Genomic DNA, 54,631 nt, shown 5'->3' on the forward strand with positions numbered 1-54,631 from the left:
CGCGAGACATCCCTCGATGTCCGGCGGACCCGCCACGTCCCCCGTCGAGGAGACCGCTTCCTCTTGCCGGGGGGCCTCAGTCGAGGACATCACCGAACTCCTCACCTGGTTGTGGGATACGGAACGCACCTGGCAACCGCGTGACGCGGACCATAGGACCGCGCGGACACCGACCACAACAGATCAACCGGGTGTGTTCGAGACCACATCGCGAGTGTACGCGCAACCGGGAGAGCCCCGATTTCGCGAACAACCCACCGAGTTCCGCGCCGGCGCGGTAGGGTCCGTCACAGGCGAAGTCGATCTCTCGGGGGAACATCGTGGACGTATCGGAACGCATCCAGCGGATGATGTCCGACTTCGAACAGCAGGCCGCCAAGGCCGCCGAGGTCAAGGAGAGGATGAGCGAGCTGCGTGGCACGGCACGCAGCGAGGACGGCACGGTCGAGGTCACGGTGGCTCCCTCGGGAGCGGTGCTGGACCTGCGCCTCGAGTCGGGGGCCGTGCGGCAGTCCCACACCGCGCTGCAACGATCCCTGCTGGACACCATCCGGCAGGCCACCCAGGACGCAGCCGCGCGGATGGACGAGACCGTGCAGCCGCTACTGGGTGACAGGGCCGAGCAGTTCAAGCAGGCGTTCAACTCGCACGGCGCCCAGCCGGTCACCCCGGAGCCGGGCGGCGGGACACCGGAAAGCGGGGCAGGCACCGCGTCCACCGACTCGACGAACGCGGCGCGCGGTTCCTCCGGCGCGGGTGGCGGCCGCCCGGACTGGGAGGACGAGGACGACGACTTCTCCGACGGTTCCTTTCTGAGGTGATGTGCCGATGTCCACGAAACTGGGAGTCCAAACCGAGGCGCTCTACGCCTACCGAGACGGTTCACAGCGGGTGGCGGAACATCTGGAGCAATTGTCCTCGCTGCTGGAGCAGGCCAGGGTCAGCGACGACTGCTTCGGGCCGCTGGGCGAATTCCTCGCGTTCAGCTACTTCAACTCGCTGGAGGAATGCCAGAACACGGCCACGAAGGCCGGGCGATTCATGGAGAAAACCGGCAAGGCCGTCGGCGAGTGCGCCCAGAACTACACCGATACCGACGGGTCGGAGGCCGACAAGATCGCCAAGCTCGACCTGAGCGCCATGCGCGCGGACGGCTCCGGGCCGGGCGGCTTGTCCGAGGTGAACAGCGCGGGCGCCGACCAGGCCCGCACCGAGATGGAGCAGATCGCGAACTACGGCAGCTCCTGGGCCTCGGCGTCGCAGAGCCTGGCGCGGGCCAGTGACCCGCCGAGCGTCGCCATCGCCACGGTCAACATGCGCTCCGAGCAGCTCAACGCGCTGACCAGCCCCGGGCAGGCGTTCGTCGACAACGGGCTGGGCTTTCTCATCTCGATCGTGATCAGCCCACTGGTGGAGCTGATCCTGGAACCGGCCGTGGGCGATCCGGCGCAGATGCGCAGTACCGGCAAGGGTTGGGCCGAGGTGGCGGACTGGGTGGACCGGCTCGCCGAGCACGAGGGCGAGCGCGCGCGGGCGACCGAACCCGTCTGGGAAGGACAGGCCGCCGACGCCTTCCGCAAGCAGATGGACGAGTTCGTGTCGGGCGCCAAGGCCATGGCCACCGACGTCCGGGGGCTGAAGGAGGCCCTGGACCTGGCGGCGGACCTGTTCGACGCGTTCGTGGAGATGTGCATCGACATCATCCAGGAACTGGTGATCGGACTGATCGTCGAGTGGTTGGCCGCGCTGGCCGCCTCCTGGATCACCGCCGGTGCGTCGGTGGGCGCGGCCTCGGGAATGACCACCGCACAAGTGGCCATCACCGGCACCCGGCTGGGCAGCAAGGTCGCCAACCTGCTGCACAAGCTCAAGCCCATCGTCACCAAGCTCGAGGACCTGCTGCAGAGTCTGCGCAAGGGGCCGTTGCGAAAGGTCGTCGACAACATGGACGACTTGCGCAACGGGAACAAGATCGAGCAGTGGGTCTCTCGCAAGATCGATTCCAAGCCGGTGGGCAAGATCCTGACACACGGCGACACCACGGAGATCCGCAAGGCTGAACGAGCCTTGGAGGAAACGAGGGAAGCCGCGGCGCGCGGCGAGAAAACAGCTGCGGACGTGGCAGCCGCCCAACGTAGGCTCGACGAAGCGAACATCCCCTCAACGACCGGAAACCGATTCGCCAAACAGGCTTCCCTGGACGACGAGGGAACCGTGATAGCTCAAACGGATCGCAACGGAAACCCGAAGACGTCGTGGAGCGGTGATCTGCATCCTGAGCTGGAGAAGGCCCGAGAAGAACGAGCCGTGGCAGCTAACCTGGCGCAAGCTGGTCTGAACACGGTGGGTCTGAACGGCGAGGCACGTTGGCAGGACGCGATCCTCCACCAAGGAACCTCGGCTGTGGTCAACGAAGGTGTCGAACAGGGCATCAAACAGGGTTACGACGAGACCACCGAACGCAGCGACGAACAGCGGCAGGCCGCCCAGGAACGCGGCTTCGACTGAGGAGAACGGATGGGTTTGGACTCCCCACTGCCCAGATCGCTGGAGGCACGCGCCACCTGGTGCCACCCAGACGAAGCGATCCGCTGGGTCTTCGCGCAGCAGTCGATCCGTTACGACGTGGCGGGACTCGACTCCACGGGCAGCCCACTGCCCGGTTGGGGCAAACGACTCGGCCAAGGGATCAAACGAGCGGCGGGCAACGCTGGTGGTGTCGCGTTGGAAGTAGGGATATCGGTCGCGAGTGGTGACTGGATGGGCGGCGGCGACGAGCGGCGGAACGAGTCGGTTCCCGATCTCCCCGATGTCACCGTGTTCGGACCGGGCCCGGACAGCGAGGCGGCGCGCCTGCTGTCGCAGCACGAGCTGGCACGACTGATGGGAAGCGACAAGCTCGACCTCGACAAACTGGCCGGCGACTGGATCCTCACCTCGCGACGACTGGCGATCCTGGTACCGGAGAACGGGAGCTCCCGGGATTCGAGCGCTTCCGGCACGGTGCGCGGTGCTCTCGCCCGGGTCGGCGAGAACATGCGGAAATCGGAAGGAACGTCGGGACGTCGATCGGAACCGGACGGCCTCTCCAGCTTCCTCGAATTACCGGTTTCGAACATCACTGACATGGCGATCGTCGACAGGACTCCGGGGAAAGCACACGAATCTGAGCCGCGAAAGTGCTTTCGGACGACACTGTTCGACGGCTCCGGTTTCGATTTCCACAAACCCGAACCTGCCGCCGAGCAGATGTTCGAAATGGCTCGAGGAAAATCCTGACATGTCGCTGGACAAGGACTCGCAAAAAGAGATAGACGATATGGTGAGGAGATACGAGTCCCTCGCCGCGAGCTGGTTGAGCCCCGGAGAGGAGATCATCTGGCAGAAACCCGCTCCTGAAGCACATGCTGCCTCTTTCGTGGGCGACCTGTTGCGGGCTCCTCATACCCCGCTCGGGGACACCGAGACGGTCAAAGGAGACTCATCCGAGTGGCGGCTTCCCTCCAGGGTGGTAACCGATCGAAGGTTCCTGACCGACGAATGGGCCGATGACCCCGCGATTCACTGCTGGGCCACCGCGGAACGCCCCGACGACGAGTCGATCCGTTTCGCCGACCACTTGGCTGCCTCGCACGGCCACCCGGAAATACTTGCTACCAACGAACGGCTGGCGCTGGTGCTCGATGCGAGCCTGATCGCCACAGCGGAGCAAAGCGTCGAACCGGGTTCGTCAGGAATTCTCGGCAAGGCGCGACGAATGGCTCGGCACGCCCGGGAAACCGCGAGCGAGCTGTCACACCGGAACGGAACAGGTAAGATGATCTCGTTCTACGAGATCACACTGAACACGATCCGAAGCTTCGGATCCTCATACCGGGGAAGATCGATACCCCGCCGAGAATTCCTCCGGTTCGATTTTTCCGACGGATCCAACGTGATGATCGAGACCGGACACGCCGACAAACACGCTCGGAAACTCAACGAGCTGCTTCGCTGAAAAAGACCCCACGGCCGGACTCACCTACGCGAAGGAGTTCCATGGTAAAGGTCAAGACGAACGAGCCGAAGCGGCGCAAGGACAGGTCGGCACCGTTCTGCGTCGTCACCGGCGCCCTCTTCGTGGTCTGCGTCGCGCTGGCCGCCACGATAACGGAGCTGGACCTGAACTACGGAGCGAGTGGTGACACCTGGAGCCCGGTGCTCAACACCGCGCTCGTGGCCGGTTGGGCGTTCGACCTGCTGTTTCTGATCGCCTACCTGAACGCGGGCGAAGTCTCCGGACCCTCCGACAGCATCGTGGCCAACCTCGCCAAGGGCGCGCTGAAGGTGGTCATGCTGCTGGCCGGGTTCGTCTACCTGATCATCATGCCGATCAACCTGTTCGCGATCTGGTAGAACTCCGATCCGGCCACGATGCCTCCCCCGAGCGGGGAACCTCCCATCGCTCCCCACTCGGGGCTCGCCCGGCTACCGCGAAGCGGCGCGGCGACTCGACCACCCTCGCGCGGCTCACCGGACGGTCGTGGCTCACCGGTCCGGCAGCGCGCCGAGGTCTCCGAGCCGGTAGCCGTTCGGATAGCCCGGATAGCTCAGCTTCCTGCCCCGTCCGAGCCTGCTGACCTGGCGCGCGGGCAACAGGCGCTCGGCCATCCCGTGCAGCCGCAGCGCCGCGGTCACGGCCCGCGTCTCCCACCGCCTCGGTTCGGGAAATCCGAACGCCGTGCGCATCGCGGGCTCCAACCCGGCGATGAAACCACGGCGGACCAGCCCGTGCAGCGGTTTCGGGAACCACGCGCAGACCATCGCCAGGTTGTCGTGACCGACCTCGCGGTTGCTCTCGGCGTACCTGAAGTGCTCGGCCTCGTAGTCGCGGTTGAACCGGTCGAACTCCTCGTAGCCCGGAATCCCGCGTATGCCCATCCGCAGCCCGATCTGGTGGTAGTGCCAGTACGCCGCCGTTCGCTCGTGGTCGCTCAACGGGCGCCAACCGTAGGCGTCGATCCACCTGATCGGTTCGTAGATGAACGTGGACAGCACGTAGAGCATGTCGTCGTTGCTGATGTCGTAGCGGCCGTGCATCCGGTTCACCATGCGCAGCGCCTGCTTCCCCCGCTGCGAGTCGTAACCGTGCCTGCCCATCTCCTCCATCAGTATCGAGGTGTCGTCGTAGCGCTTCTGTGCCCTGCACCCGAACTCGCCGGTCTGCCGCAGCAGTTCGGAGATACTGGGCACGCAGAAGGTGCGGAACAGCGCCAGCTCCAGCGCGCGCGTGTAGTCCCAGGGGAACTCCAGTCCCGCCGATATGCGATAGATCAGCGTGTGTTCGCGCTCCGGGTCCAACCGCTGGATCAACCGCAGCCTCGCGTACTTGCCCAGCGGATCGAGTCCGCGCGTGCGCCCGGGACGTGACATCGGCATCAACCTCGCGCCAACAGCAGTGGGACGTACTGCTCGTCGGCGGTCAGCGAACCGTGCTGTCCCAACAGCGCGGCGGCGTTAGGCTCGGCCGACGAGCGGATCACTCCATTGTGGCGTGCCAGGGCGATCACGTCACCGATCCTGGCACGAACTCCCTCGGATATCACCGCGCCGAACCAGCCTGCCTCGACGGCCTCCTCCGCCGTGACCACCACCGCGTCGGAGCCGAGCTTCTCCCGCCAGGTGTCCAGCACGTCCGGCGTGGCACCCGGTTCGGTGTAGACGTGCCGCACGCGCACCTCGCCCCCCACCAGCCGGACCCCCCGGGCGAGTTCTTCGTCGGTGTCGACATCCGGCGCACGGCCGGGATCGGAGGGAACCATGCCGTGATCGGCCACCACGAGCAGCTGACTACCGGCGGGCAGCCGCTCCGCGACCGATTCCACCAGCCGGTCCACCTGGCGCAGCTGCATCCGCCACGGCGGCGAACCCGGCCCGTGCACGTGGCCCAGCATGTCCAGCTGGCCGTGGTAGCCGTAGCACAGCACGGGAGCTGGCTCCGCCATCGCCGCGAGCAGCTGGGAGGCCAGATCCCCGAGGGCGTGGACCCCCCGGACGTCGCCGCCCCGCAGCGCCGCCCTGGTCAGCCCGGTCCCCTCGAACTCGGCGGGCACGACCAACCGGGTGTCCACCCCGGCGGCCACCGCACGCTGCGGCACGGTCCGGTTCGGCTGCACCGTTTCGGGAGGCCACGCGGCGAGCATACTCGTGTCCTGACCGGATCCGTCCCGCCTGGTCCACGACAGCGGCCGCAGCAGTGCTCCACCCGGCTCGGCGAAGGAGTAGCCGACCACGCCGTGCTCCCCGGAGCAGCAGCCGGTTCCCAGCGAAGCGATGCTGGTCGCGGTGGTGGTGGGGAAACCGGCCGTACCCGGCCTGGCGGTGTCCAGCTCGCTCAGTGTCGGGGCGTCGGCGGCGTGCTCGCGCAACAGCCGCCAGCCGAGCCCGTCGACCAGCAGCACCGCGGCGGAGGAGCACTCGGGAAGTCCGATCCGGTCGGTGAACCCCGCGGTTCCCATCGCTCCCAGTGCCGAGGGCAACGTGTCGGCCAGCTGCCACTCGGCCGCGTCCGGGGCGACGATCCAGTCCATGGCCGAACCTCCGTCGGTGCCTGGGTCACTGGGCGGTTTACCGGCCTACGGGCTCCGCGCCCGCGCGGAACGGGAGTACGGAGCCGCCGGCCCGGTTACAGCCTCTCAGATGTCCAGGTACCTTCCCACGATCTCCTTCATGATCTCGGTGGTACCGCCGTAGATGGTCTGCACCCGGGTGTCGAGGAAGGCCTTCGCGATGGGGTACTCGAGCATGTAGCCGTAGCCACCGTGCAGCTGCAGGCACCTGTCGACCACGCGCTTGTTCATCTCGGTGACCCACCACTTGGCCATGGCGGCGTTGTCGATGCTGAGTTCGCCCTTGAGGTGTTCGCGCACGCAGCGATCGACGAAGACCTGTCCGACCTCCACTTCGGTCGCCATCTCGGCGAGTTCGAACCGGGTGTTCTGGAACTTGCCGATGGGCCTGCCGAAGGCGGTGCGCTCCCGGCAGTACTCCTTGGTCATCTCCAGGGCCTTGGCCGCCCCGGCCGCCGAGGCCGCGGCGATGGACAGCCGCTCCTGCGGCAGGTTCTGCATCAGGTAGATGAAGCCCTGCCCCTCCTCGCCCAACAGGTTCGCGGCGGGAACGCGCACGTCGTTGAAGAACAGCTCGGCGGTGTCCTGGGACTTCTGGCCGATCTTCTCAAGATTCCGGCCGCGCTGGAAGCCGTCCCGGTCGCTCTCGACGACGAGGAGGCTGATCCCCTCGTGCCCCGCGTCGGGGTCGGTGCGGGCGACCACTATCACCAGGTCCGCGTTGATGCCGTTGCTGATGAAGGTCTTCTGCCCGTTGATCACGTACTCGTCGCCGTCGCGAAGGGCCGTGGTGCGGATACCCTGCAGGTCGCTTCCCGCCTCGGGCTCGGTCATCGCGATGGCCGTCACGGTCTCCCCGGTGCAGAAGCCGGGCAGCCAGCGCCTCTTCTGCTCCTCGGTGGCCAGCTTGGTCAGGTAGGGCACGTTGATGTCGTTGTGCACCGGCGCGCCGAACCCGGTGACGCCGGCCGCGATCAGCTCCTCGTCGAGGACGACGTTGAACCGGAAGTCGTCGACGCCGCCACCGCCGAACCGCTCCTCCACGGCGGTGCCGAGCAGTCCCTGCGCCCCCGCCTTGAGCCAGGCGTCCTTGCTGACCACCCCGGCCGCTTCCCACTCCTCCTGATGCGGCACCAGCTCTTTGGTGATGAAGGACCGGCACGTCTCGCGGAACGCCTCGTGTTCCTCCTCGAAGAGTTCCCTGCGCATTCGACTCACGTTCCTTTCGGTGTGCTTGGGGGAACCGGACGGTCTCGGTCCCGCCGGCCTCGGTCGTCGCGGCGGGTCAGGAGTGGTCGCCGAGCTCTCCGTGCACGGCACCGGAGGAGATCAGGTCTTCGCGGTCGGCGACCCGCCAGTCCCGCAGTACCCGACCGCTGTGCGCTCCCGGCTCGGCGACGCCGCCCGGCGGCGGCGCGGGAGTGTGGGAGAACCGGGGAGCGGCGGCGGGCTGCACCACTCCACCGGACTCGACGAGGGTGTTCCTGGCCCGCACGTGCGGGTGCGCGGCGGCCTCGGTCATCGACAGCACCTGGGTCACGCAGGCGTCGGAGCCCTCGAAGACCTCGGTCCAGTGCCGTGCGGTCCCGCTCGCGAAGGTCTCGGTGAACCGTTCGCGGATCTCGGACCAGTTGGCGGGGTCGTCACGGTCGGGCAGTTCACCGGACAGCCCCAGGCCTTCCAGCAGCCGCTCGTAGAACTGCGGTTCGAGCGCGCCGACCGCCATGTACCGCCCGTCGGAGGTGGCGTAGACGTCGTAGAACGGTGCTCCGCCGTCGAGCAGGTTGGTACCGCGCTCGGTGCTCCAACCTCCGGTGGCGAGCATGCCGTGGAGCATGGTGGCCAGATGGGCCGATCCGTCCACGATGGAGGCGTCGACCACTTGCCCTCCTCCTCCGGCACGAGCTCGCAGCAGGGCCGCCAGCACCCCCACTGCCAGGTACATCGCGCCGCCGCCGAAGTCCCCGAGCAGGTTCACCGGTGGCCGAGGCGGGCCGTCCGCGTCGCCGATCGCGTTCAGCACGCCGCTGAGCGCGATGTAGTCGATGTCGTGCCCCGCGCTCCGCGCCAGCGGGCCGTCCTGGCCCCAGCCGGTCATGCGTCCGTAGACGAGGTCGGGATTGTGCTCGAAGCAGGGATCGGGCCCTATGCCGAGCCGCTCCGCGACGCCGGGGCGGAATCCCTCCAGCAGGACGTCGGCGCGTCCGGCCAGCGCCAGCAGCGCCTCGGGGCCGCGCTCGTGCTTGAGGTCGAGCTGGACGGATCGCTTGCCCCGGTTGAGCAGGTCCTCGCCACCCCCTGCCCCGGGACGGTCGACCCGCACCACGTCGGCTCCCAGGTCTGCCAGCAGCATGGCGCAGAACGGCGCGGGTCCGAGCCCGGCCACTTCGACGACCCGAACTCCGTCCAGCGGGCCGGATCCGCCCACTCGCTCAGCCGACTGCGCCACCTCGGCACGCTCCCTCGTTCCGCACACGGGTGATCGCGACCACCCCTATTTCGACGGAGCTAGTGTTACATTTCTGGTGTCACATTGGTCAAGTAGTATCCTGCGGGGCATGCTCCGAACAGTCGACGAAGAGCTCACGATCGACGAGCTGGCCTCCAGGGCGGGCGTGACCGTGCGCACGGTGCGCTTCTACGCGTCACGCGGCCTGCTGCCGCCACCCCGACTGCGCGGCCGCGTCGGGCTGTACGGGGCGGACCACCTGGCGCGGCTGGACCTGATCAGGGAACTGCAGAACCTCGGGTTCACGCTGACCGCCATCGAGGGACACCTGGAGCGGATTCCCGAGGACGCTCCCCCCGAGGAGCTGGCACTGCAACGCGCGCTGCTGGCCCCCTGGACGAGTGACCAGGCCGAGGAGATCGACCGGGCGGAGCTGGACCGCCGGGCCGGGCGCGCGCTCTCCGACGAGGAGACCGAGCAACTGCTGACGCTGGGCATCCTGGAACGGATCACCGACGACAGCGGGCGAGAACGACTGCGGCTGACCAGCGCGTCGATGCTCAACGTCGGGTTGCAGATCACCGAGCTCCAGCTGCCCTCCGAAATGCTGTTGCAGGCCAAGCACATCGTGGAGCAGCACACCTCGCAGATGGCAGGCGAGCTTCGCGAACTGTTCGCGGCCAACGTGCTGCGTCCCTACGTGGAGCGGGGACGCCCGGAATCCGAGCGGGAAAGGGTCAGGACGGCGGCGGACCAGCTACGCCCCCTGACGATCCAGGTGCTGGTCAACGGTTTCCAGCGTGCCGTCAACGAGGTCATCCGCAATCATGTCTGACCGAGGACCTTCGCTCGGCCGTGGGGTCCTGGCCGAGCGGAGGCCCCGAAGGGGCCCGGCAGGAGGCGGACACCTCGAACGGATCGACCGAGGAGGTCCGACGGAACCGCGCCGGTCGGCCGCCACCCGATAGCCGACTTCCCGGATCGGGGGAAACCCGATCCGGTGAGATTACCGCTCGAATGCGGCGTAGGCCCGCTTCCAACGGGTAAGCATTCCGGGTGTCAATCCCCTACCCGTACGCGAGGAAACACACCATGAGCTTTTCCGGAGCGCTCGGTCGTACCCTGCTCACCGCCACGGCGGTCGCCGCGGTCTCGCTCGTGCCCGCCGTATCGCACGGGGGCGTCGAAGAAGCGTCGGCCGCCGCCCCGACGACGGCGGACGGAACCGACCGGGGAGTCAGCGTGCTCAGCCTGCGGGTCGTACCGGGCGACCGCGCGGAGCGTGCGCGCTCGGCGATCCTGCGCTGCGGACCGGCGGGTGGCACCCACCCGAAGGCGGAGGCCGCGTGCGAACGGTTGGTGAAGGCCGGCGGCGAGTTCGGCGCGCTCCGCGCGGATCGGGACCCGATGTGCCCGTTGGTGTACCGACCGGTGACCGTGCACGCCACCGGGACCTGGCGGAACCAGCCCGTCGAACACCGCGAGACGTTCTCCAACGAGTGCGAGATGAGCGCGCACACCGGCAAGATCTTCAACTTCTGACCGCGGAGCCGTCGTCCTGTCCTCGGAGGACTCGCTCGGCGGAACCTCCCGCACGGCTCTCGCCGCGTCGCTGGTCCGATCGGGCTGGCGCGGTGGTCGCGCAGCCCGCGCGTGAGGCGGCGCCCAGCCACGTTGGACCGCTGGTGAGCAGTGACCCGCGGGGGTGAGGCGGCCCGGCCCCGACGTTGTGTAGCACCTACCCGATGTCGGGGCACCCGCAGCGAGGCGCCGCCGGAGGTTCCGCCAAGCGACCAGCTACGGGTGCCGCGGCGAGAGAATGCCCTCAACACTCGATGACGTTCACGGCGAGCCCGCCCCGGGCGGTCTCCTTGTACTTGTCCTTCATGTCCTCGCCGGTGGCCCGCATGGTCTTGATGACCTTGTCCAGCGATACGAAGTGACTGCCGTTGCCGCGCAGCGCCATCCTCGCGGCGGTGATCGCCTTGACCGAGGCCACGGCGTTGCGCTCGATACAGGGGATCTGCACCAACCCGCCGATGGGATCGCAGGTCAGACCGAGGTTGTGCTCCATGGCGATCTCGGCGGCGTTCTCCACCTGCGCCGGAGTACCACCGAGCACTTCGGCCAGCCCCGCCGCCGCCATGGAGCACGCCGATCCCACTTCGCCCTGGCATCCCACCTCGGCACCCGAGATGGAGGCGTTCTCCTTGAACAGCACGCCGACGGCACCGGCGGCGAGCAGGAACCGCACCACTCCGTCCCCGTTCGCTCCCGGCAGGAACCGCATGTAGTAGTGCAGCACGGCGGGAACGATCCCGGCGGCGCCGTTGGTCGGTGCGGTCACCACTCGCCCGCCAGCGGCGTTCTCCTCGTTCACCGCGAGGGCGTAGACCGTCACCCACTCCATAGGGTCATCGGTGTCGCTCAGTTTGGCGCGCAGCTCCGCCGCGCGTCGCTCGACCCGCAGTCCGCCGGGCAGGGAGCCACCGCTGTTGCAGCCGTTGTGCACGCACTCGCGCATGACGTGCCAGATCGACAGCAGTTCGTCGTGCACCCGCCGTTCGTCGCGCCAGGCCAGTTCGTTGGCGAGCATGAGCTCGCTGACCGAACAGCCGGTCCTGGCGCAGTGCTCCAGCAGCTCCGCCCCGGTTCGGAACCGATGGGGCAGTTCGGTGGTGTCGTGTTTGATGCGGTCGGTGCCCGCGGCCTCCTCGTCGACGACGAAACCGCCGCCGACGGAGTAGTACACCGCGCCGCACAGCCGCTCGCCCGCGTCGTCGAAGGCGGTGAACCGCATGCCGTTGGGGTGCGCCGGTAGCGTCTCGCGCCGGTACAGCACGAGATCCTCGTCGAAGTCGAAACCGATTTCCTGGGTGCCGCCGAGCAGCAACCGGCCGGTCGAGCGGATCTCGTCGACCCTGCCGGAAACCGCGAGCGGATCGACCGATTCCGGTAGGTGGCCCTCCAGGCCGAGCAGCACCGCCTTGGGACTGCCGTGACCGTGCCCGGTCGCGCCGAGCGAGCCGAACAGCTCGGCCCTGACCCCGACGGCGCGGGACAGCAGGTCCTCGTCACGCAGTCGCGCGACGAACCGCGCGGCCGCACGCATGGGTCCGACGGTGTGCGAGCTGGAGGGGCCGATCCCCACCGAGAAAAGATCGAAGACACTGATCGCCATTGATCGTCTCTTCTTGGTTCGTACGTGGTTCGCGGACCCCGCCACCTCGTCGTGGCGGGGTCTCAGTCAGCTCCGGTCGGAGTCACTCACCCGTGAGCTCGGCGTACTGCTCGGCGTCCAGCAGCTTGCCGTACTCGCTGACCCGCAGCTCCAGCAGCCAGCCCTCACCGAACGGATCGTCGTTGATCTGGGAGGGGTCGTCGACGACCGCCTCGTTGACCGCCACGACCTCGCCGGTGGCGGGAGCGTAGAGGTCGCTGACCGACTTGGTGGACTCCAGCTCGCCGCAGGCCTCGCCCGCGGTGATCTGCTTGCCCACCTCGGGCAGGTCCACGTAGACGATGTCGCCGAGCGCGTTGGCCGCGTAGGGGGTCACGCCGACGCGCACGACATCGCCGCGCTCGGCGAGCCACTCGTGCTCTTCGGTGTACTTGAGATCGGTGGGCAGGCTCATGGGGAGGCTCCATTGCTGTCGTTTGGACACCGGCATCCGACGGCCGGCCGGGCCGTCGATCACGAGCATTCTCGCGTGTGGCGCTGCCACCCGCTCGGGCGGTGCGCCGCGAACACCGGAGTCCGCGTACTTGGTGGCCTCCCCCTCTGTTGCGGAACCTGAGAGTTTCACCGCGTCGTCGCGGTTTGCACCGTGGGTGCGCACGGCGGCGCTTTCCAGAGTTGCCTCGACCGGACGGTACGGATGCCTGAGAGTTTGCGGGGAGGTTTGCTCCTTCGGCGCCCGTTCGGTGACACCGTGCGTACGGTGCTCACCCACGGGACTCTCCCGCCCGGTGTCACGGGCCGGTATGCGATTGTCGCTGTGTTCGGCAACGATAACCCGGCGGGTGGGCGTGTCCAACCCCGGATGCCGCGAAGCGGCGAACACCACCGGCGAACGGAGGGCCGACTCACGCGCGCTGTGCGCACGATCACTGTCGTGGCCGCGACTGGACCCGGTGACAGGATCCGGTCGCGCGCTCGTGCCGAACACCCCCGTCGAGAAGGCAGAACGGGGATCTCCATCCGTGGTGAACGATCCCGGGAGCGGTGATGGTCGACATACGGGGCCTGGTCGAGCGGGTCGGCCCCACACTGCTGCGTCCGGTGGTGGTGCCGGAGAAGGCGGGGGGTGTCGGCGACGTGGTCATCGCCGAGACCGAGGACCTCGGCGAGATCGGAACCGCCGACGTGGTCCTCGGGGTGGGGGTGGCGAGTCGGGCGAGCGCCCTTGAGCTGGTGCGTGAATGCGGGGCCCGGGAGGCCACGGCCGTGCTGCTGAAACCACCGGTGTCCTGCGAGGATTCCGTGGTCGCCGCCGCGGCGGACGCCGGGCTCGCGCTGGTCGAGGTGCGGCGGGGCACGGCGTGGGCGCAGTTGGTGTGGTTGCTGCGGAGCGCGCTGGCCGGAACCGACACGGGTCCGGCGGGAGGTTCCCAGCAGCAGGTGGGGTCGGCCGGTCTCGGCGACCTGTTCCGGGTGGCCGACGCGGTGGCGGAGGTCGTCGACGCTCCCGTGACCATCGAGGACGCGCACTCGCAGGTGCTGGCCTACTCGGCCCGGCAGGACGTGACCGATCCCGCTCGGGTATCCACGATCATGGGTCGCAGGCAGCCGGACGACGTACTGGCGAAGTTCCGGGCGCGGGGCACGTTCCGACAGCTGAGCCGGGGAGGTTCCGCGATCTACGTCCCGGAGCAGCCGGACGGCACCCTGCCCAGGCTGGTGGTCCCCATCCGGATGGGTGGTGAGCTGCTCGGCTCGATGTGGGCGGTGGTCACCGACGAGGTCTCCGAGCAGCGGGCCTCGGCGTTCGCCGAGACCGCCGCGCTGGTGGCACTGCAGCTGCTTCGCTGGCGGGTGATCACCGACTCGGAGCGGCAGCGCTCGGCTCGGTTGGTGCGCTCGCTGCTGGAGGGCTCGGAAGGGTGGCGCGCGGCGGCCAACGAGTTGGCGGTCGGGGCGGAGCCGCACCGGGTGGTGGCGATCGACGTCCGCGCCAGCGACGGCACCGACGAGGGGCATCGGCTCGCGATGTGGGAGTGGATCACGCGGGGCATCGGCCGGGGGCCGATGGTGGCCGAGGTCGGTGGGGTGCTGTACGCGGTGGTCCCGGACCGCTCCGGCACGGGTGGGTGGCCCGCGCTGCGGGAAGCGCTGCTGGGCCACATCCGTGAGATGGACGCGGCCGACCCGCGCCCGCTGGTGGCGGTGGGCACGGCGGCTCCGCTCGCGGAGCTGCCGGTATCGCGCGGCAGGGCGGACGAGGTGCTGGCGCTGCTGCGGACGGGCATGGTCGAACGCGAGATAGCCGTGCACGAACAGCTCTGGCACACCCTGGTGCTGACCCGGATGGCGGGTGCCGCGAGTGACGCCGGGGTGGACGCGCTCGGCCCGCTGGCCCGACTCCGCGACAACGACCGCTCCCAGGGGACCGAGTACCTGCGCACGCTGCACTCCTGGCTCCGTCACCCCGGAGACCCCCGCGCGGCGAGCGGGGAGCTGAACGTGCATCCGAACACCTTCCGGTACCGGATGAAGCGGGTCAGCGCGCTGCTCGGGGCTGATCTCGACGACGCGGACGTGCGGTCGGCGCTGCTGGTGCAGTTGCTGGCCGAGCGGTGGAATCCGCACGGGTGAGTTCACCGCCCCCGTTCGAGCCAGGGGGGTGCCGCCGGCCCCGCTCTGGAGCACACCGCGCGCCGACCGCTGCGCATGCTGGCACGAGAGCGCGGACCAACGGTACGGAAGCCGTGTTGTGCCGAGAGCACAACAGCACCCGTGGAATCTCATTGTGCGGGAATGATGCGGTCGAACCGGTGACGGCGCATCGTGGTGCGCGACAGCGCTGATCCCCGGCTCCCGATCACCGGATGCCCGGCGGACTGATGCCCGGCGGACGGCGCGGTACGGAGAACACCTCCGACAACCACCACCGGTTCGGTGATCACCCGAACGGAAGGCAAGACCAGTCCTCGGAAGGGAAGAGCAGTGAAGATCGCCGTACCCCGCGAGATCAAGAACAACGAATACCGCGTCGCGCTCACACCAGCGGGGGTGCACGAGTTCGTCGGCAGGGGGCACGAGGTGTTCGTGGAGGCGAACGCGGGCGCGGGCTCGTCCATACCCGACGAGGAGTTCCTCGCGGCCGGAGCCAAGGTCCTGCCCGGCGCGGACGAGGTCTGGGCCGAGGGCGAACTGGTGCTCAAGGTCAAGGAGCCGATCGAGGAGGAGTACCCGCGGCTGCGGCGGGACCAGGTGCTGTTCACCTATCTGCACCTGGCCGCCTCGGCCGGGCTCACCGGCGCGCTGCTGGACTCCGGGGTCACCGGTATCGCCTACGAGACGGTGCAGAGCGCCGACGGCTCGCTGCCGCTGCTGGCCCCGATGAGCGAGGTGGCGGGCAGGTTGGCCCCGCAGGTCGGGGCCTACTCGCTGATGCGGCCGAGCGGCGGGCGCGGGATGCTGCCCGGCGGGGTTCCCGGTGTGCACCCGGCCCGGGTGGTGGTGATCGGCGGTGGCGTCGCCGGCCTGAACGCCGCACGGGTGGCGCTCGGTATGGGGGCCGACGTCGAACTGCTGGACACCAACGTGGACAAGCTGCGTGAGATCGACCGGGACTTCGAGGGGCGCATCCGCACGGTCACCTCGAACCGCTACAGCGTGGAGCAGGCGGTGCGAGCGGCTGACCTCATCATCGGTGCGGTGCTGATCCCCGGCGCCAAGGCCCCGAAACTGGTCTCCAACGAGCTCGTGTCGCGGCTCAAGCCGGGCAGCGTGCTGGTGGACATCGCCATCGACCAGGGCGGCTGCTTCGCGGACTCGCGGCCGACCACGCACGACGACCCCACCTACCGGGTGCACGACTCGGTGTTCTACTGCGTGGCCAACATGCCGGGGGCGGTACCGAACACCTCGACGCACGCCCTGACCAACGTGACGCTGCCCTACGCGCTGCGGATCGCCGAGCGGGGCTGGCGGCAGGCCTGCCGCGAGGACGAGGCGCTGGCGGCGGGGTTGAACACCCACGACGGCACACTCGTCAACGAGCCGGTCGCCGCCGCGCACGGGCTGGACCACGACAGCGTGGCGAGCGTACTCGGCTGATCGGGGCACCGCCCGGAAGGCACCGGCGCGGCGGAACCGGCGGGCACGGAAACAGAAACGGGGCCTCTCGAGAGAGAGGCCCCGTTTCGTTCAAGGCGGCCTGCTCAACCAGCCTGGGGGTCACCGGGAGCTGGCCGCCGACCTTCAGTATAGAACACCGACACCCGGTTACCGAAGCCCCGAGGGCGGGTGTTCACGAGATTTTCTTCGCATCGAGCCACCGATCATGCCGCGACTTCACACGAAAGAATGAAGAAATTACACAAACCTGAAGCCCTTACGGGTGAATGTCGATAGCTCCGGCAGGTGCGGTGCCGCCCCGATCGGCCCCACGAAACGAGCAGTTCGCCGGAGGATCCGCATGGAGACCGAAGCCCGTCGGCTCACCCGTCCGCATCACCCCACGACGACGCTGGGTGGCGATCTGAACGAAGCAGGGAGTGAACAACCGCCACCGAGCGCCGGGGAGAGCTCGGACGGTTACGAGGGCATCACGGCCGATGCCGACCACGAGTCCCTGCAACGGCAGCTCGACCAGCTGGAACGCCTGGCCGACGAGGGCCCGGCGGAGGCGGTGCTGCCAATGGCCCGCTCCGAGCTGCACCGGCTGACGGAGGGCCTGCGCGCCCTGCTGGAGGAACACGGTCCGGACGAGAACGGGCGGTGCCGGGTGTGCCCCGGCAAACTGCGCGCACGCCGCTGGCCGTGCGAGGTGTGGATCACCGCGCACTCCCAGCTCATCGGCGACGATCCCGATCCGGTCGGCAGTGCGAACCGCTCCAAGCTGGCGCGGTTGCGGGAACGGACTCCCCGCAACCCCTTCGGGCGACAGCGCTCCTCCTCGTCTCCGAAGATCCCGATAGCCGCCACGGCCGTCGTCTCCGGCGGCGCTCGTGGCCCCGGCGACTGGGACACCGGCGAGTTCGCGCTCTCGGACCCGGTGAGCGAGCTGGAGACCCGAGGCACCGAGGAGCTGCCCGCCGTACCTCCCGTCGGGGGCCACTTGGAGACCGACCACAGCCGGATCCACCGCGCCGGGATAACTCCCCGCAGCGGCTGACCGGGCCCCTTTCCGTTCCTCCCCGGGACGCTCTGCGCGTTCCCACTGGAGTAGCCACCCGGTCCGAGCAGCGGTGTTCACCGGGATTCACGGGGCTCAACGCCACCGATGCCGAGGGGACGTGCGAGTCGCCACACCGAATCCTCGCGGGCACCGGAGCGACTCCTGCCGCACATGAGGCAGGATTGGTGCAGCGTCCAACGATCGTCGGCTGGACCAGATTTCACCGATCGTGTGACGCCCGCACGGCCCGCGAGGATCGGGCGCCCCCGTGACCTGGAGGAACGAGTGCACGACGGCAGCGGCCGCATCCTGGTGCAACAGCTGCACAAAAGCTTCGGGCCACTGACCGCGGTCCAGAACCTCGACTTCACCGTCGAGCCGGGCTCGGTGACCGGCTTCCTCGGACCGAACGGTTCGGGCAAGACCACCACCCTGCGCATGATCCTGGGGCTGCTGAAGCCGACCTCCGGCGCGGCCTACGTGGACGGCGTGCCGTTCGCCCGACTCCACCACCCCGCCAGGACCGTGGGAGCGGTACTGGACTCACAGTCGTTCCACCCCGGGCACACCGCGCGGAACCACCTGCGCTGCTACACGGCCGCGACGGGGCTGCCGGACGAACAGGCCGACCGGGTATTGGAACTGGTGGGGCTGAGCAGCGCCGCGGGCCGGAAAACCAGGGGATTCTCACTCGGGATGCGGCAACGGCTGGCACTGGCCACGGCGCTGCTGGGCGACCCGCGGATACTGATACTCGACGAACCCGCGAACGGGATGGACCCGGAGGGGATCGCCTGGCTGCGGGGGTTCCTGAAGGCCTACGCGGCCACCGGGCGCACCGTGCTGGTCTCCAGCCACCTGCTCCGCGAGATGGAGCACACCGTGGATCACGTGGTAATCGTCAGCAGGGGACAGTCCGTCTACAACGGCAGTCTGGAACAGCTGCGCGCCACGCAGCACTCCCGCGTGCTGGTCCGCGTCTCGGACCCGGTGGCGCTGACCTCGATGCTGCGAGGCACGGGAGCCGGCGCCGAGTACCTGCACGACGGCAGGCTCGCCGTCACGGGGGTGGACGCCCGCGGCATGGCCGACCTGGCGTTACGCGCCGGAGTGGCGATCCAGGAGTTACAGGAGTCCTCGGGCGACCTGGAGCAGCTGTTCTTCCAGCTCACCGAGGGGCAGTTCACCGGATCCGACCAGCCGTTCGGCCCGCCGGGGGTGACGAATCCGGACGGCTCGGCCCAACAGCCGCAGCAGTGGCGGCACCGGCCGACTCCCCAGCAGCCGCCGGGGCGACAGGCACCTCCACCGCAACCACCACCTCAACCGCCGGCGCGACCACCCGCGCCGAGCCCCTGGGCGCCGCACGGCGCGGAGCAGCCGCCACCCGATTCCCCCGCCGCCACCTCGGGACCGCCGGGCCTGGGAGGCGGCTACGGTTCCCGGCCCGAGCGGCCGGAACAGCACGGCGGGCAGCGGGAGCACGAACAGTCCTGTGACGGGGACGACACTCACGGGGGTGAGGCCCGATGACCGGGCTGATCAGAGCCGAGATCCGCAAGATGCTGCCCACGAATCTGTGGTGGGCGTTGCTGCTGCCGGTGGCGCCGTGGAGCCTGCTGGTCGCCTGGTACGGCACCGCGATCGGCCGAGTGGACATGATCCAGGAGATCACCGGGCAGGCGCTACCCACCGGGCTGCTGGCGATGTCGCTGGCTACGAACTACAGCACTATCTTCGCCGCCCTGCTCGGCGCGCTGGTCATGACACGGGAGTCCTGGCACCGAACCGTCACCACCACCTTCCTCACCGCGAACCCGCGAAGCTCCGTGCTGAGCGCCAAACTGGTGGTCTGCCTGGCGCTGGCGGTGGTCTACGGCGTCGTCAACGCCGTCTTCGGATTCCTGGGCGGTTTCCTCGGCGGAACGCTGGGCAGCGGATCGGGCGGCGTGGGCGGCCTGGACCAGTGGCTGCTCATCGGCGGGGCCGGCGTACTGGCGACGGTGCTGTGGGCTCTGGTGGGCTTCGGATTCGGCGCGCTGGTCAACAACTCGGTGGCGGCCGTGCTGGTCCTGGTGTTCTACAAGTTCATGGTGGACGTGCTGGCCTCCGTCGTGCTCGCCGGGACCGAGCTGTCCTGGTTGAGCAGCTACCTGCCCGGTGCCGCCTCGAACGGGATCGTGGGCAACCTGGCCGTTCCGATGTTCATCTCGGAGGTAGCCGGAGCGCGCGAGCCGATCGTGCCCGCGCAGGCGTTCCAGCAGCTGCACGCGATCTTCGGCGGGAGTTACGGCTTCTCCTGGTGGGGCAGCGCACTGGTGTTCGCGGGCTACGCCGCACTGCTCTGCGGCGGTGCGACGCTGCTGATCCGCGACCGCGAGATCCACTGAGGGCGGCGCGCCCCGCCGTGGGGCGCGCCGAAGACCGCCCGATCCGTCATCCTCCCCTGTTCGGGGCTTCAGTGCCGGTGCGGGAACGCGCTCGGCGGGTCAGTGCTGCCCGCCGGACTCCCTCCCCGCTGCCGGTTCTGCGGGCAGCGTGTCGGCGAGGATGTGGCGGCCGCACTCACTGGCGGCGATCCACTCGTCGATGCTGCCCTCCGCGGTGTTCAGTTCCAGGTCGGTCAGACTTACCGTCCCCGGCGCGGCGGTGGTGCTCCCGTCCCCGGGCGGGGTGAGGGCGTTCCACCACAGGCGGTGGTTGGTCAGCGCGTTGGCCACGACCAGCGTGCCGTACCCGTCGTGCTGGTCACGAATCCAGTCGAGGGTGTCCCCGCCGACGGTGGAGATCACGACCACCCCGCCCGCGAGTGTTTCCGGCAGCGCGACCAGCTGTTCGCGCAGCCTCGGATCGGCCAGGGCGTCCAGCAAGACCCGCGTGGTGTGCGCCCGCCGCAGCGCGTGCTCGTCCAGGCACTCGCGCACCCACATCCCGCCGCCGAGGTCGTGCTCGGCGTGCTCGGTCAGCCCTTCGGAGGGCCATTCGGCCAACCGGTCCACCAGAATCCGCTCCAGATCGCGCCGCACGTGCGGCAGGGACCGCGCGGTGACCACTGCCTCGTGACCGACGAGGTATCCCTCCCACCGGGGATCGGACCCGGTGACACAGCGATGGACCACGTGCAGACCGCTCATCGCTCCTCCACATGTCTTCTTCCGCAAATGGAACTAGGCGCTGATCGTCAGGGTTGAAAATTTAAGCTCGCCGTAGCAGAATAAGAGGTGTCACGGCAGGAGCACAACGAAACAGGGCTCAGCCAGGACAGTTGGACACGGATAAGGAGGAACACACCATGACCGTGGCTTTCGACCCGCTGTTTCGTGACCTGAACCGGCTCGCCACCGAGGTGTTCGGCTCCAGCAGGGCGCCGCAGAGCATGCCCATGGACGCCTACAGGTCCGGGGAGAGCTACATCGTCGAGTTCGACCTGCCCGGGGTCGATCCGGAGTCGCTGGACGTGCGCGCGGAGAACAACACGCTGACAGTGCGGGCCGAGCGGCCCGGCCGCAGGAACGCGCAGGGCGACGGCGAGGTCAGCTACGTGGCCGCTGAGCGCCCCCGGGGGACGTTCTCCCGCCAGCTCTCCCTCGGCGACGGCCTCGACGTCGACAACATCACGGCCGACTACACGGACGGGGTGCTGACCGTGACGCTACCCGTGGCCGACCAGGCGAAACCGCGCCAGATCAACGTCGAGCGCGGCAATGGAGGCCAGCGAGTCATCGAAAGCGGCAACGAGTGAACCACCGGCGGGAGCCCGTGCGGTGTCCCGCCGAGCCCCCCGGAACCGGGGCACCCGGAAACCGACCGCCGGCTGCCCCGTCGGGTCGTGATCACGTCACACCCGCTGCCCCGCACCCGCTCCTCCTTTCCGAGGAGCGCGGCCTGTCCCGTGACGGACTGGAGTGACCATGGTTTCCCCACGTCGTACGGCGGTGTGGCTGGTCACGGCCCTCTTCGCGTACGCGCTGGTGACCGCGCCCCGGCAGACCGCCGCCGGTACCCGCCACGCGCTGGGACTGCTGGCGACCGGGGCACAGAACCTGGTCGTGTTCGTCCACCAGGTGCTCGTCTGACACGCCGTTCGTCCCGATCCCGGGGCGCTCAGGCGGAGGAGCCTTTCTCCTGACCGTCGGAGGGATTCTCGTCGGTGTACTCGGCGAGCTGGTCCTCCAGGCTGATGATGCGGCAGGCCGCCGACACCGGAGTGCCCTGGTCCACCAGGCGACGCGCCCGTTCCGCCTTGCGCAGTTGCCGCCGCGAGTACCGACGATGCCCCCCGGACGAGCGTTCCGGAACGATCAGTCCCGCTTCCTCCAACGAGCGCAGGAACGGCTGCGCGACTCCCACCATCTCCGCGGCACGCCCCATCGTGAAAGCGGGGTAGTCCTCATCGTCGAACTTGCTCACCGACCGCGACGGGTCACTGCTCATCGCCCTACCTTCTCCGCGCGCACATGGACAGGCCCCCGGCGCGTCCCGGAGTGCGCCGGGGGCTCGGAGGGTTCACTCGACCACCTCAGCACAGCGGCCGATCCATCCTGCGAGAAGGACACGCCCCGAACGGATGCGAACGAAGCCGCCTTCCCAGCAGGATCGCGGTCCACCTCACCGGTCGTGCCGACTCGGAACTCACGTCGAACCGCGCGGCCACGACGGCGCACTCACCGCGACTCGTCGACAACCCCTCCTGTCAGCTCCTTACAACCAAAAGATTAACCACGAAACAGCAGGATGTCTATGGTCACGAGTACAGATTTTCTCAAGGCGTTGCGGCCCCACCCCGAAGGGGCGCTGAAAGCCGTGAGGTGAGGGTCTACGGGGGCGGGGATCACGCGGGGGAGCCTCGGCGAGAACCTCGACGTCGAGCGCGGCGGTATGGGACCGGAGCCTCTTCCCGAAAGACGGGCGGTGCCGCCCCGTCCCCCGCGTGGACCAGAAAACCATCCGTGTTCGCGATACCCACGATCCCGCCTGGCCGGAACAATCGGGAAATCGAGACCGGAAAGTGGAGCCCTCGGGCTCGACGCCACGCACCTCGACGGGAGCCAGCGACCGTGAACGTATCCGAAGCCGAGGACCGGGCCGAGACCTTCGTACCGCACGAACACCCCGAGTGGACCGCCGACCTCGGGGAAGTCCGCATGAACTACGCCGTCGCCGGGGAGCCGAATTCCCCCGCCCTGCTGCTGGTTCCGGGGCAGAGCGAGTCGTGGTGGGGCTACGAACCCGTGCTCGCGTTGTTCGCGGAGCACTTCCGGGTCTTCGCGGTGGACCTGCGGGGACAGGGCCGTTCGACGTGGACCCCCGGGCGCTACACCCTCGACAACCTCGGCAACGATCTCGTGCGATTCATCGACCTCGTCATCGGGCGCCCCACGTTCGTGGCGGGCCATTCCTCCGGTGGGGTGCTCTCGGCCTGGTTGTCGGCCTACGCGAAACCCGGCCAGATCCTGGGGGCGGTGTACGAGGACCCGCCGCTGTTCTCCTCGGAGACGAACCCAGCCTGCGGCCCGTCGATCCGGCAGGGGATGGGGCCGGTATTCGCGGCGTGGCACAAGTGGCTCGGCGACCAGTGGTCGATAGGCGACTGGCGCGGCCTGCGGCGGGCGTTGCCGGACGAACTGCCACGCTTGCTGCTGGAGGGGCTGACGGGCACGCGTGCGGAGGAGGCGGAGACCGAACCCGGTACCGGACCACCGCAGAACCTGCGGGAGTACGACCCGGAATGGGCCGGGGCCTTCGTGTCCGGCAGCATGACCGCAGGATGCGACCAGGCCACGGTGCTCTCCCGGGTCCGGGTGCCCGTGCTGCTCACCCACCACTTCCGCCGGACCGACGCGGACACCGGGCAGTTGATCGGAGCCGTCTCCGACGTGCAGGCGCAACGGGCCCGCCAGTTGATCGAGGCGGCCGGACAGCCGGTCACCTACCACTCGTTACCCGAGATGCCGCACTCGATGCACGCCACGGACCCCGAGCTGTACGCGCGCACCGTCACCGAGTGGGTGAAGTCGCTGGCCTGAGCACGGAGTCTGTTGACCGTCCGTTGTGCCGGATCGCGGCATTGGACACAGCCGCAGCCTGGCCGCAACACCACTGGACGGACCTGAACGAGCCGGTCCTCCAGCCGATCTCTGCCCGCCGAACAGGCCGGTCGGCTATTGATGGCCACCCCTATACCCCGGCTTTCCCAGGTCGTACAAATGGGTGAGCAACAGCTCCTCGACCCTGGCGAAAGGTGTGTCCGCCGGACGGGCGAGAAGGTGCGCGGTGAGTCCGTCGAGCAGTGCGTGAAGCCGTTCGATCTCGATATCGATCGCCCGGCTCGCGGCGACGTGACCGAACTCGGCCAGGCTCTCGAGGGTGTGGCGACACTGCTGACGAACTCCGTCATCGGCTTCCTGGCGGAGCTCGGCTATGACGGAATCATTCGCCGCCTCCGCGACGAACGCCTGATAAACACACGCCTCGTTACGTCGTTCCTCGTCGAGCGGAAGCAACTCCAGCAGTAGCGCCAGCGCTGCCTCCACGACCCGTCCCTCACGCGCGTCCACGACCCGTCCCTCACGCGCGTCCGCGATCCGGAGTTCCGCACCGGCCGTGATCCGTCGGCCGATCTTGTCGATGAGCTCACGCATGGCGAAACGCCGAAGCTCGTCCTGCGTGGAGAAGAAGTAACGAACCGATCCCATGGACAGCTCCGCCTCGCGCGCCACACCGCGCACGGAGGCTTCCCGCAGACCATCGCGCAGGGTGATTCGCCAGACGGCCTGGGCAAGCAGAAAACGACGCTCCGCGTGATCTATCCGAACTGGCACTCCCTCAATCTAGCACAGCTGTGCTAGATTAGCTTTTCGTAACACAGCTGTACCAGAAAGCAGGTCTGTCATGATCGGCGAAACAGCCACTCGCGGCAGGTGGGCACCCTGGTGGACGTACGTGTTACCCATCGTGGGGGTTAATCAACTGCGGCAACTGATACTGCCGTTCGGCACGGTGCCCGAGTGGGCCGATGTCGTGATCGCGGTGCTGGTCGCCGCTGCCTGCTTCGCGCTCGTTACACTCGTTTACCGCGCCGGAGCCGGTCGCTGATGCCGGTCCCGTACGAGACAGAACCAAACGGACGAACCGCGATACCGCTCCCCCGCAGTGCCCGAGCGGGTGTGTGGATCGCGGTGGTCGGGCTCGCGAGTGGTCTCCCCGCGTCGTTGGCGGTGGCCGCGGGTTGGGAAAACGCGGGTTTCGCATTTCCGCCAATGATCGCGGTGCTGCTGGCTACGAGCGCGGTTTTCCTTCATCGAGCCGTACGACCACTGCTGTTGGTCCTGACCGCTTCGGTGACCGGGCTGTGGTTCATCACCGTCGCGTCGGATCTGATGGAACCGCTCCTGGTCGGATGGCCGACCGCGGCACGCGTGCTCGCGGTCAACGGCGCCAAGGTGTTGCCGCTGGTCCTCACCGCGATGGTGCTCGTCAGGTACCGGCCGGACCAGCACGAGATATCACTACGGCTCGGCCGGTGGCGTGCGGACAGCGGGCTGAGCGTGGCCGGACACCGGATCGACTGGAGGTTGATCGGCACGACCGTCGGCTTCGTGGTCTGCTGTGGAACCATCGCCACCGGAGTCGGAGAATTCAACGTGGCCGGGCTGAGCGAGGCCCTGAGCTGGCTGCCTGTCTACACCGCCGCGGCAGTCGTCAACGCCACCGCCGAGGAGTTCCTGTTCCGGCACGCGATCAACGGGGTCGCCGGACCACTGATGGGCAGGACAGCACTCATCGCACTCACCTCGGCGTACTTCGGAGTCACACACGTCAACGGCACACCGAGCGGTCTCCTCGGCGTCCTGCTGTCCGGCTCCTTCGGCGTGGTACTCGCGCTGGCGATCGACCACACCAGGGGTTTCTGTTGGAACTGGACACTGCACTTCACCGCCGACATGGCGATATTCTTCACGCTGATCGCCGCGACCGCCCCGAGCGGCTGACGACGAACCGCACTGTCGCTGGCCGGGACCCGTCCGACAGGGGCTCTCGGGCGTTCCGGTAAGTCAGCCGGAGGTACCGGTGGGCCCGCTCGGCTCGTTCGGACGGGCCGCGATGCGGCGGGCCTCGGCGACGACCTCGGCGTCGAGCTCCGCGACCGTGCAGTCGGTGTACTCGAGAGTGTCGTAGACGTCGTCGAGCCCGACGAACGGCAAAGCCGCCTCCACCTCGTGCCCGTGGTTCCGGTGGAGACGCCGCGTGAACTCCCGAGGACTCGTCCCACCCGCCAGGAACCACCGTGCGAGCAACCGCACGGCGTGCTCCCGCGCCGCCTCGCCGTCGAGCGGGTAGAAGACCAGACCGAGCTCACCGAGCACCTCGGGAAGCAGTTCACGAACCTCTTCGTCGGCTTCGGCACGGGTGCACGCGGCGAGGATGCGCAGGGCAGGGCCGTCGAGCCCGGCCACCAGCGCGTCGCAGGCGGCGCGCACGACCTCCTCGGCACGGACCTCCCGCGCGCTCCACAGCACGGCGTGCTCCCACAGCCGCTCCGCTACCTGCTCGGATGAAGACACCCGCCCATCATCCGATTCCCGCCCACCGAGTTCCAACGGTTTTCACCGTGTGGCGTCCGCACTCGCCTCGAACCGTCACGGTCCGACTTCTCGCGGGCTTCCCCGAGCGGTAACCGGACGAGGTCGTTGCGGTGACGCCGGTCCCGGTCGCCGAGGAATCGTCGATGTCCCCGCACCGGGGAAACGCCGGTCGAACCGTTGGGGTGCGGAGTCCGTGACGGAGTGGTCGCGTCCGGGCCGATTTCCGCCACCGGCGTAATCGATTCCACACGCACGTCCGTGGGCCTACCGTGGCCGTATGAACTCACCTATCACGGGCACGGCCGCCGGGGTGCCGTTCACCGCCCTGCCGCCCGCCGAGGGGGAAGGTTACGCACCGCTGGTCGTCACCTGGCACATGCTGGACGCGCCGAGGTCGGACGCCGCGTTCGCCGCCGCGCTGCCGATGAACGACCTGCCCGCCTGGCGGGTGCACCTGGGCATGCCGATGTGCGGCGCGCGCACGGTCGGCGACGGCCCCGAGGCGATCCTGGAGCTGATGCGCGAGGACGCGCTGATGTCCTTCCTTCACCCGTTCGTCCGGCAGGCCAGTGAGGAGTTCCCGGACGCGCTGGCCTCCCTCCGCGCCCGGCTGCCGGTCGACGACGGCCCTGTCGGGGTGCTCGGCGGCTCGTTGGGCGGGGCGGTCGCGCTGCGGATACTGGCCGACACCGACACACCGGTGTTCGCGGGGGCCCTGGTGAACGCCGCCATCCGGATAAGGTCCGTCGTGGACCTGTTCCCAGGGGAGTACACCTACGACGCCGAGTCCGCCGAGGTCGCCGACGACCTGGACTTCGTCGCCAAGGCGGGCAGGATCGCCGATCGGGCGCCGCTGCTGGTCGTCAGCGGTGAGCGGGACCACCCCGCGCTGCATGCCGACGCGTTCGACCTGGTCGAGGCCGTCGGGCGACGGGCCGAGCTGCTGTCGGTTCCCGAGCTGGCCCACCCGCTCGCCGAGGAACCCGGCATCGAACCCGCACCGCAGCTGCCGCCGGCGCGCGAGGTGGACCTCGGCCTGACCGCGTGGTTCCGGGACCGGCTCGCGGAACGGGGCTAGGCGACGCCCGTAGGCTGGTCGTCCGGAAGCACGGCGAATCCGAGTTCCACCGCACCGGCGGCCAGTCGGTGATCGAAGGTGGCGACGGTCGAGGCATCGGCATGTTCACCGGCCAGCACTACGCAGCAGTCCGGCAGCTTGAGGTTGGTACGGGCACGCAGCGTTGCCAGCCGGGTCGGTGCTTGCTCACCGAGTGGAACAGTGGTGATCTCGAGGTCCTCCAGCGCGTTCCGGGCGCGTTCGAGCATCCCACTGCGTGCTGGGCCAACCAGGATCTCGGCGATGGTGACGGCACTGGCGGCCAGTGACTCCTCGGCATTGTCGATCAGGAGTTGAACGGCTCGGTGATGATGCGCGTCGTAAGCATTGAAGTAGGCGATGAGCACACTCGCATCGATGATGATCACGTCGGCCAGTCCTCACGGAGTTCGGCGAGGTAGCCCTCGTCGTAGGCACCGGTCAGCGCTCCGCGCTGCCGCTCTATCGCCGCGCGGCGCTTCACGGTGATCTCGGCATCGGTACGCCGTAACGCATGATGGCCCTCCGTGATCAGACGAAGCAGGAGCCTGCCCCGACTGCGCTCCTCCGGCCAGTGGCGAGCGGCTTCGTCGAGAGCTTCGGTGACTTCCTCGGTCTCGGTGATCATGTGTCGAGCTCGTGAGGTCGGCATGCCCGAAGTGTATCACCTAAAAGAAAAGTGTTGCACTCTATCGTTTCCCGCCCAATGATCTTCAACATGCCCCGGGCAACCGCACGATGGACACGTTCCCGGACAGCGGGATGGTTTCGCGCTCGAGCCAGCGGTGGGCCAAGCCGCGCAGCCGCTCAAGCAGCAGCGTGGCCGCACCGAGGAGGGTGCCCGGTTCCTCGTCGGTGAGGTCGAGGTGCAGCAGGTAGTCGTGCGGCCGCGTGTCGGCGAGCCAGCGGAACCGCACCACGAGAACGCTGCCCGCCGCTACGGCGTGGAACCCGACGATGTTGTCCGTCACGTCGGCGTGGTCGGCCACCTCGTCCGGATCGGAGCCCAGCGGGGCATAGGGCACCCACTCTCCCCTGCCCGACCGCAGTACCTCATCCACGACCTCGGGCGGCAGTGGCGGAGCGGGACGGGGAACCTCGGCGGGGTCACGCTCCGGTCGGGCACCCCACTCGGCGTTCTCCCGCTCGGCCAGGCGCCGCACTTCCTCGGTGTCCACGGGAGCAGGGTGGCAGCGGAGAGCACCGGCGCGCCGTCCCGGAGTCGACTCGGTGGGCGGCCGTCGTGCCGCACGAGGGGACCGCTGCTCGTTTCCCGGCACAGGTACGAGTCCGGAACGCACGCCGTCGTGGTCAATCGCCCGGAGTATCTCTACAGTCGGCGTTCACCGTTCCGCCACCAGTGGACGAGAAGGACCGCAGCGCTTTCGTGGATCATCCGATGAGCGACTGTAGCCTCGGTCGTCGTGAGTTGGTTACCCGACGACTTCGTCCACCCCCGCCACACCCCCGTGCCCGACACCGCGCTTCACCTGCGGCCGATCCGGGAGGCGGACACCGCGCTCGACTACCCCGCCGTGATGGGCTCCCGAGAACGTTTGTGGCGGACCTTCGGTCCGGCCTGGGGTTGGCCCAGGGAGGCGATGACGTACGAAGAGGACCGCGTCGAACTGCTGCGACACGAGCGGGAAGCAGCCGCGCACCGTTCGTTCAACTACGCACTGCTCGACGAGGAGGAGACGGCGATCCTCGGTTGCGTCTACATCGATCCTCCCGAACGCGTCGGCGCCGACGGCGAAATATCCTGGTGGGTGGTGGACGAACTCGTCGGTGGTGAGGCCGAAGAAGCACTCGAGGCACTGCTGCCGCGGTGGATCGCCACCGACTGGCCCTTCCGAAACCCCCGTTTTCTGGGCCGCGATATCACCTGGCAGGACTGGCTCGCGCTGCCACGCGTCCCCTGACACGTTCGATGCCGATGGGCGGATCTGCCGGTGGCCGTCGGGCCCGCCGCTGTCCTCCGATCGGAGAACGAGTCGGCACGACCACCAGCTTTGTATTTCTCAGTATTATTAGCGAGTAAGCAGTGGGCCGACTTACTGGAAATGGTCAGCCGCGCGCCAGGAGCCGGTGGCGTCCGATGTAGCCGGGCTCCGGCCCGGCACTGTCGGGATGCGGGAAGCAGCCCAGCAGTTCGGCGATGTCCTGCTCCACCAGGCTGGGACCGTGCCGTTGCCTGCCGGGAGTGACCGGTGGGAACGCGGGAGCCCTATGAACCCCGCACGCGGGGAACCGCCCCGGACGGTCCGGGTCCTCGAGCGGCCAGTGGATCTCGGTGGTTCGCTCGGTCGTCGCTTCGGCGTGGTCGGGCACCGCGCGGGGCGGCGGTGTTCGTGGGTCGGGCCCGAGCCGGGGTGCGAGTTCCCGGGCTTCCTGCGGAGATGGTGGCGCGGCGGCGAGCGCGTGGCGCTCGGTGAGGATGCGGACGGTGAGCGCGCCCGGCCCGGAGTCGGCGTGCTGCCCGTTGCCGCCGCGCAGCGGGAAGACACCGCAGAGCACGAGCGCGAGCACCGCACCCAGGAGCCAGAGCGGGCCGAGCGGTTCGTGCGGGGCATCACAGGAACTCCGTTCCGAACTGGTCGTGCAGTCTGCGTCGGGCGTCGCGCTGGCGTTGTTCGCGGTTCTCAGTGCGTTCGAGAGCTTCGGCCATGCAGGAGTCGCAGGTGGGCATCAGCCAGTCCACATCGGATGGGCTGGTGAGCGTCACCGGGAGACCGCACAGGGTTTCGCGGTGCTGTTCGGGGCGAGGGGGCTCCTCGGGGCCGAACGCGTGCCGGTATCCGTCGACCGGGTTCCACCACACCACCGGACCACGCCAACCGAGACTGAACATGTCGGGCTCCTTCCACTGGAACGAAAAGTCGGGCGTCGAAAGCGAGAGGTCGGGCCTCTCGGGGCGGTCGCGAGCGCGAGTCACTCGCCCGCACGGAGGACGGTTCTCGCGCGAACGGCGTTGAGTTCAACCACCGGGCAGGCTCAGCAGCACCCGCATCACGCACGCCGCGCACGGTTCACCGGCCACACCACCACGGTGCGCGCGGCGGCGCGGGTCCGGCACCCACTCGGTGTCGCGGCGGGAGAAGTGCCGCCCGCACGGCGTGATCAGGTAGCTGTGCCCCACCGCGACGTCCACGGCGTGCGCCAACCGCTCGGAGTCGGCCGCCACTCCCTCCCGCCGCCGAAACCACCACCAGGACATCTGGGCTCCTCCCTGAGGACATCGTTAAGCATAGGCTGTCATCGCATAATGCGATTTCGTAAGTACACGATCAGGTGAGGATCTTGTGAGAGCGCTATGCACTCATGAAAACTGGTCATATGGCGATCAGTCCGACAGTGCGGCGACGCATACTGGCGAGGAAACTGCGCGAACTACGTGAGCAGGCAGGACTCACGCAGACCGAGACGGCTCGTTCGCTGGACTGGAAGCAGAGCAAGATCAGTCGCATAGAGGACTGCCATCAAGGAGTCCGTGTCTCTGACCTACTCGCCATGCTGACCATCTATGGCGCGGACACCGCGACGAGAGAGATGTTGACCAACCTCGCCAGAGAGGCGAGCCGAAAGGGCTGGTGGCACTCGTACGCGGACGCCCTGCCGTCCTGGTTCGAAACGTACGTCGGCCTGGAAGCGGAGGCGGACACCATCCGTACCTACGAAGTGGACGTTGTCCCGGGCTTGTTGCAGACCGAGGCATACGCACGTGCGGACACTCGCGCCACGGTCCTCGACGAGACCGAGGAGAACCTGGAGCAGCGAGTGGAACTGCGCTTGCAGCGACAGCGTCGGTTGTACGACGATTCGCCGTTCACGTTGTGGGCAGTGATAGGCGAAGCCGCTATTCGACGCCCGGTAGGTGGTCACCACGTGATGCGCGAACAGCTTCACCACATCGCCAAACTGGTCGAAAGCAGCGACGTAACCGTCCAGATCATGCCGCTGGAAGCCGGTGAACACCCGGCCACGGGCGCGTTCACCATCCTCGGCTTCCCAAGTGCGGAACACCCGGAAGTCGTGTACCTGGAGTCGCAAGTCGGTGGACACTACCTGGAGGAAGCTCAGCAGGTAACGCGCTACTCACGTGTCATGGATCATCTTCGTGCTCATGCCCTCGATCCGGCAGAATCACTACGGGTACTACAGACCCGAGCCGACGAGAGAGCCGAGCATGCAGGAACTCCAATGGCGTAAGTCATCACGCAGCACCGGGGGAGGAAACTGCGTCGAGGTCGGTTTCGCGGCCTCGGCCGTACTGGTCCGCGACACCAAGGACCGCGACGGCGGCACCCTCGCGGTCTCCCCCACCGCGTGGCAGAGCTTCCTCACCACCCTGAAGCACCCCGCTGCGACACCCGGGTGAACCTACGGGGTGACGCTCCCCCGTTGTCGACAACGCGTTGCCCCCCATCGAACAAGATCAGTAAGGTCGGTTTTTCGGAGGCACACGCCGACGATGGGGGAATCAACGCGCACCATGAACGACAACCAGAACCTGACCGGCAACCTGTCGGCCACCAACGACGCCATGCAGGGCATCATCACCGCCGCCGACAACGGCCAGTTCGCCATCACCCCCGACGCGGGCGACGAACTCATCAAAATCTTCCAGGAACTGGAGGAGTATCTCTACGAAAGAAGCAGGGATATACAGATAATCAAACGTGACACTCCACTGGGACACAGCCCAGCCGGAAAAGCTATATCCACCTTCAATAAACAAGTAGCCGACGGTGACGATGAATCTTTCGAACACTTGATCACCACGATGCGTGAGAATACACCCAAAACAATCGAAGCAATCAAGAAAGGAATAAAAACATACCAGAACACAGACGAGAACAACGCACTGAACATCGACCTAAAGAGTTAAAATGACAAGCAAGAGAAACTATCTCCCGATAGGAATAATTACCGCCCTACTTGTCTTCACCGTCTCCTGCGGAGGCAACGCCAGCAACGAAAAAAACACTCCAGAAGGAACCGACAACCAAGGAGGAAGCAGCAAAGAAAATGGAGAACTCGCAGAAAAGCAACCCTGCGATTTAATAACCCAGAAGCAAGCACAAGAACTCGAAATAAAAAACAACGGAGAGATAAACGAGTTCGACAAATCGACATGCCAATGGAAAATAACCCGAACAAGCGGAATCGATGTCTCCGTATACAGAGACAAACACATAGGGCAAATAAACTTCTCGAAAGACGAGACAAGTTCAACTAAACTCAACGGCCGTGAAGCAGTAATAGCAAAGACAGGTAAGTACAACTGCTCGCTGGCATTTAACGTATCAAGCAGTTCATCAATATCGGTAAGCAGTACAGCTGAAGCTACGGACCCAGTCGAGACAGCGTGCGACCTCGTGAAGAAGGCCGCACCGATGGTCGAGCACAACATTTCGGACAACTGAGCGGCAGGGGGATTTCGTGTCCGAGGGGGACCAGGACTACCGCAGCCACGAGTACATCGCCGACCGGGAACGCGAGGCCTACAACCGCGCCAGGGGCGACTTCGAGCACCAGGGTGGCGGACACATGCCGGTCGGCAACGGCGACATGAGCGTGCACCGCGCCAAGGAAGTCGCCGCCAACGCCGCCGAGCACTACGGCACCCAGCAGGCCAAGGCCATGTCGCGCGACCAGTCGCTGCGCGGCCGACCCGCCGAACTGGGCTGCACCGCCTACGAATCCTATCCGCACAAGGAACTCGAGAAGTTCGTGCGGGAGAAATTCGACCCCGTGTCGGTGCACGACATAGGACGCTACTATCACCAGGTCGGCAAGGACTTCATCGAATTCTCCGAACGCCTCCGGCAGGCGGCCGCGAGGACGGAGCGGAACTGGCAGGGCCGGGCGGGCGACGCGATGCGCGCGCACGTGAACACCGTCTCCGAACACATGGGACATTCCGGCGAGGCCGCGCAGCTCACCGCCAACCAGATCGGTCTGCAGGCCGAGGCGGGCGAGCAGGCCCGCAACTCGATGCCGGAGGACCCCGAGTTCAGCCTGGTGCACGAGCTCGCCACGCTCGCCTCGGACCCGAACCCCACGACCGTCGTGCAGCGCGCCACCGAGATCCGCCAGCAGGCCGAGGAAGCCAAGCAGGCGCACCAGGAAGCCGCCCGCGTGATGTCCACCATGGAGTCGGACTTCGGCGGCGCCGCCGAGAACACGCCGCGCTTCGCCCCTCCCCCGACATCCCCCGAGCAGACGGCGGGCGACGCCGTCGCCGGCTACAACGACACCGTATCCGGCGACAGCGGCTTCACGACCTCAACCGTCGGCGGAACCACCCCGTCGAGCACCTACGCGGCCTCCACCCCGAACACCGCCACCACACCCCCCACGTCGGGAGTGTCGAACACCCCGGCAGGCCACCACGGCCAGCCACAGCAGCCCTCCGCCACCGCACCCGCCTGGAGTTCCGGCGGCGCGGGCAACTCCGGGCCACCACCGGGAGCGGTTCGCGGCCCGGACGGCACGAACTACCGACAGGACCCCAGGACCGGCCAGTGGCTGCGGCAGAACTCCGCCAACGGGAGGTGGGCGCCGGTCCCGCCCGGCCAGGGGGTGCCGGGCGGCGGCCGAGCCGGCGGCGTCTCCGGTGGACGCGGCGGACACTCCGGTGGTCGGGCCGGTGGGTACGGCACGGGAGGTTACGGCTCCGGCGGCTACGGCTCCGGCGGCTACGGCTCCGGCGGCTACGGCTCCGGCGGCTACGGCTCGGGTGGCTCGGCGCTGGGCCCCGGCGGCCGGGCCGGTGTCGGCGGCGCCCCTACCGGAGGTTCCACCAGCGGCACGACCGCGACATCCTCGGCCGCCTCCGGGCGCGGCGGCGGCCGCGTGCCGATGGGCGCGGGCGCCGGAGCGGCCCGCGGCCAGGACGAGAACGAGGAGGAGCACGAGCGCAAGTACGTACTCGAAACCGACGAGATCGCCGACGACCTCGGACTGCCCCGAGTCGCTCCGCCCGTCATCGGCGCCACACCTCGGGAGGAGGGCGGCCGCGACTGATGCCGAGTTCGTTCACGCTCTCGACGCGCGCGGCCGACGTCCTCTGCGAGGACCTCGGCATCGACCTGCGGAGATTCCCGTTCGAGCTGGAGTACCACGGCGGCACCACCGAGGAGCGCTCCCGGATCCGCGAGGCGGTGTGGCGCGAGCTCACCGATCGTGGTCTGGCCGACGGCCGGGAGCCGGACCAGGACGTGGAAGCGGCGCTGCGACTGCTGCACTCCCCGAAGCTCGACATCGCGGTCACCTGGCTGGAAACCGCGACGGAGGAGGTGTTCCGCGCCCGGGCCTCGGTCTCGGGCAACCTCGGGGTGCGGGCGGTGCAGGACAGCGACGGTCTCCGGGTCGGGTTCGTCGACACCCGGAGCCTGGTCCGCGAGTGCACCGACCTGCTGCCCGAGGTCTCGGTGGGCACGCTGGAGACGGCCACTGTCAACACCACCGCCGCTTCCGGCGGCGGCCCGGAGACCGACGGGGACTCCTGGCTGACCGATGCTGAGCACCGGCCGCCCGGCCGGAGCAGCGATCGGCAACTGCGGGCGGCGCAGCGGATCCTGACGCTGCCCACCGAGCGGATCGGCTACTTCTTCATCACCGGTGACGCGGCCGACGGCGAAACACCACGACCACCCGCCATCGGCTGGCGCGACACCGAGGACGGCCGCTACAGCATCACGGCCCGGCGCAACAACGACGGCGCCGACTGGAACACCTTCGCCCCCGCCGACAAGCAGCGACTCGCCGGTTACCTCACCGAACAGCTCAACGCGCTGGCGAGCGAGTAACGGCGCACCGGTGTCTAGGCGCTCAGCGCCCCGCGTTCCCGCGAGTTCCGCCGAACCGAGTGATGGCGGTGTGCTCGGCAGTCTCCCGACTGCCGGACGTGGTCACTCCTCGGTAACTCCGAAGACGCTGTCGTTCTCGGTGATGATCAGTCCGGGAGCGGCGTGGAGATCCAGCTTGAGTGGGCCCCGCGCGGGTCGCCGAGTGGCCTGCCACTCCATGAGGACGTGTGCCGGGTGCGGAGGCGCGAAGTCGTGGACGACCATCGCCTCCCACTCGGCGGGCCGTTGCGGGCCGCTCCACCTGCCGGGCAGCGTGATCGCCTCGGCCAGCCGCAGCAGCACCGCGTTCGGGTCGTAGTCGTACTCGCCGAGCAGCAGCATCGACACCGTGTCATTGCTGTGATCGAGATCTGGTTCTCGCATGACCTTGTCCACCCCGGTGGCGGCTCCGAGCGCAACGGCGCCAGCAGATCCTCGGCCACGGCCAGCGCGTCCTGCTCGTCCTCGGTGGCTATCTCGATGTTCGCGACCACCCGCACCCGCGGCACACCGTCGTTGCCGAAGCTGCCGCTGATGAGCAGCTCGCGCAAGAATTGAGTCTTCTCCCCTCGGTGAAGTTGAGTTCCGGAATCAGCATTCTGGGCTCGCTCCGCACCTGGTAGGGGTAAAGCCCAAGCTCGGCCCGGATCGTGCCGCTGATGCAGCCTGCCGGACGCCGCCCCAGTCGCCCTTCGGTACCGAACTCGACGTAGGCCTCGCCCAGCCGCTCCGGATCCAACCGCACGGAGTCCTCGTACAGCCCGAGGCGATCCACGAGCGGCACCACCGCTTCCGGCAGCGCGTATTTGATCCCGTCGTCGGTGTCGTACTTGCGGTAGACGGTCAGTTCCAGCTTGTGGAACGGGAAGGGAGTGGCGCTGTCCTCATCGGGTTGGACACGCACCTCCTCGGCACCGATGTCCTCGATCAGCCGCATCCCAGCCCGCAACGCCTCCGCGGCGGAGGCCGAGCGGATCGACAACGCGATCCGCGCGATCACCACCGGATCGCCCTCGTGCAGTACCTCGTCCTCGTCCATCGACTCCGTTCCCCGGCTCCCGACAACACTCGCCCCGGCAGCACGGTTCGACGCGAAAACCACCACGAGACTCGTACTGCGCGACGGCGCATCCTACCGAATGCGAGGTTTCCAGCAGCAACCCGATTTTTTCGGTCCCCGTATCACCAACCCTGCTCCCGAAGGTGCCGAGACTCACATTTTTCAGCGGCAAAACTCTTCGAAGTCCACAGGAAATGGCGTCTTCGAGTACAGGCCGCCACTTCGAAAGTCGCTCGACGTTCCCACCAGGCCCGGGATGGCTGCGAGCTGCGCGAGCGCCCGCTGGATATCGACATCGTCTCGCCGCACGATGGTGCGGTGGTCAAGCAGGCGGGAAAACCCACGAGAATCGAAATACGCGGACATGCCGACTCTTCGGTATTCGAGACCCTTGCCAAGTTCTCCGGCAGGATCCATGATCATCCGTGTTAGATTCGCATCACTATGAATCCCGTCCTGAGACGCGACGGTTCGGCCGGGTACTGGCCCGGCCAACCGTTGGTGAACATCGGTGCCGGGCTGTTGCTCGGAATCGCGCTGTTCGTCGTGGAACTGCAGCACCGGATCTCGCTGAAGGAAGCAGCGATCGGTTACTTCGCGCACTCGGATCCGGTACCCGTGATCCTCGCGCTGTTCGTCGGAGTGCTGGCCGCCGCGCCGGTGTTCGTGACCGACCAGGAGACCGGACGCAGTCCGTACCTGCGGATCGCGGGAGTCGGGCCGCGCGAGCACGTGCTCGGCTCGATACGCGTGGCGGCGGGTCGGACAGTGGTGACGACGGCCACGATGGTGGTCTTCGTCGACGTGCTGGCGCTGTTCGTCTACCCGCTGCGCACCGTCGACGAAAGCGTGCTGCTGTGGCCCGGGATGCACGCCATGGGACCGGTCGTGGACCTGGTCATGCTGCTGTGGTGCTGCCTGGTCTCGGTGGGCGTGCTGCTGGTGGCGCACCTGCTCGCCGTCTACCGCACGCCCCGGCTGGTCGCGCTGGTCTGCGCGCCGCTGGCGATAATACTCGGCGCGTTCGGGGGTGAAGAGCTCGGACTCACTCCTCTGAGTTTGATGCTCACCCCAGGACACGGGGCCCACCTTTTCCCGCACAACCCGCTGAACTGGACGATCGGTCCCGCGCTGTGGCTGCTCGTCGACGCGGCACTGATCACCGTCATCGCCCTACTCGCCCCCCGAGCCGAACGCTAGGTCGCACAACCACATGGAAACCCCGAACCGGGCACTGCTGGAAACCGAGAAACTGGGCAAACGCTTCGGCAACCACTGGGCGGTCCGCGACATCGACCTCGCCGTCCGAAGTGGCCGAACCGTCGGCATCGTCGGCCCCAACGGCGCGGGCAAGACCACGCTGCTCGCCGCGCTGCTCGGCCTGATCGAACCGAGCGCGGGAAAGCTGCACCACCACACCGGAGAGGGCACGCGGCCGAGCTTCGGCGCGGTGCTCGACCAGGACGGGCTGATCAACAGCGTCTCCGGGCGCCGCAACCTCGACCAGTGGGCCGGGATGCTGGGCGGCGTCACGTCGAACGAGGTGGACGAGTGCCTCGACGCGGTGGGGATGCGCCAGGCGGCGCGCAAGCGGGTCGGCACCTACTCGCTGGGAATGCGGCGCCGGTTGTGCCTGGCGCGGGCGCTGCTGGGCGATCCCGAGGTGCTGGTGCTCGACGAGCCCGGCAACGGGTTGGACCCCGCCGGGATCATCCGGCTCAAGGAGCTGATCGGCGAGCGGGCGCGTGCCGGAACCGGGGTGATCTTCAGCAGCCACTCGATCGCCGACGTCGACGAGATGAGCGACGAGATCGTCTACATCTCCGGCGGTGAGGTCGTCACCCGCTGGCCCGAGGACAGCCCCCGGTGGTGGCGACTGCGCTTCGCGGCCGAGGACGAGGACGCGGAAGCCACCCGGCACGCCGCCGCCACGGTGTTGAAGGAACACGACTGGACACACCGGATCGACCCCTACATCGGGGTGCTCGCCGAGCAGTCCGCGCCGCTGCACGAACTGCTGGCGCTGCTCTCGCGGGCGGAGCTGCCGCTGGGAAATGTCGAGGACCTGGGCCGCGACATCGAACAACCCTTCCGCGGATTGGACAGCTGGTGATGCCACGACACCCGAATCCGGTTCGGCGCGGCGGCACGGCACGGCTGGCGGTGCTGCTGGCCACGCTGCCCGCGCTGCGCTGGGCCACCCCGGTGATCCTGCTGGCCTGGTTCTTCGTCGGCACCAGCTCCACCCCGGCCGGTCTGCCTCACGAGCCGAGCTACGGGGACTGGATCGTGCTGTCCTCGCTGGAGCCACGGACCCTGGCGATGGAACTGGTGATTTTCTACGCGCTGCTGACGGCGGTAACGCAGGCCGCCTCCCGCTCGAACGGCCTGCACACCCACGCGCAGCTGGTGCTCGGCTCCGGGCGCTGGATCACTTCGGTGATCGGCTCCGTGGTGCTCACCGCCACGGCCTTCCTCGCGGCCTGGCTGCTGCTGTTGGTCTACATGACCTACCAGTTCGAATCGGGTCCACGAAGCCTGCTGCTCACCGCCCAGGCCGTGGAAGGACTGGACCCGGTGATCCAGCCGGGGATCGGTTTCGTGCTGCTGGCGCTGCTGCTCGACTGGGCCGCGCTGGTGCTGACCGGACTGCTCACGGCCGCCGTCGTCAACGGCCTGCGGAACCAGCGGACGGCCACCCTGCTGATCGCCGGGGCGCTGCTGGTCCAGGTGCCGCTCACCTCGACCGGCATCGGGCTGCGCTGGGTCGAACTGGCCGATCCGTTCCTGGTGCTCACGGCCTACCCTGTGCTCTACGCCCAGAGCGGCGCCGTGCTTGCGGTGAAACTCGCCGCGAACCTGCTGATGTGGGGCGGGTTGTGCGGATGGCTGCTGCGCCGCCCGCGCCACAACGCCGCGTTGCTGGCCGCAACGAGCTGAGCGGCACGGCTGCCCGTCCGCGCTGAGCGCTCAGGAAGCGGCTCCTGGAACCGGGAACGGGCACGCGGGGTCCACACGGGTCGGGGCCGGTCCGTCCGGCTCCAGCCCCGATCGGCCGGGGTCCGGAAGCCGGTGTCGTCGCGGTGAAGAGTGTCACCGAACTGAATCTCTCGTCTGGGTGAACGGCGGAAACCGCGCGGCGGTACTGTGCGTGAACAGATCGCGTCGCCCCGGCGACGTCGCGCACGTCGGGGTGACCCACCGCAGGACGACCACCCGAACCGAGCAGGGATCTCCTCCTGCCGCAGCGGAGCGCTCGCCGCTCCCCGAGCGGCCCCGGTGATCCCGTGAGACACGACCCCTGACGAGGACGGCATGTACGAAACGGGCCCGCCGAACGGGCTGACCACGTCGACGACCGACCAGGCTGTCTCGGGCGTCGAGGACGTCCCGGACATCAGCGCCAACTGGTACCTGCACATCATCGAGTTCGCGAATTCGACACCGGACTTCGTGCACCCGCTGGCGATGTTGTTCACCGACGGCTCGCTGTTCGTCATGGCCGCCGTCCTCGCCTGGGCCGGGTGGCGGGCACGCCGACTCCCCGCGCGCGACATGGCGTTAGCGCTGCTGGCGCCGTTCGGCATGATCGCGGCCTACCTCGTCAACGACACCATCAAGGGCTTCTTCGAGGTGGGGCGGCCGTGCCGGTTGTTGTCGGACGTCAACACGATCGCGGCCTGCGACCCGCCGGGTGACTGGTCCTTCCCGAGCAACCACTCCGCCGTCGCGGGTGCCACGGCCCTGGCGATCGTGTTCGCTTGGCGCAAGCTCGGGATTCCGGCACTGCTGGTCGGGATCTCGACCGCCGCCTCCCGCGTGTTCGTGGGAGCGCACTTCCCGCACGACGTGGTGGTCGGCTTCCTGGTCGGGGCGAGCGTGGTGCTGGTCGTGATGCTGCTCGGTGCGCCCCCGGCGACCCGAGCGGTCGAGAAGCTACGGAAACACCCGAGAACGGGGAAGCTGCTGACGGCGGGCGCTCGGCCCGAACACGGACAGGCGGATTCATCACCGGAACCGCCGACGCGGCCCGTCGAGCCGCCGACCGAGCCCATCGACCCGCCGACGCAGCCCATGACCTTCCGGGGAACAACCGAGCGACACCGGGGACCCCGTTCGCACAGCACACGCTGATCCGACAGCGGCGCACTGCCGCAGCGCGCACCGACGCGGAGCCAGGTGGGCCGCTCCGGCTTCCACCGAACGAACCGGCCCCGCCCGAGCGGAAGGACCCGCTCGGGCGAGGGAAGACGTCACGAACTCGCGGCAGCGGCTCGTCAGGAGTCGCGAGTCCGCCGAGGTTCACGAACCGACAGCGGACCTCGACTCCCGGTGCCGACGCGACGTTCCCACCACGTACGAGAACCGCTCGCGAGAACTCCTGCTCGACGAACTCGAGTGCCGATCAAACCTCGGTTTCGTACGCTCGGGCTCGACGCGACCAGCGACCGCGCCCCTGCGACCATCGCTCCCAGGTGCACAGAACCACCGCTGCCAGCACCGCGGTCCCCGTCATGGCCCCGAAGCGGCCGATCTCCACCGTGACGCCCTCCGGTGGGAACAGCAGTTCCGGCACCAGCTGGCCCAGCAGAAGCAGCACGCCGAACCACACGTACTTCATGGCACTCTCCGATAACGCCGCTAGGAAAACACCTCAGACATGGAAATTCCGCTGTTGTACTCGGTCGGACGGTTGTGGCGGCCGACAGCGGTCGGCCGTCTCCGAACTGCTCTGGAACGAGACACCCCAGGGAACCACGAACCCAGTACGCGCGACCAGCGATCCTAACGGCACGGCACCCGGAAACAGCACCCCCGTCACCCGCCCCGACCAGCCAGGTCATCCGGCGGCCACGCAACGTTGTCCAACTCTTCACCCCTCGGGCACTCAACCCTTGAGACCGCCCGCGAAATCGACGCCCCGGAGGCCGTCGTTGGGAAGCGACCGTGCGGGTCGCAGCGTGGGTGTCCCCGGTGCGTGAGTCGGATGCATTGCAAGGCAGGGCCGCTCGCCGCGTAGGTCGCTACTCAAGAGCCGGCCCAACGCCGCGAGGCGCCGACTCACGTAACGGCTAACCGGCCACCCCACCAGAGCGACCGCCCCAGCAACACTGCGAGAGCCGTGCCGGAGGTTCCGCCGAGTGACCACCCGCACACCCCGCCCGGACAGCCCCGTTCCTGGAAAGCGAGGCGTCGGTGCGGAGTCCTAACCTGGCGGGGTGCCCGAATCCGGAGAAGCTCAGTCCAAACCCGGCTGGATCCGCCGCCTGAGCGCGGCCTGCTGGCGTCACCCCACCGCCGTGCTGCTGTCCATGGGGGCGGCCGTGACGGCGGTCGGCATGGAGGCGGCCGTCCCGGTGTTCACCAAGGTCGCGGTGGACAACGCGGTGGCGGGCAGCACCGAGGGGCTCGGCTGGATCGTCGCGGCGATGCTCGGCCTCGGCCTGTTCCGGTTCGGCGCCGCGTTCGTGCGCCGCTACACGGCTGGCAAGCTCGCCGTGAACGTGCAGCACGACCTGCGCCGCGCCGTGTTCGGCTCGGTGCAGCGCCTCGACGGCGGCAAGCAGGACTCGCTGCGCACCGGCCAAGTGGTCTCCCGCTCGATCAGCGACCTGCAGCTGGTCAACGGGCTGCTGTCCATGCTGCCGATGGCGGCGGGCACGCTGATGCTGGCGGTGTTCTCGCTGACGGCGATGCTGTGGCTGTCGCCGCTGTTGACCGTGATCGCGCTGGTCGTGGGACCGCTGATCGGCGTGGTGACCGCCCGCAGCCGCAGGAAGCTGTTCCCCGCCACCTGGAGCGCGCAGCAGCGCGCCGCCGACGTGGCCGAGCAGGTCGAGGAAACGATCAGCGGTGTCCGGGTGGTCAAGGGGTTCGGGCAGGAGTCCCGTGAGGTCAGCGGGATGACCGGCCGCGCCCGCAGGCTGTTCGCCGAGCGGTTGCGGGCGGCCCGGGTGACGGCGCCGCCCACCGCCCACCTGACGGCGTTGCCGCTGGCCGGTCAGGTCTGCGTGCTGGGGCTGGGCGGCTGGCTCGCGCTGCGGGGCCAGGTCAGTGTGGGCACGTTCATCGCCTTCGCGAGCTACCTGACCATGCTCGCCGCACCGGCGCGGATGCTGTCCAACGTGCTGATCCAGGCCCAGCACACCCGCGCCGGGCTGGAACGGCTCTACGACGTGATCGACTCACAGCCCGAGGTCACCGACGCGCCCGACGCGGTGGACCTGCCCGAGGGTCCGCTGCGGGTGGAGCTGGACGACGTGCGGTTCGGCTACGGCGGCGAACAGCCGGTGCTGCGGGGCACCTCGTTCGAGGTGCGCCCCGGCGAGACGCTGGCGCTGGTCGGCTCGGCGGGCTCGGGCAAGTCCACCATCTCGCTGCTGCTTTCCCGGTTCTACGACGTGCACTCCGGCAGCATCCGCATCGGCCCGGACGGTGACGGGCGGAAGGCTCTGGACATCCGGCGACTACGACTGGACTCGCTGCGTTCGGCAGTGGGTGTGGTGTTCGAGGAGGCGTTCCTGTTCTCCGACACCGTGCGCGGCAACATCGCCTACGGGCACCCGAACGCCTCGGAGGAGGAGATCATCGCGGCCGCCCGCGCGGCCGAGGCGCACGAGTTCATCACCGAGCTCTCACAGGGCTACGACACCCTGGTCGGTGAACGCGGCCTCACCCTCTCGGGGGGCCAGCGGCAGCGGATAGCGCTGGCACGCGCGCTGCTGACCGACCCCCGCATCCTGGTGCTGGACGACGCCACCTCGGCGGTGGACCCGACCACCGAGGCCGCGATCCACGCCACCCTGGACTCGGTGACCGCCGAACGGACCACGCTGCTGGTGGCCCACCGCCGTTCCACGCTCGCGCTGGCCGACCGGATCGCCCTGCTCGACGAGGGCGAGGTCGTCGACATCGGTACCCAGCGGGAGCTGGAGCAGCGCTCCGAGCTGTTCCGCGAACTGCTGCCCGCCCCGTCCGGGGCGGCCGAACGGCCCAGGCACCCGGTGTGCGAGCCCGGTGAGGAACCCACCCCGGAGCTGTGGCCGGGGGAAGAACGCGGCCAGCGGCACGGCTACTGGACCGGCACCGCCACGAGCACCGAGAACTCGCTCGCGGCCGTGGGGGCGGCGGGCCGGAGCGCGGGCGCGGCGAGATCGGCCGCCGGAACGCCACCCGCTTCTGGTGCCGGGCGTCCGAAGGGCTCGACCGTGGCCGCCACCCCGCCGAGTGAGGAGCTCAGCGCCGCGATCGACCGGCTGCCGCCCGCCACCGACGAACCCGAGCTGAACGGCACCGACCCCACGGCCCCCGACCCGGGTTTCCGGCTGGCCAAGCTGTTCCGGCCGATCCGCTGGGGAGTGGTGTTGACGGTGCTGCTGGTCGCGGCCGGTGCCGCCGTGTCGGTGAGCATGCCCTCGCTGATCCGCTGGGGCGTGGACGGCGGGGTCGGTGCGAACGATCCGGACGCGCTGTTCACCGCCACCGCCGTGGGTGCCGGAGTGGTGCTGCTCGGCTGGGTGGCCATGCGCTGGCAGACGGTGGTGGCCGCGCGCACGGGCGAGACCCTGCTGTACCTGCTGCGGCTGCGCAGCTTCGCCCAGCTGCAACGACTGGGGCTGGACTACTACGAGCGGGAACGCGCCGGGCGGATCATGACCCGGATGACCACCGACGTGGACGCGCTGTCCTCGTTCCTGCAGACGGGGCTGGCCACGGCGGTGGTCAGCCTGTCCACGATCCTCGGCGTGGCGGTGGCGCTGGTGGTCACCGACCCGTCGCTGGCGCTGGTGGCGCTGTCGGTGACACCGCTGTTGGTGGTGGCCACGCTGATCTTCCGCAGGGTCTCGTCGACCGCCTACGCCGAGGCCCGAGAGCGGGTCAGCACCGTCAACGCCGAGATGCAGGAGAACGTCTCCGGGCTGCGCGTGTCCCAGGCCAACCGCAGGGAACGGCTGGCGGCGGAGAAGTTCGCGGCACGCAGCGACGCCTACCGGCGTTCCCGACTGCGGGCGCAGCGCTACATCGCGACCTACTTCCCGTTCGTGTCGCTGCTGTCCGAGGTGGCGCAGGCCGTGGTGCTCGGCGTCGGCGCGGCGCGGGTGGCCCAGGGCGAGCTGACGGCGGGCGTGCTGGCCGCGTTCCTGCTGTACCTGGGGTTGTTCTTCAGCCCGGTGCAGCAGCTGTCCGGCGTGTTCGACGCCTACCAGCAGGCCAGGGTCGGGTTGCGGCGGATCGGGGAGCTGCTGCGCACCCGAACCTCGGTGCCGGAGACAGAGCGCCCGGCCACGGTGCCGAGCGAGCTCGACGGCGAGGTGGAGCTGCGCTCGGTGTCGTTCGCCTACCCGGCCACCGACGAGCCGGCGCTGTCCGAGGTGTCGCTGCACGTCACCCCGGGCGAGACGGTCGCCCTGGTGGGGGCCACGGGCGCGGGCAAGTCCACCCTGGTCAAGCTGCTGGCGCGGTTCTACGACGTCTCCGGCGGGTGCGTGCTGGTGGACGGGGTGGACATCCGCGACTATCCGCTGGCCGAGTACCACTCCCACCTGGCCGTGGTGCCGCAGGAGGGGCACCTGTTCGCGGGCGACGTGGCGGACAACATCGCCTACGGCAGTCCCGGGGCGAGCCCGGCCGAGATCGAACGAGCGGCACGTCGGGTGGGCGCGCTGCCGGGCATAGCGGCGCTGCCGGACGGGTTCCGACAGCGGACCGGGGAGGGCGGCAAGTCGCTCTCGGCCGGGCAGCGGCAGCTGGTGGCGCTGGCCCGCGCCGAGCTGGTGGACCCCGACATCCTGCTGCTGGACGAGGCGACCGCCGCGCTGGACCCGGCCACCGAGGCGGTGGTGGCCTCAGCCCACGCCAAACTGGCCCGGGACCGCACCACGTTCGTGGTGGCGCACCGGCTGGCCACCGCGGCCCGTGCCGACCGGATCGTGGTGCTGGACGGCGGTCGCATCGTCGAACAGGGCTCGCACGAGCAGCTGCTGGCCGCGGACGGCGCCTACGCACGGCTCTGGGCCAACGGTGGCTCCGCCGACGACTCGGCCGCCGCGGTGCCCGGCACGACGGAGGGGATCGGAGCCGGACGCGACGAGCCGGAATCGGCCCCGGTCAACCACTGAGCATGAGCTCGTCGGCCTCGTCGGGGAAACTCTCGCGGGCTCGGGGACGTTTCGGATCCTCGCCGGAGCCGTCGGGCCGGGGTCCCGCGAACGTGGTGGGCACGGCCGACCGCGATCCCGGAGCTCTCGCGACCCGCTCGTCCACCCGACCGCACGGCCCCGCCGCCCCCGCCGGTCGGCCCCGAAAACCACGCCGGGGGCGACGCGCGGCGACGCCTAACCGACGAGCTTCTCCCGGGGTGGTGCTCGGACTCCGGGGCACGGGCGGCGTTCGACGGACCGGAGCGAAGGCGGGATCACCGGATCGGCGACGTGGCGGAGCCCGCTGCCCGCACACTCACGCTCTCCCGCGATGTGACCGGAATCGTTCAGGACACGGGATTGTTCACTTTTGCGTGAAACCTCACATTCGGGTTCCGTTCCCGCGCCCCGGTGTGCCCGGAAAACCATGATCACGAAAACCGAGACCCCACACACTACCGGAAAACGCGGTAAGTATCCGCCGGAGAACACCCCGGACAGGTGGTCACACCGAGCACCTGATCGATTCGGAAGCGCACGTGAGGGGTAGCACGTCACGGGATCGACCCAACCGAACACCTCGGAAGCGTTAGCCTGGTTCCGAGCGTTGAAAAACCACGAGTAGATGGATCGAGGCGAACGCCAGCCGTGTCCAGCAGCAGCCCTGCGTCACAGTTCGGCCCCAACGAGTGGTTGATCGAGGAAATGTACGAGCAGTACCTCGAAGACCCCTCCTCGGTAGACTCCGCCTGGCACGAGTTCTTCGCGGACTACCGTCCGGCGGGGCACTCGGCCACCGAGTCCGCCACTGCGGCGACAGGCGCAACAACAGGCCAGACGACCGCGACCGCCACCAAGTCGGGTGAGCGCAATGGTCAGGTGCACGACGGTGCCCGCACGACCACCACGGCGCCACCGGCGAGTGACGCGCAGCAGACCGGCACCCGGCAGGGCGCGGACGGCGCCCGGCAGCGCGACACCTCCGGATCGACGGGAACACAGCAGGACGCGAGCGGCCGGTCGACCGCGTCGCAGCAGTCCGCCAAGCCCTCCCCACAGGAGGCCGCCAAGGCCGCTCCGGTCAAGGAGGAGTCGAGCGGCGAGGAGACCAAGCCGCTGCGAGGTCCCGCCGCCGCGATCGCCAAGAACATGGAGCAGTCGCTGTCGGTGCCGACGGCGACCAGCGTGCGCGCGGTGCCGGCCAAACTGCTGTTCGACAACCGCATCGTGATCAACAATCACCTGAAGCGGAACAAGGGCGGCAAGATCTCGTTCACCCACCTGATCGGGTACGCACTCGTTCGGGCGTTGCGCGACTTCCCCGGCATGAACCGCCACTACGGCGAGGACGCCAAGGGCAAGCCCGCCGTGGTGACGCCGGAGCACGTCAACCTCGGGCTGGCCATCGACCTGCCCGGCAAGGACGGCTCGCGCAACCTGGTGGTGGCCTCCATCAAGGCCTGCGAGAACATGAACTTCTACCAGTTCTGGCAGGCATACGAGGACATCATCCGCAAGGCGCGCAACAACGCGCTGACCGCCGAGGACTTCGCCGGCACCACGATCTCGCTGACCAACCCCGGTCCCAGCGGGACGAACCACTCGGTGCCCCGGCTCACCCAGGGTCAGAGCGCCATCATCGGCGTCGGCGCCATGGAGTACCCCGCCGAGTTCCAGGGCGCCAGCGAGAAGGCCCTGACCGAGATGGGCGTCAGCAAGATCGTCACGCTGACCTCCACCTACGACCACCGGGTCATCCAGGGCGCGGAGTCCGGCGAGTTCCTGCGCAAGGTGCACCAGCTGCTGCTGGGCGAGGACAACTTCTTCGACGACATCTTCTCCTCGCTGCGCATCCCCTACGAGCCGGTCCGCTGGTCCACCGACATCCCCGAGGGCGCCGTCGACAAGACGGCCCGGGTGCTGGAGCTCATCGACGCCTACCGCACCCGCGGCCACCTGATGGCCGACATCGACCCGCTTAACTACCGGCAGCGGCGGCACGAGGACCTCGACGTCCTCTCGCACAGCCTCACGCTGTGGGACCTGGACCGGGAGTTCCCGGTCGGCGGGTTCGCGGGCCAGGAGCACATGACGCTGCGCGACGTGCTCGGGGTGCTGCGGGACTCCTACTGCCGCACGGTCGGCGTGGAGTACATGCACATCCTCGAACCGGACGAGCGCGAGTGGCTGCAGCACCGGGTCGAGAAGCCGCACGAGAAGCCGGACCAGTCCGAGCAGAAGTACATCCTTTCCAAGCTCAACGCCGCCGAGGCGTTCGAGACCTTCCTGCAGACCAAGTACGTCGGCCAGAAGCGGTTCTCGCTGGAAGGTGCCGAGACCGTGGTCCCGCTGCTGGACGCGGTGCTGGACTCCTCGGCGACCTCCGAGCTGGACGAGGTCGTCATCGGCATGCCCCACCGGGGCAGGCTCAACGTGCTGGCCAACATCGTCGGCAAACCGATCGCGCAGATCTTCCAGGAATTCGAGGGCAACCTCGATCCGGGCCAGGCGCACGGCTCCGGCGACGTGAAGTACCACCTCGGCGCCGAGGGCAAGTACTTCCGCATGTTCGGCGACGGCGAGACCAAGGTGTCGCTGACCTCCAACCCCTCCCACCTGGAGGCGGTGGACCCGGTGCTGGAGGGCATCGTCCGGGCCAAGCAGGACATCCTGGACAAGGGCCAGGAGGGCTTCACCGTGCTGCCGGTGCTGCTGCACGGCGACGCCGCGTTCGCCGGGCAGGGTGTGGTCGCCGAGACGCTGAACCTCTCGCAGCTGCGCGGCTACCGCACCGGCGGAACCGTGCACGTGATCATCAACAACCAGGTCGGCTACACCACCACCCCGGAGTCGGGCCGGTCCAGCAAGTACTCCACCGACGTGGCGAAGATGACCGGCTCGCCGGTGTTCCACGTCAACGGCGACGACCCCGAGGCCTGCGTCTGGGTCGCCAAGCTGGCCGTGGAGTACCGCAACACCTTCGGCAAGGACGTCGTCATCGACATGGTGTGCTACCGCCGCCGCGGGCACAACGAGGGCGACGACCCGTCGATGACGCAGCCGGAGATGTACGACGCGATCGACAAGATGCGCAGCGTCCGCAAGACCTACACCGAGTCGCTGATCGGACGCGGCGACATCACCGTCGACGAGGCCGAGAAGGCGCTCAAGGACTACGCCAACCAGCTGGAGCACGTGTTCAACGAGGTGCGCGAGCTGGAGAACCACCCGCCCGAACCGAGCCCCTCGGTGGAGTCGGAGCAGCAGATCCCCGCCAAGCTGGAGACCGGCATCTCCGAGGAGGAGGTCCGCCGGATCGCCGACGCGCAGGTCGACCTGCCGGAGGGCTTCACCCCGCACTCCCGCGTGAAACCTGTGCTGGAACGGCGCGCCAAGATGGGCCGGGAAGGCGGCATCGACTGGGCGTTCGGCGAGCTGCTCGCGCTGGGATCGCTGGCCACCTCCGGCTACCCGGTGCGACTGACCGGGCAGGACACCAGGCGCGGCACGTTCGGCCAGCGGCACGCGGTGGTCATCGACCGCAAGACCGGTGCGGAGTACTCCCCGCTGCAGAACCTCTCGCCTGACCAGGCCAAGTTCCTGACCTACGACTCGGCGCTGTCCGAGTTCGCCGCGGTCGGCTTCGAGTACGGCTACTCGGTGGCCCACCAGGACGCGATGGTGCTGTGGGAGGCGCAGTTCGGCGACTTCTTCAACGGTGCCCAGTCGATCATCGACGAGTTCATCTCCTCCGGTGAGGCCAAGTGGGGCCAGCGCTCCGACGTGGTCATGCTGCTGCCGCACGGCCACGAGGGGCAGGGCCCGGACCACAGCTCGGCCCGCATCGAGCGGTGGCTGCAGCTGTGCGCCGAGGGGTCGATGACGGTGGCCATGCCCTCCACCCCCGCGAACTACTTCCACCTGCTGCGCAGGCACGCGATGGACGGCATCGACCGGCCGCTGGTGGTGTTCACCCCCAAGTCGATGCTGCGACTCAAGGAGGCCACCAGCCCGATCGAGCACTTCACCAACGGCAAGTTCGCCTCGGTGCTCGACGACCCGACCGAGCCGGACCCCTCCCAGGTCCGCAAGCTCGTGCTGTGCACCGGCAAGCTGTACTACGAGCTGGCCGCCGAGCAGGCCAAACGGGAGGCGAAGGACACCGCCGTCGTCCGGCTGGAGCAGCTCTACCCGCTGCCGCACCGCAAGCTGGGCAGGCTGTTCGAGCGCTACCCCAACGTCGAGGAGATCCGCTGGACCCAGGAGGAGCCGCGCAACCAGGGGGCGTGGCCGTTCCTCGGCCTCGCGCTGCCGCGCGAGTTCGGTCCCGAGTTCGCCAGCAAGCTCAAGGTGGTCGGGCGCCGTCCGATGGCCGCTCCGGCCACCGGGCTGAAGAAGGTCCACGACGTGGAGCAGGCAGAAGTGATCAACAACGCCTTCGCCGACTGACCGGGCTTTCCCGGTCGGGTTTCTCGGCTGGTCGCTTGGCGGAGCCTCTCGCACGGCTCTCGCTGCGGATGCCCCGACATCGGGTAGTTAACACAACGTCGGGGCCGTCCCCGCGAGAGCCGCACGGGAGAACCCGCTGCGGTGCCGACCACGCAGGTGGCCACAAGCGGCGGCGCCGGTTGCCGAGGGGGGCTTCGGCGCTCGTCGCGCCGAAGCACACAGCGGGCCGAAGGCCGAAGGCCGAAGCCGTCGGTTTCGGAACGGGTTCGTCCGAGCGGGCCGTCGATCCGTACGCGGATCGGCGGCCCGTTTTCGTCTCCGCGACGAACGAAGCCCGTGCGTACGAGTTCCCATGGCGGAGCCGTGGGGGTCAGCGGACGAAGAGGCCCTTCTCAGCGGCGACGGCGGCCTGCCTGGTGTCGCGCGTGACCACGACGAGATCGCCACCCGGGGCCAGCGGGACGGCCTGTTCAAGAGCCGCCGCGAGGTGTATCGTGTCCAGCGTGCGGATCGCGTGGGCGATCACCAGTTCCTAGGTCCTGGACAACAGCGATCCCGGATTCAACCGCAGCAGGGTGATGCCCCCTCTTGACCAGCGGTCCCTGTCGAAGCGGTCGAGTACGCGGGAGGAAACTTCGACACGGTTGCCGCGCTGTGCCACGGAGACGGCGGAAGCGAACTCGACCCTGGTCAACTCGCTGGTGATGACGGGGAGCTCGCCTTCCAGCAGCAGTTCACGGAACTCGGTGTGCTCGGCCTCGTGGGCGAGATAGGCGCGGATGAGACCGCTGGTACCGGTGTACAGCAGTGTCACCGATCCCACCGATCGGCTTCCAGCGCCTCACTCGCGCTCCGACCGAATCCCCGGGCCGCCGCTTCCATCATCCAGAGTCAACACCTCGTCGGGTGACCGAACTTCCACCAAACACGCCGGAAGCACGATCCCGTCGGCATACCCTCCGATGACTGACCGGTCCGTCCACGGTCCCCGAGAGGGCCGCGGTGACCAGCTCGTTCATACTCCGGTTCTCGCTGGTCGCCGTCGCATTCAAAAACCTGTGCAGCTCGCCGTCCATCCGCGCTATCAGCTACCGCACAACACCGTGACAGCAAAAAGGAACGCCTGACAACACGGGTTCCCACGCGGCACGTCGCGCTCGTCCGGAGCGACGGCCCGCTTTCGCTTCCATCACCACGCACCAGACTGGCCACTCGCTCACGCTCGACGGCCTCGGCTTCCCACTTCCGACGGAATCCGCTCAGGCCACCGGTGCCCCATGGGGCGGAAGCGCCGCCGGTTGCCTACGCTGCCGCAGTATCCCCTGCACGGGAACGCGAGACGGTTAGGAGAAGCGACGTGTATTTCACCGATCGTGGTCTCGAGGAGCTGGAGGAACGGCGCGGCGACGAGCGGGTGAACCTGACCTGGTTGGCCGACCGGATGCGCGCCTTCGTCGATGCGAACCCGGAGTTCGAGGACGCCGTGGACCGGCTGGCGACTTTCCTCGCCAGGGACGAGGGCGAGGAGGAGTCCGGCGAGGAGAAGTTCAGCGAGGCGCTGGAGAGCTGAAGACGGTGGGGCCGCCGCCCGAGCGCTCTGGTTGTTCGGGCCGGCTGGACCGCGCCCGCCGCTCCGCTCCCGCAGAGACGGGAGCAGGGGAGTTCTCAGCGGACGAGTTCCCGCGCGAGGAGCGATCCCGCGGGCACCGCCGATCCACGCGGCGGAGCGAGGGCTCCCCGGTTCGGGAGCGATGACGCACCCCACCGAGACGTGATGGACGGTCGAGGTCGCGGCGGAGCACCGGCTGGCTCCGCCGCGACCTCCGAAAGAGCCGGGCATCCGTTATCCTGCCGATCACCTCCTGCCACAGACAGCTACCTTCGGTTCATGCCAGCGCAGTATTTGCCACTCAAAAACGAACGCTGCGGAAGCCGGGAACCTCGGTCCGCTTACCGGGGCCCAGTACCAGCAGAAGCTCCCCGTTGCAATTCGGCAGGGCATACACTTCCGCCGAGGAATCGGTCTCGTTCCACATCTCCCCCGAAGCGCTCGTGTCGTAACAACCTTCAGGATTGCGAAATATTATCAGGTGACCATCACGATTCGAATAGACGAAGTCGCCGACAGCCGCGTGAGCGACCCCCGGAAACACCATGATCACACAAACAAGCAGAGCACGAACCGAGAACGACGAACGCGGTGGCATCACTCCGTTGTCAGCGCCCATCCGCGAAGACACGAACGATCACACCATCCCAGCACGAGCGATATTTCCTTTCGTCGCGACGACCTCGAAAAACTCGAATCTTGGTGAAACCTCCCGGACGAAACACGCCCACCGGAAGAAACACCGCACCCCGAGAACAACTCGTCACGCCTCGAAACTCTCGAAGTACACCGCAGGTGGAGGCACCGATTCTCCCGGTGCGACCTTGTACACGATTTGTCCCTTGCAGCCGGCCGAACTGTAGAGCGTCACCACCCCCAACGTTCTGTTGTTCATATACCTTCCGTCCGGAGTGTCATAGCACCCGTTGGGATTCTCGACCCTGTGCCAGTCACCGTGGCTGTCCCCCCACAGGACGACTCCCGGGGCCGCCGCGGCCGGACCGGCCATGACAGCCGCCCCGACCGCCATGGCAACAGCACTCAACACCACACCGAAACGCTTCACAACACACCTCTATCCATGTCGATTCGACGGAATTCCCGCCGAAATCTAATCTAGCGAAAGCCATGGAACTCCGACAATCACTCAGCGGAGTGAGACCCCAACAGAAAAAGCTTCAGAAAACTTCCCCGAAAGATGGAGCCACCCCTGAAAGAATTATTTCGATCACTCACGGGCGCAACAAAAACAGAATCGAATTCTTTTACGGCGATCCGGAAAACACGAAAACAATACCGATACTCCCTCGTCACGGCGACGTCCACACGTACGGAGCGGTGAACACGGCACGACCGGACCGGCTCGACCTCGCCCGCGAGATCCGCGCTGTGCAGCACGGCTTATCAGCCTGTGCGGAAAGTCCCGCTGGACCACCGCCGGGCACGGGTAGACAATCCCGTTCGGCGATCCCGACGCGCCCACCCGCGCGTCGGCGCGGACCGCGGCGCCCCACGGGCCAACAGCCCCCGCCGGATCGCCAACGGAATTGGAGGAACCGTGCGAGCACTGGTGAAACCCACCGCCGGTCCGGGCCTCGAGATGACCGAGGTCCCCGACCCGGAACCGGGCGCGCGGGACGTGGTCCTCAAGGTCCTGCGCACTGGCATCTGCGGCACCGACCTGCACATCGACGCCTGGGACGAGTGGGCCGCATCGAACATCACGCCGCCGCTGATCGCGGGGCACGAGTTCGTGGGAGAGGTCGTCGAGGTCGGTGCGGGAGTGCGGCAGGTCGCGGTCGGCGACCTGGTCAGCGGCGAGGGGCACGTGGTGTGCGGCCGGTGCCGCAACTGCCTGGCGGGCAGGCGCCACCTGTGCGCCGACACCAAGGGACTGGGGGTGCACTACGACGGCGCGTTCGCCGAGTACGCCGTGCTCCCCGAGGCCAACTGCTGGGTGCACAACCAGAGCATCGACCACGACGTCGCCGCGATCTTCGACCCCTTCGGCAACGCCGTGCACACCGCGCTGAGCTTCCCCGTCGTGGGCGAGGACGTGCTCATCACCGGTGCGGGCCCCATCGGGCTGATGGCGGCGAGCGTGGCACGGCACGCGGGCGCCCGGCACATCCTGATCACCGACGCCAGTGAGTACCGGCTGGAGCTGGCGCGCCGGATCGGGGTCGACTTCGCCATGAACGTGGCCGAGCACGACCTGGCCGACGTGCAGGAACGATTGGACATGACGGAGGGCTTCGACGTCGGCATGGAGATGTGCGGCCAGCCCGCCGCGCTGCGTGACATGATCGCGAACATGGCCCACGGCGGTCGCATCGCCATGCTCGGCCTGCCCGCCGAGAGCTTCGGGATCGACTGGAGCTCCGTGGTGCTCAAGATGCTGACCATCAAGGGCATCTACGGCAGGGAGATGTTCGAGACCTGGTACTCGATGTCGGTGCTGCTCGAATCGGGTCTGGACCTGACGCCGGTGATCACTCACCGGTTCGCCCCCGGCGACTTTCAGAAGGCCTTCGACACTGCCCGACAGGGGCAGTGCGGCAAGATCATCCTGGATTGGACGGTGGAGTAGCCGATGTTCGGCAAAGCTGCCGAGGAACTGCGTGGCAGGCTGGACGAGATCCGGTCGGCCGGGCTGTACAAGCGGGAACGCGTCCTCGAAACGCCGCAGCGGGCGCGCGTGGGGGTGGACACCGGGGCGGACACCGGTGAGGTGCTCAACCTCTGCGCCAACAACTACCTGGGCCTGGCCGACCACCCGAAACTGGTGGAGGCCGCCAAGAGCGCGCTGGACGAGTGGGGCCTCGGCATGGCCTCCGTGCGATTCATCTGCGGCACCCAGGCCCCGCACAAGGAGCTGGAACGACGGCTGTCGGACTTCCTGGGAACCGGCGACACCATCCTGTACAGCTCGTGCTTCGACGCCAACACGGGGCTGTTCGAGAGCCTGCTCGACGAGCAGGACGTGATCATCTCCGACGAGCTCAACCACGCGAGCATCATCGACGGAGTCCGGCTGTGCAAGGCCGGACGCGCGCGCTACGGCAACCGGGACATGGCCGATCTGGAGCGCAAACTCGTCGAGCACGCCGATGCCCGCTACCGGTTGATCGTCACCGACGGCGTGTTCTCCATGGACGGCTACCTGGCCCCGCTGGACGAGATCTGCGAACTGGCCGAGCGCCACGACGCGATGGTCATGGTCGACGACTCGCACGCGGTGGGCTTCCTCGGTCCCAACGGCGCGGGCACCCCGGAGCTGTTCGGCGTCACCGACCGGGTGGACATCGTCACGGGCACGCTCGGCAAGGCGCTGGGCGGCGCCAGCGGCGGCTACGTGGCGGCCTGGCCGGAGATCGTGGAGCTGCTGCGGCAGCGCTCCCGGCCGTACCTGTTCTCCAACTCGCTGGCCCCGCCGA

At 68.2% G+C, this 54,631-nt stretch carries 60 protein-coding genes and 1 riboswitch (2 of these 61 running past the window's edge); of the genes, 34 read left to right on the forward strand and 26 right to left on the reverse strand.

All coding sequences use genetic code 11. From position 1 onward, the window contains the following. Window positions 1–90: the beginning of an FAD-linked oxidase C-terminal domain-containing protein gene (locus BLQ75_RS12515; RefSeq protein ID WP_092601837.1), read on the reverse strand. Its footprint begins 1,434 nt before the window's first position; 90 of the gene's 1,524 nt are visible here — the first part of the coding sequence; its start codon is at window positions 88–90; its stop codon lies beyond the left edge, outside the window. Between the two features lie 230 nt (window positions 91–320). Here BLQ75_RS12515 and BLQ75_RS12520 point away from each other — a divergent pair, with 230 nt between their 5' ends. The 5 genes from BLQ75_RS12520 to BLQ75_RS12540 are packed head-to-tail and all read left to right on the forward strand — an operon-like array spanning window position 321 to window position 4,395. After that, window positions 321–821 (forward strand): YbaB/EbfC family nucleoid-associated protein, encoded by a 501-nt coding sequence (locus tag BLQ75_RS12520; protein WP_211481335.1) that lies wholly within the window; start codon window positions 321–323, stop codon window positions 819–821. Between the two features lie 7 nt (window positions 822–828). Further along, complete coding sequence (locus BLQ75_RS12525) at window positions 829–2,508, forward strand: WXG100 family type VII secretion target (RefSeq protein WP_211481336.1); 1,680 nt, start codon at window positions 829–831, stop codon at window positions 2,506–2,508. A 9-nt stretch (window positions 2,509–2,517) separates the two neighbouring features. Continuing rightward, window positions 2,518–3,279: a hypothetical protein gene (locus BLQ75_RS12530; RefSeq protein ID WP_092601839.1), complete on the forward strand. Its 762-nt coding sequence runs from the start codon at window positions 2,518–2,520 to the stop codon at window positions 3,277–3,279. A 1-nt stretch (window position 3,280) separates the two neighbouring features. Further along, the gene (locus BLQ75_RS12535; RefSeq protein WP_092601841.1) at window positions 3,281–3,997 is read left to right on the forward strand and encodes a hypothetical protein; all 717 of its coding nucleotides are present in this window, start codon (window positions 3,281–3,283) and stop codon (window positions 3,995–3,997) included. Window positions 3,998–4,038: 41 nt separating this feature from the next. Further along, on the forward strand, window positions 4,039–4,395 hold the full coding sequence (locus BLQ75_RS12540; RefSeq protein WP_092601843.1) for a hypothetical protein: 357 nt from the start codon (window positions 4,039–4,041) through the stop codon (window positions 4,393–4,395). A gap of 132 nt (window positions 4,396–4,527) precedes the next feature. Here the strand turns inward: BLQ75_RS12540 and BLQ75_RS12545 are convergent, their stop codons facing one another. The 4 genes from BLQ75_RS12545 to BLQ75_RS12560 form a co-directional block, all read right to left on the reverse strand. After that, window positions 4,528–5,412, reverse strand: a complete 885-nt coding sequence (locus BLQ75_RS12545) for an oxygenase MpaB family protein (RefSeq protein WP_092602043.1) — start codon at window positions 5,410–5,412, stop codon at window positions 4,528–4,530. 5 nt (window positions 5,413–5,417) lie between these two features. Further along, window positions 5,418–6,569, reverse strand: coding sequence for an alkaline phosphatase family protein (locus BLQ75_RS12550; protein WP_092601845.1), 1,152 nt, complete (start codon window positions 6,567–6,569; stop codon window positions 5,418–5,420). A 105-nt stretch (window positions 6,570–6,674) separates the two neighbouring features. After that, entirely contained in the window at window positions 6,675–7,817 is a 1,143-nt protein-coding gene (locus tag BLQ75_RS12555) for an acyl-CoA dehydrogenase family protein (protein ID WP_092601847.1), read from the reverse strand. A gap of 76 nt (window positions 7,818–7,893) precedes the next feature. Further along, a complete protein-coding gene (locus BLQ75_RS12560; RefSeq protein WP_244515483.1) occupies window positions 7,894–9,057 on the reverse strand; it encodes a CaiB/BaiF CoA transferase family protein in 1,164 nt (387 codons plus the stop codon). Window positions 9,058–9,166: 109 nt separating this feature from the next. On the opposite strand from BLQ75_RS12560, the gene BLQ75_RS12565 reads away from it, so the two are divergent. Together BLQ75_RS12565 and BLQ75_RS12570 are read left to right on the forward strand one after the other, a co-directional pair. Next, window positions 9,167–9,892 (forward strand): MerR family transcriptional regulator, encoded by a 726-nt coding sequence (locus BLQ75_RS12565; RefSeq protein WP_092601849.1) that lies wholly within the window; start codon window positions 9,167–9,169, stop codon window positions 9,890–9,892. Window positions 9,893–10,149: 257 nt separating this feature from the next. Next, window positions 10,150–10,599 (forward strand): SSI family serine proteinase inhibitor, encoded by a 450-nt coding sequence (locus tag BLQ75_RS12570; RefSeq protein ID WP_092601851.1) that lies wholly within the window; start codon window positions 10,150–10,152, stop codon window positions 10,597–10,599. A 283-nt stretch (window positions 10,600–10,882) separates the two neighbouring features. Here the strand turns inward: BLQ75_RS12570 and BLQ75_RS12575 are convergent, their stop codons facing one another. Further along, the gene (locus tag BLQ75_RS12575; RefSeq protein ID WP_092601853.1) at window positions 10,883–12,238 is read right to left on the reverse strand and encodes an L-serine ammonia-lyase; all 1,356 of its coding nucleotides are present in this window, start codon (window positions 12,236–12,238) and stop codon (window positions 10,883–10,885) included. Between the two features lie 82 nt (window positions 12,239–12,320). Continuing rightward, window positions 12,321–12,692 (reverse strand): glycine cleavage system protein GcvH, encoded by a 372-nt coding sequence (gcvH, locus tag BLQ75_RS12580; protein WP_092602047.1) that lies wholly within the window; start codon window positions 12,690–12,692, stop codon window positions 12,321–12,323. Between the two features lie 225 nt (window positions 12,693–12,917). Beyond that, window positions 12,918–13,032: riboswitch (glycine riboswitch) on the reverse strand. 253 nt (window positions 13,033–13,285) lie between these two features. Between gcvH and BLQ75_RS12585 the strand changes: the two genes are divergently transcribed. From BLQ75_RS12585 to BLQ75_RS12605, 5 genes are all read left to right on the forward strand, one after another. Next, complete coding sequence (locus BLQ75_RS12585) at window positions 13,286–14,872, forward strand: PucR family transcriptional regulator (protein ID WP_092601855.1); 1,587 nt, start codon at window positions 13,286–13,288, stop codon at window positions 14,870–14,872. A gap of 351 nt (window positions 14,873–15,223) precedes the next feature. After that, window positions 15,224–16,339, forward strand: coding sequence for an alanine dehydrogenase (ald, locus tag BLQ75_RS12590; RefSeq protein WP_092601857.1), 1,116 nt, complete (start codon window positions 15,224–15,226; stop codon window positions 16,337–16,339). Window positions 16,340–16,700: 361 nt separating this feature from the next. Next, window positions 16,701–17,399 carry a hypothetical protein gene (locus tag BLQ75_RS12595; RefSeq protein WP_211481337.1) on the forward strand — a complete coding sequence of 233 codons (699 nt, stop codon included), beginning with the start codon at window positions 16,701–16,703 and terminating at the stop codon, window positions 17,397–17,399. A 288-nt stretch (window positions 17,400–17,687) separates the two neighbouring features. Then, a complete protein-coding gene (locus BLQ75_RS12600; RefSeq protein ID WP_092601859.1) occupies window positions 17,688–18,935 on the forward strand; it encodes an ABC transporter ATP-binding protein in 1,248 nt (415 codons plus the stop codon). Beyond that, the gene (locus BLQ75_RS12605) at window positions 18,932–19,792 is read left to right on the forward strand and encodes an ABC transporter permease (RefSeq protein ID WP_092601861.1); all 861 of its coding nucleotides are present in this window, start codon (window positions 18,932–18,934) and stop codon (window positions 19,790–19,792) included. The genes BLQ75_RS12600 and BLQ75_RS12605 overlap by 4 nt, the downstream gene beginning before the upstream one ends. A 99-nt stretch (window positions 19,793–19,891) precedes the next feature. Here the strand turns inward: BLQ75_RS12605 and BLQ75_RS12610 are convergent, their stop codons facing one another. Further along, window positions 19,892–20,536: a hypothetical protein gene (locus BLQ75_RS12610; protein ID WP_092601863.1), complete on the reverse strand. Its 645-nt coding sequence runs from the start codon at window positions 20,534–20,536 to the stop codon at window positions 19,892–19,894. A 158-nt stretch (window positions 20,537–20,694) separates the two neighbouring features. On the opposite strand from BLQ75_RS12610, the gene BLQ75_RS12615 reads away from it, so the two are divergent. Together BLQ75_RS12615 and BLQ75_RS23450 are read left to right on the forward strand one after the other, a co-directional pair. Then, complete coding sequence (locus tag BLQ75_RS12615) at window positions 20,695–21,144, forward strand: Hsp20/alpha crystallin family protein (protein ID WP_092602051.1); 450 nt, start codon at window positions 20,695–20,697, stop codon at window positions 21,142–21,144. Between the two features lie 169 nt (window positions 21,145–21,313). After that, on the forward strand, window positions 21,314–21,478 hold the full coding sequence (locus BLQ75_RS23450) for a hypothetical protein (RefSeq protein ID WP_170837456.1): 165 nt from the start codon (window positions 21,314–21,316) through the stop codon (window positions 21,476–21,478). A 28-nt stretch (window positions 21,479–21,506) separates the two neighbouring features. On the opposite strand, the gene BLQ75_RS12620 is transcribed toward BLQ75_RS23450, so the two are convergent. Further along, entirely contained in the window at window positions 21,507–21,836 is a 330-nt protein-coding gene (locus BLQ75_RS12620) for a helix-turn-helix domain-containing protein (RefSeq protein WP_092601865.1), read from the reverse strand. Between the two features lie 623 nt (window positions 21,837–22,459). Here BLQ75_RS12620 and BLQ75_RS12625 point away from each other — a divergent pair. Continuing rightward, a complete protein-coding gene (locus BLQ75_RS12625) occupies window positions 22,460–23,428 on the forward strand; it encodes an alpha/beta fold hydrolase (protein ID WP_211481338.1) in 969 nt (322 codons plus the stop codon). 135 nt (window positions 23,429–23,563) lie between these two features. Here BLQ75_RS12625 and BLQ75_RS12630 read toward each other — a convergent pair whose 3' ends face one another. After that, on the reverse strand, window positions 23,564–24,223 hold the full coding sequence (locus BLQ75_RS12630; RefSeq protein WP_139182968.1) for a TetR/AcrR family transcriptional regulator: 660 nt from the start codon (window positions 24,221–24,223) through the stop codon (window positions 23,564–23,566). A gap of 70 nt (window positions 24,224–24,293) precedes the next feature. On the opposite strand from BLQ75_RS12630, the gene BLQ75_RS12635 reads away from it, so the two are divergent. Both BLQ75_RS12635 and BLQ75_RS12640 read left to right on the forward strand, forming a co-directional pair. After that, a complete protein-coding gene (locus tag BLQ75_RS12635) occupies window positions 24,294–24,497 on the forward strand; it encodes a hypothetical protein (protein WP_092601869.1) in 204 nt (67 codons plus the stop codon). A 164-nt stretch (window positions 24,498–24,661) separates the two neighbouring features. Continuing rightward, window positions 24,662–25,393, forward strand: coding sequence for a CPBP family intramembrane glutamic endopeptidase (locus BLQ75_RS12640; protein ID WP_170837457.1), 732 nt, complete (start codon window positions 24,662–24,664; stop codon window positions 25,391–25,393). A 63-nt stretch (window positions 25,394–25,456) separates the two neighbouring features. Here BLQ75_RS12640 and BLQ75_RS12645 read toward each other — a convergent pair whose 3' ends face one another. Beyond that, entirely contained in the window at window positions 25,457–25,966 is a 510-nt protein-coding gene (locus BLQ75_RS12645; protein WP_211481339.1) for a hypothetical protein, read from the reverse strand. Window positions 25,967–26,264: 298 nt separating this feature from the next. Here BLQ75_RS12645 and BLQ75_RS12650 point away from each other — a divergent pair, with 298 nt between their 5' ends. Further along, window positions 26,265–27,065, forward strand: coding sequence for an alpha/beta hydrolase (locus tag BLQ75_RS12650; RefSeq protein ID WP_092601873.1), 801 nt, complete (start codon window positions 26,265–26,267; stop codon window positions 27,063–27,065). Here BLQ75_RS12650 and BLQ75_RS12655 read toward each other — a convergent pair. The 3 genes from BLQ75_RS12655 to BLQ75_RS12665 all read right to left on the reverse strand — a co-directional run bounded on the left by BLQ75_RS12655 (window position 27,062) and on the right by BLQ75_RS12665 (window position 28,261). After that, complete coding sequence (locus tag BLQ75_RS12655) at window positions 27,062–27,472, reverse strand: type II toxin-antitoxin system VapC family toxin (RefSeq protein ID WP_170837458.1); 411 nt, start codon at window positions 27,470–27,472, stop codon at window positions 27,062–27,064. The two genes, BLQ75_RS12650 and BLQ75_RS12655, sit on opposite strands and share 4 nt — an antisense overlap. Further along, the gene (locus BLQ75_RS12660; protein WP_092601877.1) at window positions 27,469–27,735 is read right to left on the reverse strand and encodes a hypothetical protein; all 267 of its coding nucleotides are present in this window, start codon (window positions 27,733–27,735) and stop codon (window positions 27,469–27,471) included. Before BLQ75_RS12660 ends, BLQ75_RS12655 begins: the two co-directional genes overlap by 4 nt. Before the next feature lie 61 nt (window positions 27,736–27,796). Continuing rightward, entirely contained in the window at window positions 27,797–28,261 is a 465-nt protein-coding gene (locus BLQ75_RS12665) for a hypothetical protein (protein ID WP_092601879.1), read from the reverse strand. 246 nt (window positions 28,262–28,507) lie between these two features. Here BLQ75_RS12665 and BLQ75_RS12670 point away from each other — a divergent pair, with 246 nt between their 5' ends. Continuing rightward, window positions 28,508–29,005, forward strand: a complete 498-nt coding sequence (locus BLQ75_RS12670; RefSeq protein ID WP_092601881.1) for a GNAT family N-acetyltransferase — start codon at window positions 28,508–28,510, stop codon at window positions 29,003–29,005. Window positions 29,006–29,150: 145 nt separating this feature from the next. Here the strand turns inward: BLQ75_RS12670 and BLQ75_RS12675 are convergent, their stop codons facing one another. From BLQ75_RS12675 to BLQ75_RS12685, 3 genes are all read right to left on the reverse strand, one after another. Continuing rightward, complete coding sequence (locus BLQ75_RS12675; RefSeq protein WP_092601883.1) at window positions 29,151–29,612, reverse strand: hypothetical protein; 462 nt, start codon at window positions 29,610–29,612, stop codon at window positions 29,151–29,153. A gap of 43 nt (window positions 29,613–29,655) precedes the next feature. Further along, a complete protein-coding gene (locus tag BLQ75_RS12680) occupies window positions 29,656–29,934 on the reverse strand; it encodes an HC3 family zinc finger protein (protein WP_092602057.1) in 279 nt (92 codons plus the stop codon). A 126-nt stretch (window positions 29,935–30,060) separates the two neighbouring features. Continuing rightward, window positions 30,061–30,300, reverse strand: coding sequence for a hypothetical protein (locus BLQ75_RS12685; protein WP_043576834.1), 240 nt, complete (start codon window positions 30,298–30,300; stop codon window positions 30,061–30,063). Between the two features lie 119 nt (window positions 30,301–30,419). Between BLQ75_RS12685 and BLQ75_RS12690 the strand changes: the two genes are divergently transcribed. The 6 genes from BLQ75_RS12690 to BLQ75_RS12715 all read left to right on the forward strand — a co-directional run bounded on the left by BLQ75_RS12690 (window position 30,420) and on the right by BLQ75_RS12715 (window position 34,897). Beyond that, complete coding sequence (locus BLQ75_RS12690) at window positions 30,420–31,292, forward strand: helix-turn-helix domain-containing protein (protein ID WP_092601885.1); 873 nt, start codon at window positions 30,420–30,422, stop codon at window positions 31,290–31,292. Next, window positions 31,270–31,461, forward strand: coding sequence for a DUF397 domain-containing protein (locus tag BLQ75_RS12695; RefSeq protein WP_092601887.1), 192 nt, complete (start codon window positions 31,270–31,272; stop codon window positions 31,459–31,461). Before BLQ75_RS12690 ends, BLQ75_RS12695 begins: the two co-directional genes overlap by 23 nt. Before the next feature lie 114 nt (window positions 31,462–31,575). After that, window positions 31,576–31,971: a hypothetical protein gene (locus BLQ75_RS12700; protein WP_092601889.1), complete on the forward strand. Its 396-nt coding sequence runs from the start codon at window positions 31,576–31,578 to the stop codon at window positions 31,969–31,971. Between the two features lies 1 nt (window position 31,972). Beyond that, a complete protein-coding gene (locus BLQ75_RS12705) occupies window positions 31,973–32,509 on the forward strand; it encodes a DUF3558 family protein (protein ID WP_092601891.1) in 537 nt (178 codons plus the stop codon). A gap of 16 nt (window positions 32,510–32,525) precedes the next feature. Continuing rightward, window positions 32,526–34,112, forward strand: a complete 1,587-nt coding sequence (locus BLQ75_RS12710) for a PPE domain-containing protein (protein ID WP_092601893.1) — start codon at window positions 32,526–32,528, stop codon at window positions 34,110–34,112. Then, on the forward strand, window positions 34,112–34,897 hold the full coding sequence (locus tag BLQ75_RS12715) for an ESX secretion-associated protein EspG (RefSeq protein WP_092601895.1): 786 nt from the start codon (window positions 34,112–34,114) through the stop codon (window positions 34,895–34,897). The genes BLQ75_RS12710 and BLQ75_RS12715 overlap by 1 nt, the downstream gene beginning before the upstream one ends. A gap of 102 nt (window positions 34,898–34,999) precedes the next feature. On the opposite strand, the gene BLQ75_RS12720 is transcribed toward BLQ75_RS12715, so the two are convergent. From BLQ75_RS12720 to BLQ75_RS12730, 3 genes are all read right to left on the reverse strand, one after another. Next, window positions 35,000–35,320 (reverse strand): hypothetical protein, encoded by a 321-nt coding sequence (locus tag BLQ75_RS12720; protein WP_139182969.1) that lies wholly within the window; start codon window positions 35,318–35,320, stop codon window positions 35,000–35,002. Window positions 35,321–35,408: 88 nt separating this feature from the next. After that, window positions 35,409–35,975, reverse strand: a complete 567-nt coding sequence (locus BLQ75_RS12725) for a hypothetical protein (RefSeq protein ID WP_092601899.1) — start codon at window positions 35,973–35,975, stop codon at window positions 35,409–35,411. Between the two features lie 183 nt (window positions 35,976–36,158). Then, window positions 36,159–36,419 (reverse strand): hypothetical protein, encoded by a 261-nt coding sequence (locus BLQ75_RS12730; RefSeq protein WP_170837459.1) that lies wholly within the window; start codon window positions 36,417–36,419, stop codon window positions 36,159–36,161. A gap of 21 nt (window positions 36,420–36,440) precedes the next feature. Between BLQ75_RS12730 and BLQ75_RS12735 the strand changes: the two genes are divergently transcribed. From BLQ75_RS12735 to BLQ75_RS12750, 4 genes are all read left to right on the forward strand, one after another. Next, entirely contained in the window at window positions 36,441–37,196 is a 756-nt protein-coding gene (locus BLQ75_RS12735; protein WP_170837460.1) for a hypothetical protein, read from the forward strand. A gap of 13 nt (window positions 37,197–37,209) precedes the next feature. Continuing rightward, on the forward strand, window positions 37,210–38,109 hold the full coding sequence (locus BLQ75_RS12740; RefSeq protein WP_092601903.1) for an ABC transporter ATP-binding protein: 900 nt from the start codon (window positions 37,210–37,212) through the stop codon (window positions 38,107–38,109). Further along, window positions 38,109–38,936 (forward strand): hypothetical protein, encoded by an 828-nt coding sequence (locus BLQ75_RS12745; RefSeq protein WP_092601905.1) that lies wholly within the window; start codon window positions 38,109–38,111, stop codon window positions 38,934–38,936. Before BLQ75_RS12740 ends, BLQ75_RS12745 begins: the two co-directional genes overlap by 1 nt. A gap of 375 nt (window positions 38,937–39,311) precedes the next feature. Next, a complete protein-coding gene (locus BLQ75_RS12750) occupies window positions 39,312–40,130 on the forward strand; it encodes a phosphatase PAP2 family protein (RefSeq protein ID WP_092601907.1) in 819 nt (272 codons plus the stop codon). 271 nt (window positions 40,131–40,401) lie between these two features. On the opposite strand, the gene BLQ75_RS12755 is transcribed toward BLQ75_RS12750, so the two are convergent. Continuing rightward, window positions 40,402–40,617 carry a hypothetical protein gene (locus BLQ75_RS12755; protein WP_092601909.1) on the reverse strand — a complete coding sequence of 72 codons (216 nt, stop codon included), beginning with the start codon at window positions 40,615–40,617 and terminating at the stop codon, window positions 40,402–40,404. Window positions 40,618–41,215: 598 nt separating this feature from the next. On the opposite strand from BLQ75_RS12755, the gene BLQ75_RS12760 reads away from it, so the two are divergent. After that, entirely contained in the window at window positions 41,216–45,115 is a 3,900-nt protein-coding gene (locus tag BLQ75_RS12760; protein WP_092601911.1) for an ABC transporter ATP-binding protein, read from the forward strand. Window positions 45,116–45,784: 669 nt separating this feature from the next. Then, a complete protein-coding gene (locus tag BLQ75_RS12765; RefSeq protein ID WP_092601913.1) occupies window positions 45,785–49,585 on the forward strand; it encodes a multifunctional oxoglutarate decarboxylase/oxoglutarate dehydrogenase thiamine pyrophosphate-binding subunit/dihydrolipoyllysine-residue succinyltransferase subunit in 3,801 nt (1,266 codons plus the stop codon). A gap of 370 nt (window positions 49,586–49,955) precedes the next feature. Here the strand turns inward: BLQ75_RS12765 and BLQ75_RS23050 are convergent, their stop codons facing one another. The 3 genes from BLQ75_RS23050 to BLQ75_RS24710 all read right to left on the reverse strand — a co-directional run bounded on the left by BLQ75_RS23050 (window position 49,956) and on the right by BLQ75_RS24710 (window position 50,661). Then, the gene (locus tag BLQ75_RS23050) at window positions 49,956–50,111 is read right to left on the reverse strand and encodes a PIN domain-containing protein (RefSeq protein ID WP_139182971.1); all 156 of its coding nucleotides are present in this window, start codon (window positions 50,109–50,111) and stop codon (window positions 49,956–49,958) included. A gap of 6 nt (window positions 50,112–50,117) precedes the next feature. Then, window positions 50,118–50,399, reverse strand: coding sequence for a PIN domain-containing protein (locus tag BLQ75_RS12770; protein ID WP_139182972.1), 282 nt, complete (start codon window positions 50,397–50,399; stop codon window positions 50,118–50,120). Between the two features lie 67 nt (window positions 50,400–50,466). After that, entirely contained in the window at window positions 50,467–50,661 is a 195-nt protein-coding gene (locus tag BLQ75_RS24710) for a hypothetical protein (protein WP_139182973.1), read from the reverse strand. Window positions 50,662–50,942: 281 nt separating this feature from the next. Here BLQ75_RS24710 and BLQ75_RS12775 point away from each other — a divergent pair, with 281 nt between their 5' ends. Beyond that, entirely contained in the window at window positions 50,943–51,155 is a 213-nt protein-coding gene (locus BLQ75_RS12775) for a DUF6104 family protein (RefSeq protein WP_092601917.1), read from the forward strand. A 340-nt stretch (window positions 51,156–51,495) separates the two neighbouring features. Here the strand turns inward: BLQ75_RS12775 and BLQ75_RS23060 are convergent, their stop codons facing one another. Continuing rightward, on the reverse strand, window positions 51,496–51,813 hold the full coding sequence (locus tag BLQ75_RS23060; protein ID WP_170837461.1) for a hypothetical protein: 318 nt from the start codon (window positions 51,811–51,813) through the stop codon (window positions 51,496–51,498). Window positions 51,814–51,957: 144 nt separating this feature from the next. After that, window positions 51,958–52,089, reverse strand: a complete 132-nt coding sequence (locus tag BLQ75_RS24490; protein ID WP_280137839.1) for a hypothetical protein — start codon at window positions 52,087–52,089, stop codon at window positions 51,958–51,960. Between the two features lie 663 nt (window positions 52,090–52,752). Between BLQ75_RS24490 and tdh the strand changes: the two genes are divergently transcribed. Beyond that, window positions 52,753–53,784 (forward strand): L-threonine 3-dehydrogenase, encoded by a 1,032-nt coding sequence (tdh, locus tag BLQ75_RS12785; RefSeq protein WP_092601921.1) that lies wholly within the window; start codon window positions 52,753–52,755, stop codon window positions 53,782–53,784. Window positions 53,785–53,787: 3 nt separating this feature from the next. Continuing rightward, on the forward strand, window positions 53,788–54,631 hold the 5' portion of the coding sequence (locus tag BLQ75_RS12790) for a glycine C-acetyltransferase (RefSeq protein ID WP_092601923.1). The gene runs 359 nt beyond the window's last position; only the first 844 of its 1,203 coding nucleotides appear in the window; it begins with the start codon at window positions 53,788–53,790; its stop codon lies off the right edge, out of view.

This window comes from Actinopolyspora xinjiangensis (genome assembly GCF_900104475.1).
Lineage (GTDB): Bacteria > Actinomycetota > Actinomycetes > Mycobacteriales > Pseudonocardiaceae > Actinopolyspora > Actinopolyspora xinjiangensis.

Coding starts and splice junctions, on each gene's coding strand:
- BLQ75_RS12755 (WP_092601909.1), bottom strand. CDS start 40,617: ATGAAGTACGTGTGGTTCGGCGTGCTGCTTCTGCTGGGCCAGCTGGTG.
- BLQ75_RS12650 (WP_092601873.1), top strand. CDS start 26,265: ATGAACTCACCTATCACGGGCACGGCCGCCGGGGTGCCGTTCACCGCC.
- BLQ75_RS12725 (WP_092601899.1), bottom strand. CDS start 35,975: ATGGACGAGGACGAGGTACTGCACGAGGGCGATCCGGTGGTGATCGCG.
- BLQ75_RS24490 (WP_280137839.1), bottom strand. CDS start 52,089: ATGAACAACAGAACGTTGGGGGTGGTGACGCTCTACAGTTCGGCCGGC.
- BLQ75_RS12705 (WP_092601891.1), top strand. CDS start 31,973: ATGACAAGCAAGAGAAACTATCTCCCGATAGGAATAATTACCGCCCTA.
- BLQ75_RS23450 (WP_170837456.1), top strand. CDS start 21,314: ATGGTTTCCCCACGTCGTACGGCGGTGTGGCTGGTCACGGCCCTCTTC.
- BLQ75_RS12585 (WP_092601855.1), top strand. CDS start 13,286: ATGGTCGACATACGGGGCCTGGTCGAGCGGGTCGGCCCCACACTGCTG.
- BLQ75_RS12545 (WP_092602043.1), bottom strand. CDS start 5,412: ATGTCACGTCCCGGGCGCACGCGCGGACTCGATCCGCTGGGCAAGTAC.
- BLQ75_RS12720 (WP_139182969.1), bottom strand. CDS start 35,320: ATGCGAGAACCAGATCTCGATCACAGCAATGACACGGTGTCGATGCTG.
- BLQ75_RS12745 (WP_092601905.1), top strand. CDS start 38,109: ATGCCACGACACCCGAATCCGGTTCGGCGCGGCGGCACGGCACGGCTG.
- BLQ75_RS12575 (WP_092601853.1), bottom strand. CDS start 12,238: ATGGCGATCAGTGTCTTCGATCTTTTCTCGGTGGGGATCGGCCCCTCC.
- BLQ75_RS12685 (WP_043576834.1), bottom strand. CDS start 30,300: ATGTCCTGGTGGTGGTTTCGGCGGCGGGAGGGAGTGGCGGCCGACTCC.
- BLQ75_RS12550 (WP_092601845.1), bottom strand. CDS start 6,569: ATGGACTGGATCGTCGCCCCGGACGCGGCCGAGTGGCAGCTGGCCGAC.
- BLQ75_RS12740 (WP_092601903.1), top strand. CDS start 37,210: ATGGAAACCCCGAACCGGGCACTGCTGGAAACCGAGAAACTGGGCAAA.
- BLQ75_RS24710 (WP_139182973.1), bottom strand. CDS start 50,661: ATGGACGGCGAGCTGCACAGGTTTTTGAATGCGACGGCGACCAGCGAG.
- BLQ75_RS12595 (WP_211481337.1), top strand. CDS start 16,701: ATGGAGACCGAAGCCCGTCGGCTCACCCGTCCGCATCACCCCACGACG.
- BLQ75_RS12615 (WP_092602051.1), top strand. CDS start 20,695: ATGACCGTGGCTTTCGACCCGCTGTTTCGTGACCTGAACCGGCTCGCC.
- BLQ75_RS12610 (WP_092601863.1), bottom strand. CDS start 20,536: ATGAGCGGTCTGCACGTGGTCCATCGCTGTGTCACCGGGTCCGATCCC.
- BLQ75_RS23060 (WP_170837461.1), bottom strand. CDS start 51,813: ATGGGCGCTGACAACGGAGTGATGCCACCGCGTTCGTCGTTCTCGGTT.
- BLQ75_RS12660 (WP_092601877.1), bottom strand. CDS start 27,735: ATGCCGACCTCACGAGCTCGACACATGATCACCGAGACCGAGGAAGTC.
- BLQ75_RS12620 (WP_092601865.1), bottom strand. CDS start 21,836: ATGAGCAGTGACCCGTCGCGGTCGGTGAGCAAGTTCGACGATGAGGAC.
- BLQ75_RS12700 (WP_092601889.1), top strand. CDS start 31,576: ATGAACGACAACCAGAACCTGACCGGCAACCTGTCGGCCACCAACGAC.
- BLQ75_RS12525 (WP_211481336.1), top strand. CDS start 829: ATGTCCACGAAACTGGGAGTCCAAACCGAGGCGCTCTACGCCTACCGA.
- BLQ75_RS12605 (WP_092601861.1), top strand. CDS start 18,932: ATGACCGGGCTGATCAGAGCCGAGATCCGCAAGATGCTGCCCACGAAT.
- BLQ75_RS12695 (WP_092601887.1), top strand. CDS start 31,270: ATGCAGGAACTCCAATGGCGTAAGTCATCACGCAGCACCGGGGGAGGA.
- BLQ75_RS12540 (WP_092601843.1), top strand. CDS start 4,039: ATGGTAAAGGTCAAGACGAACGAGCCGAAGCGGCGCAAGGACAGGTCG.
- BLQ75_RS12530 (WP_092601839.1), top strand. CDS start 2,518: ATGGGTTTGGACTCCCCACTGCCCAGATCGCTGGAGGCACGCGCCACC.
- BLQ75_RS12570 (WP_092601851.1), top strand. CDS start 10,150: ATGAGCTTTTCCGGAGCGCTCGGTCGTACCCTGCTCACCGCCACGGCG.
- BLQ75_RS12535 (WP_092601841.1), top strand. CDS start 3,281: ATGTCGCTGGACAAGGACTCGCAAAAAGAGATAGACGATATGGTGAGG.
- BLQ75_RS12730 (WP_170837459.1), bottom strand. CDS start 36,419: ATGATCATGGATCCTGCCGGAGAACTTGGCAAGGGTCTCGAATACCGA.
- BLQ75_RS12640 (WP_170837457.1), top strand. CDS start 24,662: ATGATCGCGGTGCTGCTGGCTACGAGCGCGGTTTTCCTTCATCGAGCC.
- BLQ75_RS12555 (WP_092601847.1), bottom strand. CDS start 7,817: ATGCGCAGGGAACTCTTCGAGGAGGAACACGAGGCGTTCCGCGAGACG.
- BLQ75_RS12680 (WP_092602057.1), bottom strand. CDS start 29,934: ATGTTCAGTCTCGGTTGGCGTGGTCCGGTGGTGTGGTGGAACCCGGTC.
- BLQ75_RS12635 (WP_092601869.1), top strand. CDS start 24,294: ATGATCGGCGAAACAGCCACTCGCGGCAGGTGGGCACCCTGGTGGACG.
- BLQ75_RS12690 (WP_092601885.1), top strand. CDS start 30,420: ATGGCGATCAGTCCGACAGTGCGGCGACGCATACTGGCGAGGAAACTG.
- BLQ75_RS12565 (WP_092601849.1), top strand. CDS start 9,167: ATGCTCCGAACAGTCGACGAAGAGCTCACGATCGACGAGCTGGCCTCC.
- BLQ75_RS12735 (WP_170837460.1), top strand. CDS start 36,441: ATGAATCCCGTCCTGAGACGCGACGGTTCGGCCGGGTACTGGCCCGGC.
- BLQ75_RS12750 (WP_092601907.1), top strand. CDS start 39,312: ATGTACGAAACGGGCCCGCCGAACGGGCTGACCACGTCGACGACCGAC.
- BLQ75_RS12715 (WP_092601895.1), top strand. CDS start 34,112: ATGCCGAGTTCGTTCACGCTCTCGACGCGCGCGGCCGACGTCCTCTGC.
- gcvH (WP_092602047.1), bottom strand. CDS start 12,692: ATGAGCCTGCCCACCGATCTCAAGTACACCGAAGAGCACGAGTGGCTC.